The sequence below is a fragment of the Streptomyces sp. URMC 124 genome, assembly GCF_051386455.1.
Lineage (GTDB): Bacteria > Actinomycetota > Actinomycetes > Streptomycetales > Streptomycetaceae > Streptomyces.
This window is the reverse complement of record NZ_JBPQTS010000046.1, coordinates 1-44,123: the sequence shown is the minus strand read 5'-3', so window position 1 is coordinate 44,123 and position 44,123 is coordinate 1. Positions and strand designations below refer to the sequence as shown.

At 72.1% G+C, this 44,123-nt stretch carries 36 protein-coding genes, 1 tRNA gene and 1 pseudogene; 23 read left to right on the top strand and 15 right to left on the bottom strand.

Annotated features, from left to right (window positions below; genetic code table 11):
• Positions 1–117: 117 nt before the first annotated feature.
• Positions 118–1,650, top strand: coding sequence for an APC family permease (locus ACSNOG_RS12820; RefSeq protein ID WP_436752740.1), 1,533 nt, complete (start codon positions 118–120; stop codon positions 1,648–1,650).
• Positions 1,651–1,681: 31 nt separating this feature from the next.
• Here ACSNOG_RS12820 and ACSNOG_RS12815 read toward each other — a convergent pair whose 3' ends face one another.
• From ACSNOG_RS12815 to ACSNOG_RS12785, 7 genes are all read right to left on the bottom strand, one after another.
• Positions 1,682–2,092 carry a (2Fe-2S) ferredoxin domain-containing protein gene (locus ACSNOG_RS12815; RefSeq protein ID WP_436752737.1) on the bottom strand — a complete coding sequence of 137 codons (411 nt, stop codon included), beginning with the start codon at positions 2,090–2,092 and terminating at the stop codon, positions 1,682–1,684.
• A gap of 182 nt (positions 2,093–2,274) precedes the next feature.
• Positions 2,275–3,453, bottom strand: coding sequence for a M20 metallopeptidase family protein (locus ACSNOG_RS12810; RefSeq protein ID WP_436752736.1), 1,179 nt, complete (start codon positions 3,451–3,453; stop codon positions 2,275–2,277).
• Positions 3,450–4,727, bottom strand: a complete 1,278-nt coding sequence (locus ACSNOG_RS12805; RefSeq protein ID WP_436752735.1) for an MFS transporter — start codon at positions 4,725–4,727, stop codon at positions 3,450–3,452. The genes ACSNOG_RS12810 and ACSNOG_RS12805 overlap by 4 nt, the downstream gene beginning before the upstream one ends.
• Positions 4,724–5,437 (bottom strand): TenA family transcriptional regulator, encoded by a 714-nt coding sequence (locus tag ACSNOG_RS12800; RefSeq protein ID WP_436752734.1) that lies wholly within the window; start codon positions 5,435–5,437, stop codon positions 4,724–4,726. The genes ACSNOG_RS12805 and ACSNOG_RS12800 overlap by 4 nt, the downstream gene beginning before the upstream one ends.
• Positions 5,434–5,979, bottom strand: a complete 546-nt coding sequence (locus ACSNOG_RS12795) for a GNAT family N-acetyltransferase (RefSeq protein ID WP_436752733.1) — start codon at positions 5,977–5,979, stop codon at positions 5,434–5,436. Before ACSNOG_RS12795 ends, ACSNOG_RS12800 begins: the two co-directional genes overlap by 4 nt.
• An 82-nt stretch (positions 5,980–6,061) precedes the next feature.
• The gene (locus ACSNOG_RS12790; RefSeq protein WP_436752732.1) at positions 6,062–7,192 is read right to left on the bottom strand and encodes a PLP-dependent cysteine synthase family protein; all 1,131 of its coding nucleotides are present in this window, start codon (positions 7,190–7,192) and stop codon (positions 6,062–6,064) included.
• 430 nt (positions 7,193–7,622) lie between these two features.
• Positions 7,623–7,707: transfer RNA gene (locus tag ACSNOG_RS12785), tRNA-Leu, on the bottom strand.
• 230 nt (positions 7,708–7,937) lie between these two features.
• On the opposite strand from ACSNOG_RS12785, the gene ACSNOG_RS12780 reads away from it, so the two are divergent.
• From ACSNOG_RS12780 to ACSNOG_RS12770, 3 genes are all read left to right on the top strand, one after another.
• The gene (locus tag ACSNOG_RS12780; protein WP_436752731.1) at positions 7,938–9,281 is read left to right on the top strand and encodes a M20/M25/M40 family metallo-hydrolase; all 1,344 of its coding nucleotides are present in this window, start codon (positions 7,938–7,940) and stop codon (positions 9,279–9,281) included.
• A gap of 141 nt (positions 9,282–9,422) precedes the next feature.
• The gene (locus ACSNOG_RS12775) at positions 9,423–9,656 is read left to right on the top strand and encodes a chaplin (protein ID WP_436752730.1); all 234 of its coding nucleotides are present in this window, start codon (positions 9,423–9,425) and stop codon (positions 9,654–9,656) included.
• Between the two features lie 155 nt (positions 9,657–9,811).
• On the top strand, positions 9,812–10,726 hold the full coding sequence (locus ACSNOG_RS12770; RefSeq protein ID WP_436752729.1) for a chaplin family protein: 915 nt from the start codon (positions 9,812–9,814) through the stop codon (positions 10,724–10,726).
• Positions 10,727–10,798: 72 nt separating this feature from the next.
• Here ACSNOG_RS12770 and ACSNOG_RS12765 read toward each other — a convergent pair whose 3' ends face one another.
• On the bottom strand, positions 10,799–10,987 hold the full coding sequence (locus tag ACSNOG_RS12765) for a DUF5703 family protein (protein WP_058045136.1): 189 nt from the start codon (positions 10,985–10,987) through the stop codon (positions 10,799–10,801).
• Positions 10,988–11,034: 47 nt separating this feature from the next.
• Here ACSNOG_RS12765 and ACSNOG_RS12760 point away from each other — a divergent pair, with 47 nt between their 5' ends.
• Complete coding sequence (locus ACSNOG_RS12760) at positions 11,035–11,835, top strand: hypothetical protein (RefSeq protein ID WP_436752728.1); 801 nt, start codon at positions 11,035–11,037, stop codon at positions 11,833–11,835.
• A gap of 45 nt (positions 11,836–11,880) precedes the next feature.
• Here the strand turns inward: ACSNOG_RS12760 and ACSNOG_RS12755 are convergent, their stop codons facing one another.
• Both ACSNOG_RS12755 and ACSNOG_RS12750 read right to left on the bottom strand, forming a co-directional pair.
• Positions 11,881–14,181 carry a helix-hairpin-helix domain-containing protein gene (locus ACSNOG_RS12755; RefSeq protein WP_436752727.1) on the bottom strand — a complete coding sequence of 767 codons (2,301 nt, stop codon included), beginning with the start codon at positions 14,179–14,181 and terminating at the stop codon, positions 11,881–11,883.
• Positions 14,178–15,161, bottom strand: coding sequence for an aldo/keto reductase (locus ACSNOG_RS12750; protein ID WP_436752726.1), 984 nt, complete (start codon positions 15,159–15,161; stop codon positions 14,178–14,180). Before ACSNOG_RS12750 ends, ACSNOG_RS12755 begins: the two co-directional genes overlap by 4 nt.
• A gap of 196 nt (positions 15,162–15,357) precedes the next feature.
• Here ACSNOG_RS12750 and ACSNOG_RS12745 point away from each other — a divergent pair, with 196 nt between their 5' ends.
• Both ACSNOG_RS12745 and ACSNOG_RS12740 read left to right on the top strand, forming a co-directional pair.
• Positions 15,358–16,407: an LLM class F420-dependent oxidoreductase gene (locus tag ACSNOG_RS12745; RefSeq protein ID WP_436752739.1), complete on the top strand. Its 1,050-nt coding sequence runs from the start codon at positions 15,358–15,360 to the stop codon at positions 16,405–16,407.
• Positions 16,408–16,639: 232 nt separating this feature from the next.
• Positions 16,640–17,428 carry a ferritin-like domain-containing protein gene (locus ACSNOG_RS12740; protein ID WP_436752725.1) on the top strand — a complete coding sequence of 263 codons (789 nt, stop codon included), beginning with the start codon at positions 16,640–16,642 and terminating at the stop codon, positions 17,426–17,428.
• Between the two features lie 85 nt (positions 17,429–17,513).
• On the opposite strand, the gene ACSNOG_RS12735 is transcribed toward ACSNOG_RS12740, so the two are convergent.
• Positions 17,514–18,506, bottom strand: a complete 993-nt coding sequence (locus ACSNOG_RS12735) for a magnesium and cobalt transport protein CorA (RefSeq protein ID WP_436752738.1) — start codon at positions 18,504–18,506, stop codon at positions 17,514–17,516.
• A gap of 143 nt (positions 18,507–18,649) precedes the next feature.
• Between ACSNOG_RS12735 and ACSNOG_RS12730 the strand changes: the two genes are divergently transcribed.
• The 5 genes from ACSNOG_RS12730 to ACSNOG_RS12710 all read left to right on the top strand — a co-directional run bounded on the left by ACSNOG_RS12730 (position 18,650) and on the right by ACSNOG_RS12710 (position 23,364).
• Positions 18,650–19,354 (top strand): histidine phosphatase family protein, encoded by a 705-nt coding sequence (locus ACSNOG_RS12730; RefSeq protein WP_436752724.1) that lies wholly within the window; start codon positions 18,650–18,652, stop codon positions 19,352–19,354.
• Between the two features lie 110 nt (positions 19,355–19,464).
• Positions 19,465–20,055, top strand: a complete 591-nt coding sequence (locus tag ACSNOG_RS12725) for a DUF3090 domain-containing protein (RefSeq protein WP_436752723.1) — start codon at positions 19,465–19,467, stop codon at positions 20,053–20,055.
• Positions 20,019–20,870, top strand: a complete 852-nt coding sequence (locus tag ACSNOG_RS12720; RefSeq protein ID WP_436752722.1) for an SCO1664 family protein — start codon at positions 20,019–20,021, stop codon at positions 20,868–20,870. The genes ACSNOG_RS12725 and ACSNOG_RS12720 overlap by 37 nt, the downstream gene beginning before the upstream one ends.
• A 129-nt stretch (positions 20,871–20,999) precedes the next feature.
• Positions 21,000–22,229, top strand: a complete 1,230-nt coding sequence (mshC, locus tag ACSNOG_RS12715; protein WP_436752721.1) for a cysteine--1-D-myo-inosityl 2-amino-2-deoxy-alpha-D-glucopyranoside ligase — start codon at positions 21,000–21,002, stop codon at positions 22,227–22,229.
• Positions 22,230–22,395: 166 nt separating this feature from the next.
• Positions 22,396–23,364 carry a superoxide dismutase gene (locus tag ACSNOG_RS12710; RefSeq protein ID WP_436752720.1) on the top strand — a complete coding sequence of 323 codons (969 nt, stop codon included), beginning with the start codon at positions 22,396–22,398 and terminating at the stop codon, positions 23,362–23,364.
• A 40-nt stretch (positions 23,365–23,404) separates the two neighbouring features.
• Here ACSNOG_RS12710 and ACSNOG_RS12705 read toward each other — a convergent pair.
• Positions 23,405–23,782: pseudogene (locus tag ACSNOG_RS12705) on the bottom strand (nuclear transport factor 2 family protein); the annotation flags it as partial.
• A 158-nt stretch (positions 23,783–23,940) separates the two neighbouring features.
• Positions 23,941–27,447 carry a methionine synthase gene (metH, locus tag ACSNOG_RS12700; RefSeq protein WP_436752719.1) on the bottom strand — a complete coding sequence of 1,169 codons (3,507 nt, stop codon included), beginning with the start codon at positions 27,445–27,447 and terminating at the stop codon, positions 23,941–23,943.
• Between the two features lie 262 nt (positions 27,448–27,709).
• Here metH and ACSNOG_RS12695 point away from each other — a divergent pair, with 262 nt between their 5' ends.
• The 9 genes from ACSNOG_RS12695 to ACSNOG_RS12655 all read left to right on the top strand — a co-directional run bounded on the left by ACSNOG_RS12695 (position 27,710) and on the right by ACSNOG_RS12655 (position 39,626).
• Positions 27,710–28,474: an IclR family transcriptional regulator gene (locus ACSNOG_RS12695; RefSeq protein ID WP_436752718.1), complete on the top strand. Its 765-nt coding sequence runs from the start codon at positions 27,710–27,712 to the stop codon at positions 28,472–28,474.
• Positions 28,475–28,774: 300 nt separating this feature from the next.
• Complete coding sequence (locus ACSNOG_RS12690) at positions 28,775–29,557, top strand: MIP/aquaporin family protein (RefSeq protein WP_168093431.1); 783 nt, start codon at positions 28,775–28,777, stop codon at positions 29,555–29,557.
• Positions 29,558–29,607: 50 nt separating this feature from the next.
• On the top strand, positions 29,608–31,134 hold the full coding sequence (gene glpK / locus ACSNOG_RS12685) for a glycerol kinase GlpK (RefSeq protein WP_436752717.1): 1,527 nt from the start codon (positions 29,608–29,610) through the stop codon (positions 31,132–31,134).
• A 2-nt stretch (positions 31,135–31,136) separates the two neighbouring features.
• On the top strand, positions 31,137–32,744 hold the full coding sequence (locus tag ACSNOG_RS12680; RefSeq protein ID WP_436752716.1) for an FAD-dependent oxidoreductase: 1,608 nt from the start codon (positions 31,137–31,139) through the stop codon (positions 32,742–32,744).
• Positions 32,745–32,873: 129 nt separating this feature from the next.
• Positions 32,874–33,938: a hypothetical protein gene (locus tag ACSNOG_RS12675; RefSeq protein WP_436752715.1), complete on the top strand. Its 1,065-nt coding sequence runs from the start codon at positions 32,874–32,876 to the stop codon at positions 33,936–33,938.
• Between the two features lie 117 nt (positions 33,939–34,055).
• On the top strand, positions 34,056–35,030 hold the full coding sequence (locus tag ACSNOG_RS12670; protein ID WP_436752714.1) for a PAC2 family protein: 975 nt from the start codon (positions 34,056–34,058) through the stop codon (positions 35,028–35,030).
• A 195-nt stretch (positions 35,031–35,225) separates the two neighbouring features.
• The gene (locus ACSNOG_RS12665; RefSeq protein ID WP_436752713.1) at positions 35,226–35,939 is read left to right on the top strand and encodes an HAD family hydrolase; all 714 of its coding nucleotides are present in this window, start codon (positions 35,226–35,228) and stop codon (positions 35,937–35,939) included.
• Between the two features lie 413 nt (positions 35,940–36,352).
• A complete protein-coding gene (locus tag ACSNOG_RS12660; protein WP_436752712.1) occupies positions 36,353–37,951 on the top strand; it encodes an ABC transporter substrate-binding protein in 1,599 nt (532 codons plus the stop codon).
• An 85-nt stretch (positions 37,952–38,036) separates the two neighbouring features.
• Positions 38,037–39,626 carry an ABC transporter substrate-binding protein gene (locus tag ACSNOG_RS12655; RefSeq protein ID WP_436752711.1) on the top strand — a complete coding sequence of 530 codons (1,590 nt, stop codon included), beginning with the start codon at positions 38,037–38,039 and terminating at the stop codon, positions 39,624–39,626.
• Positions 39,627–39,728: 102 nt separating this feature from the next.
• Here ACSNOG_RS12655 and ACSNOG_RS12650 read toward each other — a convergent pair whose 3' ends face one another.
• Positions 39,729–40,400: a response regulator gene (locus ACSNOG_RS12650; RefSeq protein ID WP_436752710.1), complete on the bottom strand. Its 672-nt coding sequence runs from the start codon at positions 40,398–40,400 to the stop codon at positions 39,729–39,731.
• 13 nt (positions 40,401–40,413) lie between these two features.
• Positions 40,414–41,367: a RecB family exonuclease gene (locus ACSNOG_RS12645; RefSeq protein WP_436752709.1), complete on the bottom strand. Its 954-nt coding sequence runs from the start codon at positions 41,365–41,367 to the stop codon at positions 40,414–40,416.
• A gap of 122 nt (positions 41,368–41,489) precedes the next feature.
• Between ACSNOG_RS12645 and ACSNOG_RS12640 the strand changes: the two genes are divergently transcribed.
• Positions 41,490–42,740 carry a site-2 protease family protein gene (locus ACSNOG_RS12640; protein WP_436752708.1) on the top strand — a complete coding sequence of 417 codons (1,251 nt, stop codon included), beginning with the start codon at positions 41,490–41,492 and terminating at the stop codon, positions 42,738–42,740.
• 98 nt (positions 42,741–42,838) lie between these two features.
• Complete coding sequence (locus ACSNOG_RS12635) at positions 42,839–43,726, top strand: tRNA (adenine-N1)-methyltransferase (protein ID WP_058045161.1); 888 nt, start codon at positions 42,839–42,841, stop codon at positions 43,724–43,726.
• The last annotated feature ends 397 nt before the right edge of the window (positions 43,727–44,123 follow it).

The window sequence follows — 44,123 nt, the reverse complement described above, 5'->3', positions numbered from 1 at the left end:
GCCCCCGCGCCGCGCCGCCCTCGGCTCGGCCTGACGCCCCCGGCCGCGCGGCGCCGCGCCGCCCTCGGCCACCCCCACGATCACCCCCCGCTCACCCATGGGAAGGACCACCCCGCCATGACGACGGGCACGACGAGCGAGATCAGCACGTTCAAGGGGCAGGACAGACGCCTGCGCGCCGACCGCATAGGCCTCGCGGGTCTGCTCCTGTCGGTCGTCGCCGCCAGCGCGCCCCTGATGGTGACGGCGGGCGTCATGCCCACCACCTACGGCACGATGGCCATCGTCGGCCAGCCCCTGCTCTTCGTCATCCTCGGCGTGGTGCTGACCCTCTTCAGCTTCGGCTACGCCGAGATGAGCCGCCACGTCCACAACGCCGGCGCCTTCTACGCCTACATCGCCCGCGGCCTCGGCGGCACCGCCGGCGCCGCCGCCTCCGTCGTCGCCCTCGTCGCCTACAGCCCCATGCAGTTCGGCATCTACGGCATCTTCGGCTTCGAACTCTCCGGCCTGCTCGACGCGCACCTCGGCCTCGCCGTCGCCTGGTGGGTGCCCGCCCTCGCCGCCGTCCTCGTCGTCGGCGTCCTCGGCTGGCTGAAGATAGACCTCAGCGCGAAGGTCCTCGGCGTCCTGCTGCTCATCGAGTGCGTGATGGTCGTCGCCTTCGACATCGCGGGCGTCGCCGACCCGGGCCCGCAGGGCCTGTCCCTGCACGCCTTCGACCCCGCCACCCTCGGCGGGGGCGGCCTCGGCACCGCCCTCTGCTTCACCATCGCCGCCTTCGTCGGCTTCGAACAGGCCGCCGTCTACGCCGAGGAGACCAGCCGGCCGAACGTCGTCGTCGCCCGCGTCACCTTCCTCGCCGTCGGCTTCGTCGCGCTCTTCTTCGCCCTGAGCTCCTGGGCCCTCAGCGTCGCCGCCGGCCCGGACCACATCGTCGGCCTCGCCCGGGAGCAGGGCCCGAACCTGCTCTTCTCCCTCACCGAGGACCGCCTCGGCGGCACCTTCACCGACGTCATGCACGTCTTCTACGTCACCGGCATGTTCGCCGCGATGCTCAGCTTCCACAACGTCGTCGCCCGCTACGCCTTCGCCATGGGCCGCGAGGGCCTGCTGCCCGCCGCCGTCGGCCGCACCTCCCGGGCGAGCGGCGCCCCGGCTTATGGATCCCTGCTGCAGAGCGGGGTGTCGCTGATCGCCGTGCTGCTCTTCGCGGTGACCGACGGCCGCCCCCACGGCGACCCCACCGCGCCCGTCCTGCGCCTGTTCACCTGGAGCGGCAACGTCGGCGCCCTCGGCGTCATCGTGCTGATGGCGGCCGCGTCCGCCGCCGTCATCGCCTTCTTCGTCCGGCGCGGCGCCGCGCGCACCCAGGCGCCGCGCCTGATCGCCTCCGGCGTCGCCGGGGCCGCCCTGCTCGTCATCGCCGTGTACGCGGTCAAGGACTTCGACGTCCTGCTCGGCGCGGACCCCGGATCGCCCCTGCGCTGGATCCTGCCCGGCACGATCGGCGTGGCCGTCGTCGCCGGCATCGGCTACGGCATCGTCCTCAAGTACCTGCGCCCGGGAGTGCACGGCACCATCGGCCTGGGCAACGAGGCGTTCCAGCTGGAGAAGGCGGCCTCGGCGGCCGGACCGGACGCGAACTGACCACGGTGCGGGGAGGGGCGGGCCCGCGGGCCTACGCCTCCACGCCCTTGCCCACCCGCCGCGACACCGTGAACGCGTAGAGGTCCAGTACCCCGGGCGGCTCCGCCAGCCCCGGCCCGCCGGCCCGTATCCAGGCTGCTATGTCGGCGAGCACGTCGTCGTCGTTGACGAGCCCGAGCCACACGGGCCGCCCGCCGGCCGCCCGTCCCGCCGCCGACGGCTGCACGACCACCACGTTCGCCTGGTCGCACACGTCCAGGCACTCGGAGGCCCGCACCTGGGCGGCGTCGCCCAGGGCCTGCCGCAACCGCGGGATCTGCCCGGCGTGGTCGACGCCCGGCACCTTCCGCGGATCGCCGCAGCAGCAGCCGCGGCAGACGGTGACGCGGCAGGGGGCGGCGGCGGTCGCGGGCCGCGGGCGGCGGGGCTGATTGGTGATCATCAGCCAGATGATACGCAGGGCCGGCCGGCGGAAGGGGTGTCTGTGCGGGACGTCTCCCCCTGTCCGTAGGCATCCCCCGCATGCATCTCCGTAAGCATCTGCGCAGGCCTCTCCCCGGGGCCCCGCGGAAGCACGCGAAGGCGGCGCCGACCCGGGCCGGCGCCGCCTTCGCGTGCGGGGGTTCAGCGGTTGCAGACCGCCGCGGCCACCGCCGCGTGCAGCTCGGCGCCGCGGGCCAGGACGCTTTCGTCCAGCCGCATTTCGGGGGTGTGGCAGCCGGGAGCCCGCATCGGGTCCGGCTCGCCGGGCGGGCAGGCGCCCAGCAGCACCATGCAGCCGGGCCAGCGCTGGAGGAAGTAGGAGAAGTCCTCCGAGGCCATCACCGGGGCGGGCAGGTCGACCCAGGCCAGCCCGGGCACCCCGGACGCCGCCGTCCGCGCGGTGGCGACGGCGTCCGCGTCGTTCACCGTGCACGGGTAGGCGACGATCGAGGACAGCTCGGTCGTCGTGCCGCCACCGGTCGCGGCCACCTCCGCCCGTACGCGGTCGAGCGTCTTGGCGCGCGTGTCCTCGTCCAGGCAGCGCAGGGTGAACAGCAGCCGGCCGCTGTCCGGGATCACGTTGTGCGTGGCCCCGGCCTGCAGCGAGGTGACGGTCAGGACGGGGTCCTCGCCCTGCGCGGTCAGGGCCGAGAGCCGGCCGGCCAGATCGGCCAGCGGGGGCACGGGGTTGACCGCGAGCGCGGGCATCGCCGCGTGCCCGCCCCGGCCGCCGACCTCGGCGCGGAACCCGTCGGCGGACGCCATGAGGGTGCCCGCCCGTGCCGCGACCACGCCCGAGGGCAGGTTGGGCGTGACGTGGATCGCGAAGGCGGCGTCGGCCCCGCCGGGACCCAGCAGGTCCGCGAACGCCTCGTCCTCCAGCACCGCGAGGGCGCCGTCGTGGCCCTCCTCGCCGGGCTGGAAGACGAACAGCACCTCGCCGCGCAGCTCTTCGCGGCGCCCGGCCAGCAGCCGGGCCGCGCCGAGCAGCATGGCGACGTGCGCGTCGTGCCCGCAGCTGTGGGCGACGCCCGGCGTGCGGCTGGCGAACTCCTCGCCGCTGTTCTCCGTGACCGGCAGGGCGTCGGTGTCGGCCCGCAGCACCACCCGGCCGCCCGGCCGGCCGGTGCTCAGACGGGCGACGACCGAGGTCCCACGGGTTCCCGAGCGAACCTCCAGGCCGCCGATGCCGGCCAGTTCGGCCAGGATCAGCTCCCGCGTGCGGGGGTTGTCCAGACCGGTCTCCGGTTCGGCGTGCAGGGTGCGGCGCACCCGGACGACGTGGTCCGCGAGGGCCTCGGCGGTGCCGGCGGCGGTCATGCGGCCTCCTCGACGGGATCGGCGGCCGGGGGGACGGCCGGGGTGGTGGCGGGCGGCTCGCCCGGGGAGGGAAGAGTGGCGACGAGCAGCATGGCGAACACCGCGACGCAGCCGGACGTGATGATCAGCGGGACGTAGGAGTGCTCCCGGTCGAAGATCATGCCGCCCAGCTGGCTGCTGAGGGCCGCGCCGATCTGGTGGGCCGTCCAGATCAGGCCCATCACGACGCCCTTGACCTCGACGGGGAAGACGCGCAGCACCCACACGGACGTGGCGACCACGGTCACCAGGTAGCTCGCGCCGAACAGCACGCCGAAGACGAGCACCAGCGTCGCGTTGGGGTGGACGGCGATCAGGAACATCGAGATCGCGCGCAGCGCGTAACCGCCGACGAGGACCCGCTTGATGAAGCCGCGGTCGCACAGCCGGCCCGCGATGAGCGAACCGATGATCTCGCAGATGCCCAGCAGCACGAGGCTGAGCGAGCTGACGCCCGAGTCCACGTGCATGTCGGACAGGTAGGTGAGCATGTGCACGTCGATGAACGCCATCGTCGCCCCGCAGGCGAAGAAGGCGCCGGCGAGCCGCCACAGCACCGAGGAGCCCACGACCATCCGCCAGCGGGCGCCGAACCCGCCCGGGGCGGTGGCCGCGCGGGCAGCCGGGGCGCGGGCCGGCATGCGCCGGGCGAGCAGCACCGTCAGCGGCGCGATGACCACGAGCAGCAGGACGCCGAGGCCGTCCAGCACGTACTGCCAGTCCGTGTGGTGGCCCAGCCACGTCCACAGCGGCACCAGCAGCATGAAGCCCGCCGCGGTGCCGTTGGTCAGCAGGGCGTAGAAGAAGCCCTTCTTGCCGTCGCTGAAGAGCCGGTCGACGAGCACGCCGATCGGCACGTAGGACAGCATCGTGTACGCGAACGACACGAGCACGCCGTAGACGGCCACGAAAGCCGGGAACGCCGAGAGGTTGGCGCACAGCAGCAGGGAGACGCCGGCCAGGCAGGTGCCGGTCATGAGCACGCGCGCCGGGCCGATGCGGTCGGCCAGCATGCCGGTCAGCGGCGCGGCGAACGCGTACGTGACCGCGAAGACCGTGGTGGCGAGGGCGAACGAGCCCCGGTGCTGCCCGAAGGTCTCGGCCATCGGCTCGAAGTAGACCTGCACGGTGTTCTTGAGCGCCGAGCCGAGCAGGCAGACGACGAAGCCCAGGGAAGCGGCGAGGACGAGGCCCTTCGGAAAGGACCTCGCCCCCGCCTCGGACCGGCTGGTCACACGGCCCCCGTCAGGTGGCGCTCGGCCACGCCTTCGTACATGCCCTGGAAGAGCTTGCAGGTGTGCTCGACGACCTCGAGGGCCTCCTGCTGCATGGCGGAGTCCTTGCACAGGTCGACGACGAGCGCCACGCCCTCGCGCACGTGACCGACGTCCTCCTTGGCGTGCACGGAGAAGAACAGGGTGTCCTGCTCCGTGACCCCGTAGACCTTGCCGAGCAGCGTGTGGCGGTTCTGCCCCGCGGTGTCCTCCAGGTTCTGGCCCTCGCTGGCCACCATGACGGCCGCCGCACCCAGGTGGTACCGGGAGGGGTCCTTGCAGAGCTCCATCCGGTAGTCGATGAGCTCCTGGGTCTGCGGGTAGGCGACGGCGGCGTCGCGGGTCTCGTCGTCGATGCGGATGGCCCGTATGAAGTCCTCCATCAGCCGGACGTGGTTCTTGGTGCCCGAGAGCCGGCCCGTCTCCTCCTCGTACATGTTCACCAGCAGCGCCTTCTTGTGCTTGGGCAGCGGGCAGTAGAAGAAGAGGTGCTCGATGTAGGTGAGGAAGTTCTTGGTGAGCTGGTAGCCCTGCAGCGTGGTCGCGTGCAGCAGGTCCCAGTTCGCCTTGGGCTTGACGAGCTCCATCACCAGCGGGTGGGCGACGGAGGTGTTCTCGTCGAGGATCTGGTAGAGCTTGTCGCGGAATTCCTTGCGGTCGAGCATGGTCATGCCTCCTGGTGGGAGAATTGTTCCTTCAACTGGGCAACCCGCTGGGCGAGATAGACGCCGGCGTAGCTCTCGCCGTCGACGCGGCCGTAGTCGGGCAGGCGCCCGTACTCGGCGAAGCCGAAGCGCCGCCACACCTTTTCCGCGGGGATGCCCTCGCGGACGTCCAGGCGGAGCAGTTCGATGCCGACTTCCTCGGCGCGGCGGGCTATTTCGCAGAGCGCCGCCGGGACGATGCCGCGGCCCCGGTGCTCGGGGTGGACGGCCCCGGTCGTCAGCTCCGCGATGTGGCGCTGGTTCGCGGTGGCCGGCCGGGTCATGGCCACGCACCCGACCGATGCGCCGGACTCGGTGCGGATGACGAGGAGGTGCTTGCGCCCGGAGCCCAGGCCGGCGGTGAGCGTGGTCACCAGCTGCTGCACCTGGTCGCCCGCGGGGTCCGGTGGCAGGCCGATGAACGGGTCCGTCCGGGAGACCTCGGAGACCAGCCCGGGTACGTCCCCGGGCAGGTCCTCGGCGGTCTCGATCCACTGGTAGCTGTACACGTGCTCCTGCTCCTCGGGAGGGCAGCGGTGCCGGCCGGCTGCGGGCCGGGCACCGCACGGGCGGTGGGTCGGGCCGTGCCGCTCAGACGGCGGCCATCGGCGAGCTGTCCGCGGCCATGGCGGCCTCGGCAGCGGAGTTGAGAACGGCGGTCGTCGCCGGGGCGTGCCGGGGAGTAAACGGTTCTGCAGCACTGACGGCCCGCAGGACGCTTCCCCGCGACAGCGGTTCGAGCGCCGCGGCGCGGCTGCGCACCTCCGACAGCGGGAGGTCGACGTCCAGGCCCTGTGCGGCCAGCCAGCCGTCGTCGTAGACGGTCTCCAGATAGCGCTGACCGGTGTCGCTGAGCACGCAGGCGATACGGGCCCCCGGAGCGGCGCGCTGCGCCAGGTGCAGGCCCACGAACGCCACCGAGCCGCTGGACGACCCGGCCAGCAGGCCCTCGCGGCGGGCGAGGTGGCGGCAGGTCGCGAAGGCGTCCCGGTCGCCCACCTGGTACATGGCGTCGACCAGGTCGAGGTCGAGGTTGGACGGCGGCCAGGCCAGCCCGATCCCGGACTGCAGGTAGGCGTGCCGCTCGCTGGCGAAGATGCCCGAGCCGACGGCGTCCACGCCGATGACCCGGGTGGCGGGGGAGTGCCGGCGCGTGTACTCGGAGAGCCCCCTTAGCTGGCCGGCCGTGCTGACGGCCACCACCAGGTAGTCCAGCCGCCCCTCCATCTGGGAGAGGATCTCCGGCCCCGTGCCCTGGTAGTGGGCGGCGGCGTTCATCAGACTGAAGTGCTGGTCGGGCCGGAAGGCGTGCTCGATCTCGACGGCCAGCCGGTTGGCGGTCTCCAGCCGCGGCCGGAAGTACCCCCCGGACTCGTCGGGCTCGGTGACCACGACGATCTCGGCCCCGTAGGCCTCCATCACCCTGCGGTGCGCGGGCGGCAGCTTGGGGTCCACGACGATGATCACGCGGTGGCCGAGCACGGCACCGATCATCGCCAGCGCGATGCCGAAATTGCCGCTGGTGGCCTCGATGATCACGCCGTCGGGACGCAACAGCCCCTGCCGCAGGGCCTCTTCGATCAGGAACTTCGCCGCCCGGTCCTTGACGCTCCCCCCGGGGTTGAGCGCCTCCCACTTCGCGAACAGGGCGGCGGAGCCCGCGGGCGCCAGCTTTTCCAGCCGGACGAGCGGCGTGCTGCCCACGGCGTCCAGGACGGTCATCGCGGGCTCACCCCGCCGACGGCAGAAACCAACCGCCGTGTGGCGCTGCGCACTTCGACGCAGCGCGTTAAGAATCCGTGATTCATGACATGCCCCCGTGTCCATTTCACGATGAAGTCGCGGCAGTCCTTACCGAAGCACCGGGCCGCTCGGTAGAAGGAGCCACTCGCCCCGGGGCCGCGGCGTTGCCGCCCGAGGTGGGGATGGGAGAAGCGGGCCTACGGGTGCGATCAGACGCGATGAACCGCGCCGCACACCACTCCGCTGCGTACCCCCGTACGCAAAAAATCATCTCCGGGTGGCAGGGTCGTGTCAATCAAGATCTTCTGTGCGTCCGGTCAAGAGATCCCCTGCGGGCCGGTCTCCGCGGGGGATCGATGGCTCCGGAAACGAAGAAGGACCCCAGCAGCGCTGGGGTCCTTCTCTTAAGTGTCCGAGGGGGGACTTGAACCCCCACGCCCGATAAAGGGCACTAGCACCTCAAGCTAGCGCGTCTGCCATTCCGCCACCCGGACCAGGTGTTTTCGCCTTCCGGGCCGTGGCCCTTCCGACGAGGAAAACAATACCAAAGATCCGGGGGTGCTCGATCACGTGGCCGGGGCAGCGGCCCCGGCGGGTGTTGCGGGCGGATGTCGGCAGCATTGCGGCCTTGGGCCCGGGCGGCCGGAGAGAGAGGATGGCGAAGGACCCACGCCGTGGGCCGCCCTCGCCGGTGGCCGGCGGCAGCGAACCAGGAGGAGGCAGCGTGAGCGAGTCGAAGCCGGCCGGGGCCGGGGCGGGCAGGGGTGGCAGGGGTGGCGAGGACGAGGTCGTCGACCTCTGCCGCGACCTGATCCGGATCGACACCAGCAACTACGGCGACCACTCCGGGCCGGGCGAGCGCGCCGCCGCCGAGTACGTGGCGGAGAAGCTCGCCGAGGTCGGGCTCGAACCGCAGATCTTCGAGTCCCACAAGGGGCGCGCCTCGACCGTGGCGCGGATCGAGGGCGAGGACCCCTCCCGTCCGGCGCTGCTCATCCACGGTCACACCGACGTCGTCCCGGCCAACGCCGCGGACTGGACCCACCACCCCTTCGCGGGGGAGATCGCCGACGGGTGCCTGTGGGGCCGCGGTGCGGTGGACATGAAGGACATGGACGCGATGACCCTCGCGGTCGTCCGCGACCGCATGCGCACGGGCCGCAAGCCCCCGCGCGACGTGGTGCTCGCCTTCCTCGCGGACGAGGAGGCCGGCGGCGTCTACGGCGCGCGCCACCTGGTGGACAAGCACCCCGGGCTCTTCGAGGGCGTGACCGAGGCGATCGGCGAGGTCGGCGGCTTCTCCTTCACGGTCAACGAGAACCTGCGGCTCTATCTGATCGAGACGGCCCAGAAGGGCATGCACTGGATGCGGCTCACGGTCGACGGCACCGCCGGCCACGGCTCCATGACCAACAAGGACAACGCGATCACGGAGCTGTGCGAGGCGGTCGGCCGGCTGGGGCGGCACGAGTTCCCGGTGCGGATGACCAAGACCGTGCGGTCCTTCCTCGACGAGCTCTCCGACGCCCTCGGCACGCCGCTCGACCCCGAGGACATGGAGACGACGCTCGCCAAGCTCGGCGGCATCGCCAAGATGATCGGCACCACGCTCCGCAACACCGCCGCCCCGACCATGCTGGGCGCGGGGTACAAGGTCAACGTCATCCCGGGGCAGGCCACGGCGCACGTGGACGGAAGGTTCCTGCCGGGGTACGAGGAGGAGTTCCTCGCCGACCTCGACCGCATCCTCGGCCCGCGCGTCAAGCGGGAGGACGTGCACGCGGACAAGGCGCTGGAGACGAGCTTCGACGGCAGGCTCGTGGACGCCATGCAGTCGGCCCTCAAGGCGGAGGACCCGATCGCGCGCGCCGTGCCGTACATGCTCTCCGGCGGGACGGACGCGAAGTCGTTCGACGATCTGGGCATCCGGTGCTTCGGTTTCGCGCCGCTGCAGCTGCCGCCGGAGCTGGACTTCGCGGGGATGTTCCACGGCGTCGACGAACGAGTGCCCCTGGAGGGTCTGAAGTTCGGCGCACGTGTTCTCGACCGGTTCCTCGATCAGTGCTGAAGTGAGCTTTAAACCCCGTAAATTCGTGCCGAGTTAACCGTAACGAGTGAATGATCTGAGGGTTGCGTAGCCCGATTACCTCCTCGTCGTTACAGGTGTGCGGTCCGCGGCTGGGACCGCATTGCCAACAAGGAGGAATCCATGATCAAGAAGGTCGTCGCTTCCGCGGCCGTTACCGGTGGTCTCGTGCTCGCGGGTGCTGGCCTGGCCGCTGCGGACTCCGGCGCCCAGGGGGCCGCCGTGAATTCGCCCGGTGTGGTCTCCGGCAACGTCATCCAGGTCCCGGTCCAGGTGCCGGTGAACGCCTGCGGCAACACGATCAACATCGTCGGGCTGCTCAACCCCACGTTCGGCAACACCTGCGTCAACAGCTGACGTCGTGCCTCAACCCGTAAGGGTCTGACATGGGCGGCTCCGGAGTGACTTGTGTGCACTCCGGAGCCGCCCGGGCTTTCGATGCGCGAGCATGTGGACACTTTGTCCCTATTGCTGGCGTATATCCGTATAGCGTAAGCAGAGAGGCAGGACTCATGCGACAGGTCACCAAGAAGGGCCTGATGACTGCAGCGGCGGCGAGTGGTGTACTCGCGGCCGTGACCGGCAGCTACGCCCAGGCGTCGTCCGGGGCCGGTGGCCACGCGGCGAACTCGCCCGGTGTGGCCTCGGGCAACACCGTCCAGGTCCCGGTCCACGTGCCGGTGAACGCCTGCGGCAACACCGTGAACGTCATCGGGGCGCTCAACCCGGCCTCGGGCAACACGTGTGTCAACGGCGGGCACCACGGGGGCGGCCACGGCGGCAAGGGCCACGGCGGCGGCAACCACGGGCACGGCGGTTCCGGTGCCCACGGCGCCACCACCGACTCGCCCGGCGTGGCCTCGGGCAACACCGTCCAGGTGCCGGTCGAGGTGCCGGTCAACGCCTGCGGCAACAGCGTCAACGTCGTCGGCGTGGGCAACCACACCACGGGCAACAAGTGCGCCAACGTCGACCACGGCGACGAGCACGGCTGGCCGGGGCACCCCGGGCACCCGGGCAAGCCGGGCCACCCCGGCAAGCCCGGTCACCCCGGCGGGCACGACTGCACCCACGAGCCGTCGCACCACAACCCGCCCGGCAAGGACCACGGTCACAAGCCGCCGACGGACCACTCGTCGGACCACCACAAGCCGGGCGGCCACACCCCGGGCAAGGACAAGCCGGCCGACCACACCCCCGCCGGGCACAAGCCCGCGCGGGTGGACGCCGCGCACACTCCCGCCCCCGAGGTGAAGGGCGAGCACAAGGCGGCCCCCGCCGTCTCCGCGGCCCACGGTCCGGCGGCCAAGGCCGTTGAGCTCGCGCACACCGGCGCGGGCCAGCTGGGCATGGCCGGCGCCGCCAGCGCCGGTCTGCTGCTCGGCGGCGCGGTCATCTACCGCCGCGCGCGGGCCGGACAGAACTGACCCGGAGCACCCGGAAGCGGTTCGCACGGCACGGAGCGGGTCCCGCGACGCGGGACCCGCTCCGTCTGCGTGTCACCAGGTGGCGCGCACCTGGCGGATGATCCTGCGGCGCAGCCGCACCTTGCGGCTGCCGTCGGGGTAGAGGCGAAGTCGGTCCAACTCCCAGTGTCCGTACTCGGCGTGGTCGGTCAGCAGGCGTGTGGCGGCACCCCGGGAGACCCCCCGCGGCACATACACATCACAGAATTCGTATTCCGGCATCGCATCTATTGTGCGGGAACGGGCCCGGTGCGGATAGCGTCTGCACTATGTCTGATGCTGCGCAGCCATCCGCTGCCGAGGTACGCGCCGCCGCCGAGGCGGTCAAAGCCGCTCTGGACCGCCACCTCGACGCCGTCGAACGCCGTTCGGGGGAGGACGACCCGGCCGTTTACGCCGCGTTCAACGAGCTGGCCGCGACAGCCGAGGCGTACGACGAGCTGCTGTACGACGCCTACGACGAGGTCACCCCCTTCGAGATCCCCGGGGACGACACCCTGCCCGCCTACGCGGGGCCGGAGGAGCCGAGCGCACTCAGCCTCCTGATCCGCAGGGACTACGCGGTGGTCGAGCCGCAGCGGCTGCTCGCCCAGGCCCAGCGGGTCGCCGACCTCGACCCCGACGTCGACACCCCGGCCGGGCCCGCGGCGGCCGCGGCCGTGGGCAACGTGGGCGGCAGCGTGCACGCCGCGCTCGGGGTGATCTTCGGTGAGTACGAGCCGGACGAGATCGCCTCGCGGCACAAGGAGTTCGGCCTGGAGGAAGGCGACTCCACGCTCTGGGTCACCGCATCGGACGAGCCCGCCGAGCCGGGCGAGTGGCTGTCGGCGCCCTTCGAGCAGGCCGACCCGCAGCGGGTGATCTGCCGTTTCGACGTCAGCGCGGTCTTCGACGAGGACCTGGACGGCGATGACGACGACAGTGATGACGATGACGGCGACGACGATGACGGCGACGATGACGGCCTCGACGGCCTCGACGACGAGGTGGACGTCATCGACGAGGACGCCGCGGACGGTGCCCCGGCGAGCGGGGCAGGAGGCGCGCCGCCCTCGCCGACGAAGCCCTGACCCGCTCCGGGCCCGGCGGACGCCCGGGCCCGGAACCGGGCGGCCTCACTCGGACGGGCGGTCCTGGGCCTGCAGCAGCGCCCGCAGCCGGGTCGTCCGCTCCTTGGCCGGGATCTCCGCTACGGCGCGGGGCAGCGCCTGGTCCACGCCGTGCACGACGGACAGGTGCTGCTCGGCCCGGCCGAACGCCGTGTAGATCCACGAGCGCGTCAGCGTGGCGGCCGCGTCCCCCGGGAGGACGACCACGGCCGCGGGCCAGCGCGCCCCGACCGCCTGGTGGGCGGTGACGGCCCAGCCGTGACGTACGGTCTCGGCCACGCGCTCCCGCGGGACGAGGACGGAGGAGCCGCCGCAGTCCAGCCGGAGCCCCTCCTGCTCCGCTCCGGTCACCGTGCCGGGGAGCATCCGGCCCGGCGCCGGGACGTACGCCACCCGGTCGCCCGGATCGAAGCCGCCGAACCGCCCGGGGCCGGGGTTGAGCCGCTCCTTCAGCGCCGCGTTGAGCGCGCGGGTGCCGGCCGGGCCGCCGTGGCCCGGCGTGATCACCTGGGTGTGCCCGGCGGGCACGCCGATGGCACGCGGGATGGAATCCACCACCAGCTGCACCGTGCGGTGCACCGCCTCGCCCGGATCGCGCACCGGGACGATCACGACCTCCTTGCCGGGGGTCGCGGGCTGCGACAGCTCGCCGACGCCGATGCCCGACACCAGCTCGCCGACCGGGCCCTCGTCCGGCGTGCGGGAGACGACTGCGGGGCAGACGCGGGCCGCCACCACGTCCGCGAAGACCCGGCCCGGGCCCGCGGACCACAGCACCGCCGGGTCGCCGCTCAGCACCAGGCGGGTGCCGTCGGCGAGGGACTCCACGAGCATCGCGGCGGTTTCGACGTCGAGCTGGGGGGTGTCCAGGACGGCCAGCAGGTCGAGGGCGAGGGCGCCGTCCTCGTCGCGCCCGGGGCCCTCCGCGCCGGAGAGCAGGCCGGCCACGGTGACCGCTTCCGGATCGCCCGCCGCGGCCAGGCGCCGGCGCCCGTCCTCGGTGTGCGCGGCGGCGTACGCGCGCAGGCCCAGGGAACGGGCCGCGGCCACGAGGGCCGCCGGTTCGGCGCGGGCCGCCTCGCCGCCGCTGTGCGTGACGAGGCCGGCGGACGCGGCGGCGCGGACCAGCTCGGCGGCGGAGGGGGAGCCGGTGGCGGCCGCCGCCGGCTCCCAGTCCTCGGGGCCGGCCGTGAAAGTGCTGATCAGCCGGGCCAGGCCGTCGGCGAGGCTCTCCTCGGCCATGGCGCAGCGCTCCAGGCCGAAGAGCAGCCGGACCGGGACCTCCTCGTCCTCGCCCTGAGGCGCGGGGGCGCCCGGCGCGGGCTCCACGGCCTCCTGGAACACCAGGGCCGTGCCCTCGGCGAGGGCGGCCTGCAGGGCCTCGTCCGGATCCGGGACGGAGTGGCGGGCGAGGGCCGCGCGCAGGGCCGCGGCCCCCAGGACGGTGTGCCCTTCGAGCGCGGCGCGCTCCAGCAGCCGACCCGTCAGGGCGCGGGCCCGGCGCTCGTCACCCGGCCCCGCCTCCGGGCCCAGCAGGGCGCGGGCGAAGCCGTCCGCTTGCTCGGGCCGCACGCCCGCGACCGCCAGCAGCTGCCAGGGATCCTCGCGCAGCGCCTCGGCCGCCTGCTCGCCCAGGGCCTCGGCCACGGGGGCCGCGAGCTGCTCGGGAGCGCCGCCCGCGGCGAGGACCTGCCGCACCGCGGCGAGGCCCTCCGCGTCGATCCGGGGGCCGGCGGCGGGGGCGGGCGCGGGCGCCGCCTGCCGGGGCGGACGCGCGGGCGCGGCCTTGCGCGCGGGGCGCGGCGCCTCCGTGAAGAACGACGCCGCGGAGCGCTCTCCGCTCTCCACGGCCCGCACGGCCGCGGCGAGCGCCTCGGCGACGGAGTTCTTGGGAGCACCCGGCGCGGGGGACTCTCCACCGGCCGCCGCACCGGCACCCTGTGAGCCCGGCGCGCTCTGCGCGGCCTGCGGTCCACCGGGGTGCCCGGCGCTGCCGGGTGCGGGCTCGCCCTCAGGGGCGGGCGTGGTGCCCGGCGCGGCGGGGTCCGGCTCCGCTTCGGCGGCGCCGGCCTCTTCGGCCGGTGCGTCGCCGTCCGTCCGCGAGCCCTGCGCCGGCCGCGCGGCCTGCGGTTCGCCGGGGTGCCCGGCGCTGCCGGGCGCGGGGGTGGCGGGCTCGTCCGCGGAGGCGGCGTCCGCGCGGGCGGTGGCGGACGCGTCCGGCGTGCCGGCGGCTGCGTCGGCCGTGGGGTCCCCGCTCACGGCGTCAGCCGGATCCGCGGGGTCGCCCGCGCGGCGATCGGTGTTCACAGGGTGCTCCAGTCCTGATCGGGATAGCGGTGCACGGGCGCCGACACATCGTCCAGCGCACGGCAGATCTCGTCGGGAAGCGTAAGGCTCTCCACTGACAGTGCGGCCCTGAGCTGCTGCGCGGTGCGCGCGCCGACGATCGGGGCGACGACGCCGGGGCGGTCGCGGACCCAGGCGAGGGCGACCTTCAGGGCCGTCGTGGCGAGGCCGTCCGCGGCGGTGGCGACGGCGTCCACCACGCGCCCGGCGGTCTCGTCGAGGTAGGGGGCGACGAAGGGTGCCAGGTGCTCGGAGGCGCCCCGGGAGTCGGCGGGCGTGGCGTGGCGGTACTTGCCGGTGAGCACGCCGCGGCCCAGCGGGGAGGAGGGCAGCACCCCGATCCCGAGCTCCAGCGCGGCCGGCAGCACCTCCCGCTCGATGCCGCGCTGCAGCAGGGAGTACTCCATCTGGGTGCCGGCCAGCCGCGTCCGCACGCCGGGGGCGGCGAGCTGCCACGTGGCGGCCATGGCGAGCTGCCAGCCGCAGAAGTTGGACACGCCGGCATAGCGGGCGCGCCCGCTGGTGACGGCGATGTCGACGGCCTGCAGGGTCTCCTCGAGGGGCGTGTGGGGGTCGAAGGCGTGGATCTGCCACAAATCCACGTGATCGGTGCCGAGCCGCTCCAGGGAGGCGTCGAGCGCGGAGAGCAGGTGGCCGCGCGAACCGTCGAAGCGCCGGTCGGGGTCGGGGACGCTGCCGGACTTGGTCGCGATGACCAGGTCGCGGCGGGGCACGAGGTCCTCCATCAGCTGTCCGAGGAGATACTCGGCGGCGCCGTCCGCGTAGACGTCCGCGGTGTCGATCAGGGTGCCGCCGGCCTCCCAGAAGGTCTTCAACTGCTCCGCCGCGCCGCTCTCGTCGGTGTCCCGGCCCCAGGTGAGCGTGCCGAGCCCGAGCCGGGAGACCCGCAGGCCCGTGCGGCCGAGATGCCTCAGTTCCATGAGCGCTGAGGTTACTGGTCCCGGCCCCGGCCGTGGCCGCCTGTGGACGACGCCCCGCGGCGCCCCGTGGACCGCGCGCCGCGGACCCACTCCGGCGGGGGACGGCGGCGGGCCGGTGACGTATCCCGCGTCCGCGCGCTACAGTCCCCGGAACAACGACGTTACTGATCGGTAAGGGGAGCCCGCCATGAGTGGAATGAGGCTGGGGATCAACCTCGGTTACTGGGGCGCCGGCATGGACGCCGACAACCTCGCCGTCGCCCGCGAGGCCGACCGGCTGGGCTACTCGGTCTGCTGGGCCGCCGAGGCCTACGGCTCCGACGCGGCCACCGTCCTGTCCTGGGTCGCCGCGCAGACCGAGCGCATCGACGTCGGCTCGGGCATCTTCCAGATCCCCGCCCGCACGCCCACCATGACGGCGATGACCGCCGCGACCCTCGACTCGCTCTCCGGCGGCCGCTTCCGGCTGGGCCTCGGCGTCTCCGGCCCGCAGGTCTCCGAGGGCTGGTACGGCGTGCGGTTCGACAAGCCGCTCGCCCGCACCCGCGAGTACGTCGAGATCATCCGCAAGGCCATGTCCCGCGAGCGCCTCACCCATGAAGGGGACAACTGGACGCTGCCGCTCCCCGGCGGCCCGGGCAAGCCCATCAAGCTCACCGTCCACCCCGTCCGCGAGCACATCCCGCTGTACATCGCCGCCATCGGCCCGAAGAACCTGGAGCAGACCGGCGAGATCGCCGACGGCGCCCTCCTCGTCTTCTTCGCCCCCGAGCACGCCGAGGAGACCACGCTCGGCGCGCTGCGCGCCGGCCGCGCGAAGGCCGGCAAGGACCTGGAGGGCTTCGACCTCGTCCCGACCGTCCCCATGGCCGTGGGCGACGACGTCGACGGCCTGGCCGACCTCTTCCGCCCGTACACCGCGCTCTACGTCGGCGGCATGGGCAGCGCCAAGCAGAACTTCTACAACAAGCTCGCGCAGCGCATGGGCTACGAGAAGGCCGCCGCAGAGATCCAGGAGAAGTACCTCTCGGGCGACAAGGAAGGCGCCGCCGCGGCCGTCCCGCGCGACCTGATCGACTCCACCACCCTCATCGGCTCCGTGGAGCGCATCGCCGACCGCATGCAGGCCTACGCCGCGGCCGGCGTGACCACCCTCTCGCTCGCCCCGGCGGGCTTCACCCTGGACGAGCGGATCGCGAGCCTGCGGGCGGGCGTCGAGGCCCTGGAGCGCGCCGGCCTGGCGTGACGCGGGAGCGGAAGCCGACGGCCGTGGTGGGGGCTCGGGGTGTCTTCCCCGCCACGGCCGGTACAGAGCACAACGCCCGTACGGGCACCGGGTTACGCGCCCGGGACCGCTTCCGGCGTCGCGCATTCGGCCGAGTGGACGCCGCCCCCGATTGCCGCTTCCCCGGCGGGGCACTTGACTCGGGTTTCACGGGACGTACGCGAAATGCGCCGTGAACGGAGGTGTGTCCGTCATGCTCTCGGCCAGAAGCCTGTTCCAGGAGATCCTCGACGACGACGAGGCGTTCCGGCTCTTCTGCTCCATCGCGGCCAGCGGCGAAGCCCAGGGCGGCTGGGAGAACGGCCGCATCGCCGCGCTCGTCCCCGCCGAACTGCGGGCCCTCGCGCCGAAGATCGCCCGGCACGGCGCCGACGAGGACAAGCACGGCCGGATCTTCCAGGCCCTGCTGCGCAAACGCGGCCTGACCCCCGGACCGGTGCCGGCCGGCACCGACTACACGATGCTTCTCGAACGCCGCGGCATCGGCCTGCCCCACGCCCTGCTCCGCGGCGAACGGCCGCTGACCGAGGAGGACATCGTCACCTACCTCGCGCACAGCCGCGTCACCGAACAGCGCGCCGCCGACCAGATGCGGCTGCTCACCGCGCACTTCGGCGACCACCCCGAAGTCGGCAAGGCGTTCCGGATGATCGCCGGCGACGAGGCCGGCCACCTCGCGTACTGCCACGAGGAGCTGCTGCGCCTGGCGCGCGCCGGGCACGGCCGGACCATCCGGGCGGTGCTGCGGGAGAGTGCCCGCGCCGAGAGCCGCGTCTACCGGGACGTGAGCCTGGCCTTCATGGAGCGCATCGGCGCCCTCCTGGGCTGGTCCCGGCCGAAGGCCCTCGTGCTCTCACTCGGCATCCGCGCGCTGCACCGCTACGAGCGGCTCGCCGGCCGGCGGCGGATGGTCGCCCTGCGCATGCCGCAGCGCCGCGACGCGCTCGGCGGACCACCGGAGACGGCACCCGAGTTCGCCTGACCCGGCGCGAACGGCGGAAGGGTAGCCTCAAAGCCGGCCGGTAAGCCTCACAGCCGGCCCGGAGCCTCACAGCCGGCCGGGAGCCTCACAGCCAGCCGCGCCGCTTGAACATCCGGTGCAGCCAGAACACCAGCCCCGCCATCACCACCACGACCACCGGATAGCCCCACGGCTGCCGCAGCTCCCACATGTGGTCGAAGTTCATGCCGTAGATGCCGGCGACCATCGTCGGCACCGCGGCCATCGCCGCCCACGCCGAGATCTTGCGCATGTCGTCGTTCTGCTGGACGCCCATCTGCGCCAGGTGGGCGGACAGTATGTCCGACAGCAGCCGGTCCAGGCCCTCCACCGACTCGTTCGCCCGCGTCAGGTGGTCGCTCACGTCGCGGAAGAAGGGCTGCGAGCGCTCGGGCACGAACGGCACGCCCGCGCCCGCCAGCCGCGTCATCGGCTCGGCCAGCGGGGCCGTGGCCCGCCGGAACTCCAGCACCTGGCGCTTGAACGAGTAGATCCGCGACGCGGTGTTCCTGGTGTCCCCGCCCAGGGGGGCGAACACCTCCGTCTCCAGCTCCTCCAGGTCCGCCTGGAGCTCGCCCGCCACCTCGATGTAGTGGTCCACGACCGCGTCGCACACCGCGTACAGCACCGACGTGGGCCCGTGCCGCAGCACCTCCCGCTCCTGCTCCAGACGTTCCCGCACCTGGGCGAGCGGGCTGCCCTCGCCGTGCCGCACGGTCACCACGAAGGAGTCGCCGACGAACAGCATCAACTCGCCCGTCGTCACGGTGTCCGCGTCGTCGTCGTACGTGACGGGCTTGAGCACCAGGAACAGCGAGCCGTTGTAGATCTCCAGCTTGGGCCGCTGGTGCGCCTTGAGCGCGTCCTCGACCGCCAGCGGGTGCAGGTGGAACTCGCTGGTGATGAGCTCGAACTCCTCCTCCGTCGGCTCGTGCAGCCCGACCCACAGGAAGGAGTCGCCTGCGGCGCGCGCCTCGTCGAGGGCGTCGGAGAAGTCGGCGGGGCCCTCGGTGCGGCAGCCGTCCCGGTAGATAGCGCAGTCCACGATCACGCAGGGCATTTTGCCGCCGATCAGCTTCCTACACATGCCCCGGACACGCCAGGCCGGTCCGAAGGCCGCCGGCGCCGCGGGATCCCGCCGCCGGCACCACGGGAACCCGCCCGCACCGCCGCGGTCCGCCGGGACGGCCTACGCTGGCGGCCATGCCCACGCTGATCCTGGTCCGGCACGGCCGGTCCACCGCCAACACCGGGGGAGTGCTCGCCGGACGGACCCCGGGCATCGCCCTGGACGAGCGCGGCGCCGCCCAGGCGGCCGCCCTCCCGGGCCGGCTCGCGCAGGTGCCGCTCGCCGCGGCCGTCACGAGCCCCCTGCAGCGCTGCCGCGAGACCCTGGCGCCCCTCCTCGCCGCGCGCCCCGGCCTGCCGCTGCACACCGACGAGCGCGTCGGCGAGTGCGACTACGGCGACTGGTCCGGCCGCACCATCGCCGAGCTCACGGGCGAACCGCTGTGGGAGGTCGTCCAGCGCCACCCCTCCTCCGCCGCCTTCCCGGGCGGCGAGTCCGTCCGCGCCATGCAGGCCCGCGCCGTCGACGCCGTCCGCGACTGGAACGAGCGGGTGGAGGCCGAGCACGGGCACGACGCCTGCTACCTCGTGTGCACGCACGGGGACATCATCAAGGCGCTCGTCGCCGACGCCCTCGGCATGCACCTGGACCTCTTCCAGCGCATCGCCGTCGACCCCTGCTCGGTGACGGCCGTCCGCTACACCCGCCTGCGCCCCTTCCTGGTGCGCCTCGGCGACACCGGGGACCTGCGCGGCCTCGTACCGCCCGGGGAGGCGCCCGCGCAGGCGCGCAGCCCCGAGGCGGACGGTGTCGTGGGGGGCGGGGCGGGGGCACCGTGATCGTGCCGCGCAGTAGGGTGGTGGCGCGGCACAGGCCGCCTCTCCACCCTTGACCCGGCACCGGAGAAGACCCGACCGCCCGAACCGCCCGAACCAAATGGAGCAGGACGTTGTCCCGTCAGGTGTTCCTCTACGACCCGCCGGACCGTTTCGTCGCCGGTACGGTCGGGCTGCCTGGCCGCCGCACCTTCTTCCTCCAGGCCACCGCGGCCGGCCGCACGACGAGCGTCGCCCTCGAGAAGGCCCAGGTCGAAGCGCTCGCCGAGCGCATCGACGAACTGCTCGACGAGGTGGTCCGGCGCACCGGCGGCAGCGCCCCGGTGCCCGCGGTGGCCCCCGCCGAGCTCACCGACACGGCCCCGCTGCAGACCCCCGTCGAGGAGGAGTTCCGTGTCGGCACCATGGCCCTGGCCTGGGACGGCGAGCACCAGCGCATGATCGTCGAGGCGCAGGCCCTCGTCGAGCTGGACGCCGACACCGACGAGGACCTCGCCGAGGCCGAGGAGCGCCTCCTGCAGGACGAGGCGAACGGCCCGCCGATGCTGCGCGTGCGGATCACCGGCACCATGGCCCGCGCCTTCGCCAAGCGCGCCCTGGAGGTCGTGAACGCCGGCCGCCCGCCGTGCCCCCTGTGCAGCCTGCCGCTCGACCCGGAGGGACACGTATGTCCGCGCCAGAACGGATACCGCCGCGGGGCGTGAAGCCTCCGGGCGTGACGCCGCACGAACTGCTGGCCAAGGGCGAGCTGACCGTGCGCGGCCGGATCGCCGAGGCGTCCAACGCGGTGCTGTACTGCACGGTCGAGTACGGCGGCGTGAGCGCCGCCTGCGTCTACAAGCCCGTCGCGGGCGAGCGGCCCCTGTGGGACTTCCCCGACGGCACCCTGGCCCAGCGCGAGGTCGCCGCGTACGAGCTCTCCGAGGCCATGGGGTGGGGGCTGATCCCGCCCACCGTGCTGCGTGACGGCCCCTACGGCGAGGGCATGTGCCAGATGTGGATCGACGCCCCCGAGGACGCGGAGGAGGGCGGCGAGCGGCTCCTGGCCCTCATCGAGGGCGCCGACGAGGCGGGGCCGGGCTGGAAGGCCGTGGGCCTGGCCGAGGTGGGCGAGGACCGCACCGCGCTGCTCGTGCACGCCGACGACGAGCGGCTGCGCCGGCTGGCCGTCCTCGACGCGGTGATCAACAACGGTGACCGCAAGGGGGGCCACCTGCTGCCCGCCGCGGACGGCCGGCTGTACGCCATCGACCACGGGGTGACCTTCAACGCGGACGACAAGCTGCGCACGCTCCTGTGGGGCTGGGCGGGGGAACCGCTCACGGAGGAGGCACTGGAGGCGCTGCGGCGGCTTTCGGCCAATCTGGCCGACGGGAGCCCCTTGGCGGCGCGGCTCGCCGAGCTCCTCACGGCGGGGGAGATCGGGGCGCTGCGCGAGCGGGTGGCGGAGCTTTTGCGCACGGGGCGGCATCGTGAGCCGAGCGGACAGTGGCCCGCCATCCCTTGGCCGCCGGTGTAGGGGGCGGGTCCGGCCGGTCCCGGGCGGCCGGTGCGTTGCACAGGGGAGCGGCCCCGCGCAAGAGGGGTTGTTCGGCCAACAGCCGGATCCGGTTCGTATCCGGAACATGCGTCCGGTTACGCTCGTGACATGCATGCCTGGCCCGCTTCTGAGGTTCCCGCCCTGCCCGGCAGTGGCCGCGACCTCCGGATCCACGACACCGCGACCGGCGGACGAGTCACCCTCGTCCCCGGCCCCGTCGCCCGTATCTACGTCTGCGGCATCACACCGTACGACGCCACCCACATGGGACACGCGGCGACCTACAACGCGTTCGACCTCGTTCAGCGCGTGTGGCTCGACACCAAGCGGCAGGTTCACTACGTCCAGAACGTCACCGACATCGACGACCCGCTGCTCGAGCGCGCCGTCGCCAACGGTGACGACTGGACCGAGCTCGCCGAGCGCGAGACCGCCCTCTTCCGCGAGGACATGACCGCGCTGCGGATGCTCCCGCCGCAGCACTACATCGGCGCCGTCGAGTCGATACCGAAGATCGTCCCCCTGGTGGAGCGGCTGCGCGACGCCGGTGCCGCCTACGAGCTCGAGGGCGACGTCTACTTCTCCGTCGAGTCCGACGCGCACTTCGGCGAGATCTCCGGGCTGGACGCGGAGGCCATGCGCCTGCTGTCCGCGGAGCGCGGCGGCGACCCGGACCGCCCCGGCAAGAAGAACCCCCTGGACCCCATGCTGTGGATGGCCGCCCGCCCGGGCGAGCCCAGCTGGGACGGCGCCTCGCTCGGCCCCGGCCGCCCCGGCTGGCACATCGAGTGCGTCGCCATCGCCCTGGAGCACTTCGGCATGGGCTTCGACGTCCAGGGCGGCGGCTCCGACCTCGTCTTCCCGCACCACGAGATGGGCGCCTCGCACGCCCAGGTGCTCACCGGCGAGCACCCCTACGCCAAGACCTACGTCCACGCCGGCATGGTCGCGCTCCACGGCGAGAAGATGTCCAAATCCAAGGGCAACCTCGTCTTCGTCTCGGCCCTGCGCCGCGACGGCGTCGACCCCGCCGCGATCCGCCTCGCGCTCCTCGCGCACCACTACCGCGCCGACTGGGAGTGGACCGACGCCGTCCTGCACGAGGCCGTGGAGCGTCTCGGCCGCTGGCGCGCCGCTGTCTCGCGCCCCGACGGCCCGTCCGCCGACGCGCTGGTGGAGGAGATCCGCGAGGCGCTCGCGGACGACCTCGACTCGCCGCGCGCCCTCGCAGCCGTGGACCGCTGGGCCGCCGCCCAGGCCGCCGACGGCGGTACCGAGGAAGGCGCGCCCGGCGTCGTCTCCCGGGCCGTCGACGCGCTGATGGGCGTGGCGCTCTGACGCGCTGACCCGCACGACCTCGTCACCGGGGGCACTCTCTGCCGGGAGTGCCCCCTTTCGTTTGTAAAGATCCCCGCATGTGCGGTGTGGGGCTCCGCGGGCTGTGCTTCCGTGAGCCGGTCGGCCGATCAGCCGGCCACCGGGTCCCGTCGGAAGGACGACCGCCATGGCAGCATCCATCCCCCGTCGAAGAGTTCTGGGCGCCGGCGCCGTGCTGGGCGCGCTGGCGGCGGCCGGCCCCTTGGCCCCGGCGGCCCGCGCCGAGCCGGCCGGAGGCCGCTGGCCCACGGAGTTCCCCCTCCCGGACGGCTTCCGGCCGGAGGGCATCGCGACGGGCCCGGGCCCGTACGCCTGGTTCGGCTCGCTCGGCGGGGGCTCGCTCTACCGCGCGAGCCTGGTGACGGGCCGCGGCGAGACCATTCCCACCGGCACGGACGCCATGTCCGTCGGCCTCAAGACCGACCGGCAGGGCCGGGTCTTCATCGCGGGCGGAGGCTCGCGCCAACTACGCGTCGTGGAGGGCCGCAGCGGGCGGATCCTCGCCTCCTACGAGGTCGGCAGGCCGGCCACGGTGGTCAACGACGTGGTGCTCACGCCCGGCGCCGCCTGGTTCACCGACTCGACGCAGTCCCAGCTCTACGGTCTGCCGCTCGGCCCGCGCGGCGAGCTGCCGGCCCCGCGCGACGTGGTGACCCTGCGGCTAAAGGGCGAGTGGACGGAGGCGCCCGCCGAGGGCTTCACCACCAACGGGCTGGAGCGCACCCCCGACGGCCGCGGGCTGCTGGTCATCAACGTCTACGCGAACGGCGGCAGCCTCTACCGCGTCGATCCGCGCAGCGGCGACGCCCGCCGCGTCGACCTCGGAGGGGCGAAGCTCCCGGACGGGGACGGCGCCCTGCTGCTCGGCCGCACGCTCTACGTCGTCCAGCAGATCCAGAACGCCGTGGACGTCTTCCACATGGACGCCACGGGCCTGCGCGGCACGGCGGTCGCACGGATCACGGACCCGCGCTTCCGGATCCCCACGACGGTCGCCGCGTACGGAAGGCGGCTCTACCTGCCCAACTCCCGCTTCAACGAGCAGCCGACGCCGACGACGCCGTACAACGCGGTGGCGGTGCGGCAGGTGCACTGAGACCGCGCCGGGACCGCACTGTCACTGCGCCGGGGCGGTGTCAGGCGGGGAGGACGGGCGGCCGGCCCTGGGTCCAGGCGACGCGCAGGGCCAGCCGCCGGAAGCGCCAGTCGCCCCCGGCGGACCTGACGGCCTCCGCCTCGCAGTGCCCGCCGGACACGAAGAGCCGTTCCCCCGACTCCTCGCCGTCGTCCTTCAGGACGTGGGTGCTCAGCTGGTTCCAGCGCAGGGTGGCGCGGTCGCCGTCCAGCTCGGCGTCGAGGTCCGTGCCGAAGTGCACCGTCCGCTCGAACAGCGCCATGGCCGCCCCGGTCGACGACAGCTGGGCGTCGATCCCCTCGTACACGCCGACGGGCGTCTCGCTCCACGCGTCGTCGGTGAAGAAGGTGCGCGCCCACGCGATGTCGAACGGGCCCTCGTCGAGCGAGCGGAGGTAGCGGGTGACGAGGCGTTCGACATCGGCGCGGTCGGTGAGGGCGCGGAGCTGTTCGTGTATCCGGTTCAGGTCCATGGCCAAAGCATTTCTCCTCAACCAAGGTTGAGGTCAAGCCCGGACGGAGCCGAGGGACGACGTGCTCAGCGCGCGTTGAAGTACTTCGCCTCCGGGTGGTGGATGACGATGGCGTCGGTGGACTGCTCGGGGTGGAGCTGGAACTCCTCGGAGAGGTGGACGCCGATGCGCTCGGGCTCGAGGAGGTCGGCGATCTTGGCGCGGTCCTCGAGGTTGGGGCAGGCTCCGTAGCCGAGGGAGAAGCGGGCGCCGCGGTACTTGAGGGCGAACATGTCCTCGACGTCGTCGGGGTCCTCGCCGGCGAAGCCGAGTTCGGCGCGGACGCGGGCGTGCCAGTACTCGGCGAGGGCCTCGGCGAGCTGGACGGACAGGCCGTGGAGTTCGAGGTAGTCGCGGTAGGCGTCGGCGGCGAACAGCTCGGCCGTGGCCTCGCCGATGCGGGAGCCGACGGTGACGACCTGCAGGCCCACGACGTCCTTCTCGCCCGATTCCTCGGGCCGGAAGTAGTCGGCCAGGCACAGCCGCCGCCCGCGCCGCTGCCGCGGGAAGGTGAAGCGGGTGCGCTCGGTGCCGTCCTCGTTCAGGAGGATGAGGTCGTCGCCCTTGGAGTAGCAGGGGAAGTAGCCGTACACCACGGCGGCTTCCAGGAGGTTCTCCGTGTGGAGCTTGTCCAGCCAGCCGCGCAGGCGGGGGCGGCCCTCGGTCTCGACGAGCTCTTCGTAGGTGGGCCCGCCGGCGCGGGCCTGCTTCAGGCCCCACTGGCCCTTGAACAACGCGCCCTCGTCCAGCCAGGAGGCGTAGTCCTTCAGCCCGATGCCCTTGATCACCCGCGTGCCCCAGAACGGCGGCTCGGGGACGCGGTTGTCGGTGGCGACGTCCGAGCGCACGGACCCCTCGGGCTCCTCGACCTCCAGGACCGCCGTCTCCCGCTTGGCCACCCGCCGCTGCTTGAGCTCCGGCAGCGCCGCCCCCGGCACGCCACGCTTCACCGCGATCAGGGCGTCCATCAGCCGCAGCCCCTCGAAGGCGTCCCGCGCGTAGCGCACCTCGCCCTCGTAGATCTCGTGCAGGTCCTGCTCGACATAGGCGCGGGTCAGGGCGGCACCACCGAGGATGACGGGGTACTGGGCGGCGAGCTTGCGCTGGTTGAGCTCCTCCAGGTTCTCCTTCATGATCACCGTGGACTTCACCAGCAGCCCCGACATCCCGATCACGTCCGCCCGGTGCTCCTCCGCGGCCTCCAGGATGGCCGAGACCGGCTGCTTGATGCCCAGGTTCACGACGTTGTAGCCGTTGTTGGACAGGATGATGTCGACCAGGTTCTTGCCGATGTCATGGACGTCGCCGCGGACCGTGGCCAGCACGATCGTGCCCTTGCCCTCCGCGTCCGACTTCTCCATGTGCGGCTCCAGATACGCCACCGCGGTCTTCATCACCTCGGCCGACTGCAGGACGAACGGCAGCTGCATCTGTCCCGACCCGAACAGCTCACCGACGACCTTCATGCCCTCCAGCAACGTGTCGTTGACGATGTCGAGGGCCGGGCGCTCGGTCAGCGCCTCGTCCAGGTCGGCTTCGAGGCCGTTCTTCTCGCCGTCGATGATGCGGCGCTGGAGGCGCTCGTCGAGGGGCAGGGCGAGGAGCTCCTCGGCCTTGCCGGCCTTCATCGACTTGGTGTCGACGCCTTCGAAGAGCTCCAGCAGGCGCTGCAGGGGGTCGTAGCCCTCGCTGCGCTTGTCGTAGATCAGGTCGTGGGCGGCCCGGACCTGCTCCTCGTCCAGGCGGGCGATCGGCAGGATCTTCGAGGCGTGCACGATGGCCGAGTCGAGGCCGGCCTTGACGCACTCGTCGAGGAAGACGGAGTTGAGGACCATCCGGGCGGCCGGGTTGAGGCCGAAGGAGATGTTGGACAGGCCGAGCGTCGTCTGGACGTCGGGGTGGCGGCGCTTGAGCTCGCGGATCGCCTCGATGGTGGCGATGCCGTCCTTGCGGGACTCCTCCTGGCCGGTGCAGATGGTGAAGGTGAGGCAGTCGATGAGGATGTCCGACTCCTGCACTCCCCAGTTGCCCGTGAGGTCGTCGATCAGCCGTTCGGCGATCTCGACCTTCTTCTCGACGGTGCGGGCCTGGCCCTCCTCGTCGATGGTGAGCGCGATCAGTGCGGCGCCGTGCTCGACGGCCAGCCGGGTGATCTTCGCGAAGCGGGAGTCGGGGCCGTCGCCGTCCTCGTAGTTGACGGAGTTGATGACGGCGCGGCCGCCGAGCTTCTCCAGGCCGGCCTGGATGACGGCCGGTTCGGTGGAGTCGAGGACGATGGGGAGGGTGGAGGCCGTGGCGAAGCGGCCGGCGATCTCGGCCATGTCGGCGACGCCGTCGCGGCCCACGTAGTCGACGCACAGGTCGAGCAGGTGGGCGCCCTCGCGGATCTGGTCGCGTGCCATCTCCACGCAGTCGTCCCAGCGGCCCTGCAGCATGGCCTCGCGGAACTTCTTCGACCCGTTGGCGTTCGTCCGCTCGCCGATCGCCAGATACGCGGTGTCCTGCCGGAACGGGACCGTCTGGTAGAGCGACGCGGCGCCGGGCTCGGGGCGCGGCCGGCGCTCGGTGGGCTGCATGTCGCGGACGCGCTCGACGACCTGCCGCAGGTGCTCGGGGGTCGTGCCGCAGCAGCCGCCCACGAGGGACAGTCCGTACTCCCGTACGAAGGTCTCGTGCGCGTCCGCCAGCTCGGCCGGCGTCAGCGGGTAGTGGGCGCCGTCCTTGCCCAGGACGGGCAGGCCGGCGTTGGGCATGGCGGAGACGCGCGTACGGGCGTGCCGGGACAGATAGCGCAGGTGCTCGCTCATCTCGGCCGGACCCGTCGCACAGTTCAGGCCGATCATGTCGATGCCCAGCGGCTCCAGGGCGGTCAGCGCCGCACCGATCTCCGAGCCCAGCAGCATCGTGCCGGTGGTCTCCACCGTCACCTGCACCAGCAGGGGCAGGTCGGTGCCCAGGGCCTCCAGGGCGCGGCGCGCGCCGATGACGGAGGCCTTGGTCTGCAGCAGGTCCTGGGTGGTCTCCACCAGGACGGCGTCGGCGCCGCCGGTGACGAGGCCCTCGACGTTCTGCTGGTAGGCGTCGCGCAGGGCGGTGTACGGGGCGTGGCCCAGCGTCGGCAGCTTCGTGCCGGGGCCGACCGAGCCCAGGACCCAGCGCGTGCGCCCGTCGCGGGCGGTGAAGTCGTCGGCGGTCTCGCGGGCGACGCGGGCGCCCGCCTCGGACAGCTCGAAGATGCGGTGCGCGATGTCGTACTCGCCGAGGGCGGCGAAGTTGGCGCCGAAGGTGTTGGTCTCCACGCAGTCCACGCCCGCCGCGAAGTAGGCCTCGTGGACCGAGCGGACGATGTCGGGGCGCGTCACGTTCAGGACTTCGTTGCAGCCTTCCAGCTGCTCGAAGTCGTCCATGCTGGGGTCTTGCGCCTGGAGCATCGTGCCCATGGCTCCGTCGGCCACCACGACCCGGGAGGCGAGCGCCTCCCGCAGTTCGGAGGCTCGGGCGGTGCTTGCGGTCGATGGCGTGAACGAGGCCATGGAAGTGCTCCCGGGGTTGCGACGGCTGTCGGCTTTGCGCCTTCCGGAAGAAGACGCACGCCGTCAGCGTAACCGCAGAAAGCGGAATTCGGGCGGGTGTCCCACACCTCGGATACGCGACGCATACGCGGGAGTCGGGGCCGGGCGCGGCGCCCGGAGCCTCTCGGCGATCATGGTCCCGCCGCCGGTCAGCTATCTCCTGGTCGGCATCGGCCGATAGTGTTCAGCAATGCCGAACGGGCATTTCGGAGGAGGTTGAGCGATGGCACGGACCATCCAGTCGCTCGAACGGGCGGCAGCGATGCTACGGCTGCTCGCGGGGGGCGAACGACGGCTGGGTCTGTCCGATGTGGCCTCCGCACTCGGGCTGGCCAAGGGCACGGCGCACGGCATTCTGCGCACCCTGCAGCAGGAGGGCTTCGTCGAGCAGGACCCGGCGTCGGGGCGCTACCAGCTTGGCGCGGAGCTGCTGCGGCTGGGCAACAGCTACCTGGACGTGCACGAGCTGCGCGCCCGCGCCCTGCTGTGGGCGGACGACCTGGCCCGCTCCAGCGGGGAGAGCGTCTACCTCGGCGTCCTGCACCAGCAGGGCGTCCTGATCGTCCACCACGTCTTCCGGCCCGACGACAGCCGTCAAGTGCTGGAGGTCGGTGCGATGCAGCCGCTGCACAGCACGGCCCTGGGGAAGGTGCTGTGCGCCTACGACCCCGTGGCGCACAGCCAGCTGCTGGAGGCCGAGCGCGAGGCGTTCACGGCGCAGACCGTCACCGCCCTGCCCGACCTGGAGGGCGTGCTGGACCTGACCCGGGCCCGCGGCTGGGCCGCGGACGTCGAGGAGACCTGGGAGGGCGTGGCCTCCGTCGCCGCCCCCATCCACGACCGCCACCGGATGCCGGTGGGCGCCGTCGGCATCACGGGCGCGGTGGAGCGGGTCTTCGGGGAGGGCGAGCTGCGGGCGCAGCTGGTCGCCGCCGTCCGGGACTGCGCGCGCGCCGTCTCCCGCGACCTGGGCGCCGGCCGCTTCTGACCTCCGGTCCTTCGTTGTGCCCGGTGGCGACTACCGGGTACTACCGGTCGGTAACCCCGAGTGGCCGTACGTCGGTTTTCAGCCACTCAGGCGGAGAGTTTTCAGTCACAGGACTCTTGACGCGGTTCTTACAGTGCAGAAAACTGCCGTTCATCGGTCGGCATTGTCGAACACCTAACGACAATATTCGCTATGGTGGACACTGCCGCGGGCCGATCGAAGCTCTCCATCGGAGAGCTGCGGACCACCGGAGGGACCCGGGGTTCGCCTTCCCCTGGACGAAGGACAAAGGAGTCGCGGGTGTCCAGCTCCGACATCTTCACCGGTGAGCTCATCGGTACCGCAGTGTTGATCCTGCTCGGCGGTGGCGTGTGCGCCGCCGTCACCCTGAAGCGTTCGAAGGCACAGAACGCGGGCTGGCTCGCCATCACGTTCGGCTGGGGCTTCGCCGTGCTGGCCGGTGCGTACATCGGCACCAAGTCCGGCGCGCACCTCAACCCGGCCGTCACCCTCGGCCTCGCCATCGACGGCGCGACCGAGTGGAAGGACGTTCCGCTCTACATCGGCTCCCAGATGCTCGGCGCCATGATCGGTGCGACGCTGGTCTGGTTCGCCTACTACGGCCAGTTCAAGGCCCACCTGACGGACCCGGAGCTCGTCGCGAGCCTCAACCCCGCCGAGGGCATGGTCGACCAGACCGCGACGCCCCAGGCCGGCCCGGTGCTCGGCATCTTCTCCACCGGCCCCGAGATCCGCAACGCGGTGCAGAACCTCGTCACCGAGATCATCGGCACGGCCGCGCTGGTGCTCTTCATCCTCACCATGGGTCTGACCAAGGGCCTCGCCACCAGCGGCACGGGCACCCTGATGGTCGCCTTCGTCGTCGTCGGCATCGGCCTCTCGCTCGGCGGCCCGACCGGTTACGCCATCAACCCCGCCCGTGACCTGGGCCCGCGCATCGTGCACGCCCTGCTGCCGCTGCCCAACAAGGGCGGCTCCGACTGGGGCTACGCCTGGGTCCCGGTGGTCGGCCCGCTCATCGGCGCCGCCCTGGCCGCAGGCATCCACAAGATCGCGTTCTGATCCCCGCCGAGACCTTCGAGACCTCTCAGACCTCAGGAGCTAGAGACACCATGACCGACGCGCACAGCCAGGGCCCGTTCATCGCGGCGATCGACCAGGGCACCACCTCCTCCCGCTGCATCGTCTTCGACCGCGACGGGCGCATCGTCTCCGTCGACCAGAAGGAGCACGAGCAGATCTTCCCGAAGCCGGGCTGGGTCGAGCACGACGCCACGGAGATCTGGACCAACGTCCAGGAAGTCGTCGCCGGCGCCGTCGAGAAGGCGGGCATCACCGCCGCCGACGTCAAGGCCATCGGCATCACCAACCAGCGCGAGACCACGCTGCTGTGGGACAAGAACACGGGCGAGCCGGTCTACAACGCCATCGTCTGGCAGGACACCCGCACCGACGCCCTGTGCAAGGAGCTCGGCCGTAACGTCGGCCAGGACCGCTTCCGCCGTGAGACGGGCCTGCCGCTGGCCTCGTACTTCTCCGGCCCGAAGGTCCGCTGGCTGCTGGACAACGTCGAGGGCCTGCGCGAGCGCGCCGAGGCCGGCGACATCCTCTTCGGCACCATGGACTCCTGGGTCATCTGGAACCTCACCGGTGGTGTCGACGGCGGTGTCCACGTCACGGACGTCACCAACGCCTCCCGCACCATGCTGATGAACCTCCGCAGCCTCGACTGGGACGAGCGCATCCTGGAGTCGATGGAGGTCCCGGCCGCCGTGCTGCCGGAGATCCGCTCCTCCGCCGAGGTCTACGGCACGGCCAAGGGCGGCGCCCTCGCCGGCGTGCCCGTCGCCTCCGCGCTCGGCGACCAGCAGGCGGCCCTCTTCGGCCAGACCTGCTTCTCCGAGGGCGAGGCCAAGTCGACCTACGGCACCGGCACGTTCATGCTGATGAACACCGGCGACGAGCCCGTCAACTCCTACAACGGCCTGCTGACCACCGTCGGCTACCGCATCGGCGACCAGAAGCCCGTCTACGCCCTCGAGGGCTCCATCGCCGTCACCGGCTCCCTCGTGCAGTGGATGCGCGACCAGATGGGCCTGATCAAGAGCGCGGCCGAGATCGAGACGCTCGCCAGCTCCGTCGAGGACAACGGCGGCGCCTACTTCGTGCCGGCCTTCTCCGGCCTGTTCGCCCCCTACTGGCGCTCCGACGCGCGCGGTGTCATCGCGGGCCTGACCCGCTACGTCACCAAGGCGCACATCGCCCGCGCCGTGCTCGAGGCCACCGCCTGGCAAACCCGCGAGATCACCGACGCCATGACGAAGGACTCGGGCGTCGAGCTGACCGCACTCAAGGTCGACGGCGGCATGACCTCCAACAACTTGCTGATGCAGACCCTCTCGGACTTCCTGGACGCACCCGTCGTGCGCCCGATGGTCGCCGAGACGACCTGCCTCGGCGCTGCCTACGCCGCCGGCCTGGCCGTCGGCTTCTGGCCGGACACCGACGCACTGCGCGCCAACTGGCGCCGGGCCGCCGAGTGGACCCCCCGCATGGACGCGGACACGCGTGACCGCGAGTACAAGAACTGGCTCAAGGCCGTCGAGCGGACCATGGGCTGGATCGAGGACGAGGAGTAATCATGACAACCCCGCAGAGCGTTCCGACCCTGGGAACGCACCCGGCTGCCGGCGCCAACCCGGGCCGCGCCGAGACCCGGGAACGGCTGTCCAAGGCGACGTACGACCTCCTGGTGATCGGTGGCGGAATCCTGGGCACCTCGGTGGCCTGGCACGCCGCGCAGTCCGGTCTGCGGGTCGCGATGGTGGACGCCGGCGACTTCGCCGGCGCCACCTCCTCCGCTTCCTCCAAGCTCGTCCACGGCGGTCTGCGCTACCTGCAGACCGGCGCGGTCAAGCTGGTCGCGGAGAACCACCACGAGCGCCGGGTGCTGGCCAAGGACGTGGCCCCGCACCTGGTCAACCCGCTCACCTTCTACCTGCCCGTGTACAAGGGCGGCCCGGTCGGCGCGGCCAAGCTCGGCGCCGGTGTCTTCGCCTACTCGGCGCTGTCCGCCTTCGGCGACGGCGTCGGCAAGGTGATCTCCCCGGCCAAGGCCAAGGCCGACAACCCCGGTCTGCGCACGGACAACCTGAAGGCCGTCGCGGTCTACTACGACCACCAGATGAACGACTCCCGCGTGGCCGTCATGACGGTCCGCGCGGCGGTCGAGTCCGGTGCCGTCGTGCTCAACCACGCCGAGGTGACCGGCCTGCGCTTCACGCACGGCAAGGTCACCGGCGCGGAGCTCAAGGACCGCCTGGACGGTTCGGAGTTCGGCATCGACGCGCGCGTCGTCCTCAACGCCACCGGCCCGTGGGTGGACCACCTGCGGAAGCTGGAAGACAAGGGCGCCGCGCCGTCGATCCGCCTCTCCAAGGGCGCGCACATCGTGATGAAGCGCAAGTCGCCGTGGAAGGCCGCCATGGCCACCCCGATCGACAAGTACCGCATCACCTTCGCCCTGCCGTGGGAGGACCAGCTGCTGCTGGGCACCACCGACACCCAGTACGAGGGTGACCCGGCGGACGTGCGCGCCACGGAGGAGGACATCCAGCAGATCCTCGACGAGGCGGCGTTCTCCATCCAGGACGCGGACCTCGACCGCGACCTGATGACGTACGCCTTCGCCGGTCTGCGCGTGCTGCCCGGCGGCCCGGGCGACGTCTCCCAGGCCAAGCGCGAGACGGTCGTCTCCGAGGGCAAGGGCGGCATGCTGTCGGTCGCCGGCGGCAAGTGGACCACCTACCGCCACATCGGCCGTACGGTCATGAAGAAGCTGGCCCAGGTGCCCGGCAGCCCGCTGACCGAGGACATGGAGCCCATCTCCAGCCTGGTCCGCCGCACCCCGCTGCCCGGTGTCGCGAACCCCAACGCGGTCGCCCACCGCCTGCTCGTCGACCGCGAGCCCGGCACCCGCATGGACCCGCTGACCGCCCGCCACCTCGCCTCGCACTACGGCTCGCTGTCCTTCGACATCGCGCGGATGGTCAACGAGAACCCCGAGCTCGGCGAGCGCATCCACCCCGACGGCCCGGAGATCTGGGCCCAGGTCGCCTACGCCCGCGACCACGAGTGGGCCGAGACGGTCGACGACGTCCTGCGCCGTCGCACCACCCTCACCATCCGCGGCCTGGACGACGAGAGCGTCCGCGCCCGGGTGAAGGACATGCTGGCCGACAAGGGCTGACCTGCCGGCAGCACCGTGAGCCTCGGGGGGAAGGACGCCGCGCGTCCTTCCCCCCGAGGCGCCGCATTTCGGCCGTACCGCAACTGACCTGCTGTTTTTCTCGTCCCTACAGAAAACGAGGGGGACGAGATGAAGAAACAGGACGGCCGGTCCCTGGTGGCCCGGGTGCGCGCGTGGCGCCCCGGCCGGAAGACGGCGATACGGGCGGTGCTCGCCCTGGTCCTGGTCGTGCTGCTGCCCGTCGTCGCCGCGGGCAGCGTCCTGCGGGCCTCCTACGCCGGATCGCCCGCCGCCGACGCCGTCACCCGCGGCCGCGACGCCGTGTGGCTGGGCCACGCCTGGCTCGACGGACGGCGCGGCCCGGCGGACCTCGCCGCGCTCAAGCGCCGCCTTGACGGCACGGGCATGCGCGACCTCTACGTCCACGCGGGCCCGCTGGAGCACGACGGCACCCTGCCCGCAAGCGCGTACGGCAACGCGCGCAAGACGATCGACTCGCTGCACCGCGCACTGCCCGGCATCCGCGTCCAGGCCTGGCTCGGCGACAAGCTCGTGCGCCCGGGCGAGGGCAGCAACGGACTGCGCCTGGACTCGGCCCGCTCCCGTGCCGCCGTGGTCGAGAGCGCCCGGCAGGTCATGCGGGCCGGCTTCGAGGGCGTCCACCTCGACGTCGAGCCCGTGCGCACCGGCGACCGCGACTTCCTGACCCTGCTGGACGCCCTGCACCCGGCCGTCAGGTCCGCCGGGGGCGTGCTCTCGATCGCGGCCCAGCAGATCGACCCGGTGCCCGCGATGCATGCCGCGGCGCGCTTCATGGGCAGCCCCAAGTGGTGGACGCAGCGCTATTTCGGCCAGGTCGCCCGCCGCACCGATCAGATCGCGATGATGTCCTACGACACCGCGCTGCCGGTCGAGAGCCTCTACGGCGGCTACGTCGCGCGCCAGACGGAACTCGCCCTGCAGGTCACGCCCTCCGGCACCGACCTGCTCATGGGCCTGCCCTTCTACCACACCGACGACATGGGCCACCACGGTCACGCCGAGACGGCCGCGGCGGCCGTGCGCGGGGCCCGGCTGGGACTGACCCGCGAGGACCGGGACCGCAAGCGGTTCGGGCTCGCGCTCTACGTCGACTTCGCGGCCACCGACGACGACTGGCGCGCCTACCGGAACGGTTGGGGAGCCAGGGGCTGAGGAAGAGCCCGTACAGGGGCTGCGAGCGGGCAGCGGGGAAGCCGTAGTCTTGTGGTCGCACAACCGAGCAGCAAATGATGCACCGCAGAACAGAGATTGCTAAGAAGGAGGCGCTGGGTGATCGAGCTTGAGGGCGTACCCGAGCTGATCGACCCGGTCATGATCTGTGCCTTCGAGGGCTGGAACGACGCGGGGGACGCCGCCTCCAGCGCGGTCGCGCACCTGGACCGGGAGTGGAAGGGCGAGGTCTTCGGCGCGCTCGACGCCGAGGACTACTACGACTTCCAGGTCAACCGCCCCACGGTCTGGCTCGACGGCGGCGTCCGGAAGATCACGTGGCCGACGACCAGACTGTCCGTCGTGCGCACCGGTAGCGGCGAGGGCAAGGGCGCCCCGCGCGACCTCGTCCTGGTGCGCGGCATCGAGCCCAGCATGCGCTGGCGCTCGTTCTGCAACGAGATCCTGGGCTTCGCCCACGAGCTCGGCGTGGAGCTGGTGGTCGTGCTGGGCTCGCTGCTCGGGGACACCCCGCACACGCGGCCCGTCCCGGTCAGCGGCGTCACCTCCGACCCGGACCTCGCGCGGACCATGGATCTGGAGGAGTCCCGCTACGAGGGCCCGACCGGGATCGTCGGCATCCTCCAGGAGGCCTGCACGCACGCCGGCGTCCCGGCCGTGAGCCTGTGGGCGGCCGTCCCGCACTACGTCTCCCAGCCGCCCAACCCGAAGGCCACCCTGGCGCTCCTGAACCGCCTGGAGGACCTGATCGACCTGCGCATCCCGCTCGGCGAGCTGCCGGAGGACGCGCGGGCCTGGCAGCTGGGCGTCGACCAGCTGGCCGCGGAGGACAGCGAGGTCGCCGAGTACGTGCAGTCCCTGGAGGAGGCGCGCGACACGGCGGACCTGCCGGAGGCCTCCGGCGAGGCCATCGCTCGTGAGTTCGAGCGCTACCTGCGCCGCCGGGACCCGCAGTCGGGCGACGGCTCGTACCTGCGCGACACCACCAGCGGACGCACCCGCCCGCAGCGGTCGCCCAAGGAGGAGCCGACGGCCGCCGAGGAGGAGACCGAGGGACCCGAGGACGAGGCCTGAGGCAGCGGCCGGGCGGGGGTGACGGGGGCCGGGGGCCGCACCGGCACGGGCCCCCGATGTGACGAATCCCCGATATTGAAGAGACGTCCGCAACCGTCCGCCGTACACTTGTCGGTCCGGTGAAGGCCGGTTCGCACAGTCCCGCCAGGGGCCGCGCGAGCCGGCCTTCTCGTCCCCTCAGGAGGTGTGCCCCGGATGACCAGCAGCATCCCCGCTGCCCCGCCCCGCGCGGCCGCGGACTCCACCCTGCAGGCCGTCCTGCTCGACATGGACGGCACCCTCGTCGACACCGAGGGCTTCTGGTGGGAAGTGGAAGTCGCCGTCTTCGCCGAGCTGGGCCACCAGCTGCTGGAGGAGTGGCGCGAGGTCGTCGTCGGCGGCCCCATGACGCGCAGCGCCTCCTTCCTCATCCGGGCCACCGGCGCGAAGATCGCCGTGACGGAGCTGTCCGTCCTGCTGAACCGGCGCTTCTCCGAGATGATCGGGCGCGGGGTGCCGCTGATGCCGGGCGCCCGCAGACTCCTCGCCGAGCTCGCCGCGCACAAGATCCCCACCGCGCTGGTCTCGGCCTCGCACCGGGAGATCATCGACCGCGTGCTGCTGTCGCTCGGCCCGGAGAACTTCACCCTGACCGTCGCGGGCGACGAGCTGGAGCGCACCAAGCCCCACCCCGACCCCTACCTGCTGGCGGCCGCCCGGCTCGGGGCGGAGCCGGGCCGGTGCGCGGTCGTGGAGGACACCCTGACCGGGGTGACGGCCGCGGAGGCGGCCGGCTGCCGGGTGGTGGCGGTGCCGTCGGTCGCCCCGATCCCGCCCGCCACCGGGCGGACCGTCGTGGGCTCCCTCGAAGAAGTGGATCTCGGTTTTCTCCGGGGGCTGATCACGGGAATGCACTCTCCCGTGCACTGAGCGTGCCCCGAAGAAAGTTCAAGGAACTCTGGGCGCCGGAACGAGTGTTTTCCGTGACGAATGCGATGACCTAATTCCCGCAGTCCGCCGGGAAGCCGCCCGAGTGACCTTCGTCACCGAGTGCGGCGCCGGTGTGTGCGCTACTGATCACCCGGCGGCGCCATTGCGAGGGTTGAAGCGCACCCTTGTGTCCTGATTGATGATCGTGTGCGTGGATCGTTCCGGCGTCCGGATATCGCGGATGACCTCCTTTGTTATCGCCGCGTGATATCGCGTCAACTTCTCCGTGTTCCGGCGGCAGCGGCACCCGGCACTAATCTTTTCGCGAGAACTTCACGGCTTGCCCGTGGGCCCGCGCGCCGGACATCGGTAGGGTCCCGGGAACGCACGCAACACAGGGAGAACCCCGACCGATGAACCGCAAGACGTTGGTGCTGCCGACCGTGGCAGCCCTGCTGGCCCCCGTGCTCGTCGCCTGTGGCGGGAGTGACGGAGCCGGCAAGGGCAGCGGCGCCATCGTCGTCGGCACCACGGACCGGTTCGAGGAGACCACGGACGCCCCCGCTCCGTTCGACCCCGCCGCCGCGTACGACATCGGCGCGTGGAACGTCCTCCACAGCACTTTCCAGACACTGCTGCGGCTGCCCCGCTCGGGCACCGCCCCGGTCGCCGACGCCGCCTCCAAGTGCTCCTGGGGCGACCGCAAGAACGAGCAGTTCCGCTGCACCCTGCGCAGCGGCCTGAAGTTCTCCAACGGCCACGCGCTCACCGCCGAGGACGTGAAGTTCTCCATCGAGCGCGCCCGCGCCATCAACTTCGAGAACGGCCCGGTCTCGCTGCTCAGCAACATCGACCGGGTGGAGACGCCGGGCGAGCTCGAGGTCGTCTTCCAGCTGAAGACGCCCGACGCGACGTTCCCGCAGAAGATCGCCACCCCGGCCGCCGCCATCGTCGACGCCGAGAGCTACGACAAGGGCAAGCTCGACAACGGCTTCAAGGTCGTCGGCTCCGGCCCGTACACGCTGCAGACCGAGGAGAAGGACGGCCGCGTCGTCAAGGCCGTGCTCAACCGCAACAAGAACTACCAGGGCGTCGTCCAGCTGCAGAACGACAAGGTCGAGATGCGCTTCTACGACGACGCCACGGCGATGGAGAAGGCCCTCAAGGCCGGCGACATCGACATCATGAACCGCACCCTGTCGCCCGAGCAGGTCAACCGCCTGCGCACGGACGCCGGCAAGGACGTGCGCCTGCTCGAGGCCCCGGGTCAGGAGATCAGCTACCTCGCCTTCAACACCGACGACCCGGCGGTGAAGAACAAGGCGGTGCGCCAGGCCATGGCGCAGGTCGTCGACCGCGCGGCGCTGGCCCGCGACTCCTACGGCCGCACCAACGAGCCGCTGTACTCGCTCGTGCCCATGGGCATCACCGGGCACCAGAACTCGTTCGCCAACAAGTACGGCGAGCCCAGCGCCGAGAAGGCCCGCACCATCCTGCGCGCCGGCAACGTGAGCACCCCGGTGCCGCTGACCCTGACCTACACCACCGACCACTACGGTGAGGCGACGGGCACGTCCTTCAAGGCCCTGCAGAAGCAGCTGAACGCCAGCGGGCTGTTCAACGTCAAGCTCCAGGGCGTGAAGTGGTCGGAGTTCCGGCCCGAGGCCGCGGCGGGCAAGTACGCCGTCTACGGCATGGGCTGGTTCCCCGACTTCCCCGACGCCGACAACTTCGTCGCCCCGTTCGTCGGCAGGGACAACTTCCTCCGCTCGCCGTACCGCAACAACAAGATCAGCAACGAGCTGATCCCCGACTCCCGCGAGGCCGCCCAGCGCGAGGCCGCCGCGAAGTACTTCCAGCAGGCCCAGGACATCGTCGCCGAGGAGGTGCCGGTGCTGCCGCTGTGGCAGGGCAAGCAGTACGTGGCGGCCCGGGGGAACGTCACCGGTGCCGAGTGGGCGCTCAACTCCGCCTCCGAGATGCAGCCGTGGGAACTGGCCCGCGGCGTGTGAGGCACCCAGCCGTCAGACCGGTTCTGCCGACGACCTGTTCACGATTTGTTCAGAGACGAACAAGGAAACTGTGAGGAACGTGCACGTGAGGAAACGTGACCAGTGGCTTGCCGCCCCGCTCGGTGCGGGGCTCGCCGCCGCCCTGCTCACCGGGTGCGGTTCGGAAGACGGCAACGCCGGCGGCACCGGTGAGTCGGTGGTCATGGGAATGTCCGACGAGGTCGTGTCCACCGACCCGGCATCCGGTTACGACCCGGGCTCCTGGATTCTGTTCAACAACGTCTTCCAGTCGCTGATGAGCTTCCCCAAGGGGAGCACCATCCCCCAGCCGGACGCCGCGGACAAGTGCAGCTTCAAGGACGAGAGCAGCACCGTCTACCAGTGCACCCTCAAGGAGGGGCTGAAGTTCAGCAACGGCCACGACCTCACCTCCGAGGACGTCGCCCACTCCTTCAACCGCACGCTGAAGATCAACGACAAGAACGGTCCGGCCACGGCCCTGCTGTCGTCGATCAAGGACATCAAGACGCCGGACAAGCTGAACGTCGTCTTCGAGCTCAAGCGCTCCGACGCCACCTTCCCGCAGAAGATCGCCTCGGGCGCCGGCTCGATTGTGGACCACCAGGAATACCCCCTGGACAAGCTCCGCACCGACGGCAAGGCGGTCGGCTCCGGCGTCTACAAGCTGGACTCGTACGACGAGAAGCAGGCCAAGTTCTCGGTCAACAAGAACTACAAGGGCGGTGCGGTCGTCCAGAACCGCGGCGTCACCATGAAGTTCTTCCACGGCGAGCAGGCCGGGCTCAAGGACGCCGTCCAGAAGGGCGACATCGACCTCGCCTACCGTGGTCTGGCCATGAAGGACATCGCCGACCTCGACTCGGCCGCCGGCAAGAGCCACGTCAAGGTGGTCGAGGGCACCAGCGCCGAGGTCCAGCACCTGGTCTTCAACACCAAGGACCCGGTGGTCGGCAAGGTCGGCGTGCGCAAGGCCATCGCGTACCTGGTCGACCGCAGCGCCCTGGTCCGCGACGTCTACAAGCGCACCGCCGAGCCGCTGTACTCGATCGTCCCCAGCGGCATCACCGGCCACAAGACCCCGTTCTACGACACCTACGGGGACCGGCCGCAGCCCGACAAGGCCGCCGCCGCCCTGAACTCCGCGGGCATCAAGGACAAGGTCAAGATCACGCTGTACGCCACGCCGATCCGCTACGGCCCGGGCACCGTCCCGGAGTTCCAGGCGATCGCGCAGCAGCTCAACAAGAGCGGCCTCTTCGAGGCGGACGTGAAGTCCGTCCCGCTGAAGGAGTACGAGGAGGGCGTGGCCGCCGGCAAGTACGGCGTCTACGTCAAGGGCTGGGTCCCCGACTACCCGGACCCGGACAACTTCACCGCGCCGTTCTTCGGTGACAACAACGTGCTCTCCAACAACTACGAGTCCAAGGAGATCAACAGCCGCATCGTGGCCACCGCCGCGACCGGCAGCCGTCCCTCCACCATCGGCGACTACGCCAAGGTGCAGAGCACCGTCGCCCAGGATGTGCCGATCCTGCCGCTGTGGCAGGGCAAGCAGTACGCCGTGGCCAACGAGCGCGTCTCCGGTCTCCAGTGGTCCCTCGACGCCTCCACCGTCTTCCGCTTCTGGGAGATCAGCAAGTCCTCGAAGGGCTGACCCAAGGGCTGACCTGCGGGCCGGCCCGGCCGGGAAGCCCCCACAGCACAGTGCCCTCCTCCGGAACTCCGGAGGAGGGCACTTGCCGTTCGCCTTCGCGCTCTACTGGGCGCCCGGGCGGACCAGACCGCTCTCGTACGCGTACACCGCGGCCTGGACGCGATCGCGCAGCCCCAGCTTGGTCAGGACGTGCCCCACGTGCGTCTTGACCGTGGTCTCGCTGACGAACAGGTCCGCCGCGATCTCGGCGTTCGACAGGCCGCGCGCCACCAGCTTCAGCACCTCGACCTCACGGTCGGTCAGCGTGTTGAGGGTGTCCGGCAGCGGCTCCTCGCCCGACGGCAGGTGGCCCGCGTACTTGTCCAGCAGCCGCCGGGTGATGCTCGGCGCGAGCATCGCCTCGCCGCCCGCCACCACCCGGATCGCCTGGACCAGCTCGTCGGCCGGGGCGTCCTTGAGCAGGAAGCCGCTCGCACCCGCCCGCAGCGCCTCCACCACGTACTCGTCGAGGTCGAAGGTGGTCAGCACCAGGACCTTCGCCGGGCCGTTGCGGTCCGGGCCGGTGATCTGGCGCGTCGCCTCCACCCCGTCCATCCGGGGCATCCGGATGTCCATCAGGACCACGTCCGGCTGCAGCGCCCGCACCTGATCCAGCGCCTGCAGACCGTCCCCCGCCTCGCCCACCACCGCGAGGTCCTGTTCCGCTTCGAGAATCATCCGGAAGCCGGTGCGCAGCAGCGGCTGGTCGTCGACCAGTAGGACGCGGATCGCCACAGGAACTCCTTCGCTAGACCGGGTCCATTCTGCCCTGAGCCGCCCCCTGGGCGGGCACCCGGCCGTCCCGCTGCGCCACGACGGGCAGCGGATACGGCGGGGGAGTGCCCCCGAACTCCGGGCAGACCGCCTGGTGATCGCACCAGCCGCACAGCTTCGTCGGCCGCGGCCGCCACTCGCCGGTCTCCGTGGCCAGCACGATCGCGTCCCACAGGGCCCGCAGCTTGCGCTCGACCGCCCGCAGCTCCGCCTCCACCGGGTCGTAGGTGAGGACGTCCCCGCTGCCCAGGTAGACCAGCTGGAGCCGGCGCGGCACCTTGCCCTGCAGCTTCCACAGCACCAGCGCGTAGAACGTCATCTGGAAGAGGGCCTCGGAGCGGAACCGCGGGGCCGGGGCCTTGCCCGTCTTGTAGTCCACGATGCGCACGTCACCCGAGGGCGCGACGTCCACCCGGTCGATGAAGCCGCGCAGCAGGGGGCCCGACTCCAGCTCCGTCTCCACGTACAGCTCGCGCTCGGCGGGCTCCAGGCGCGTGGGGTCCTCCAGCGTGAACCAGCGCTCGACCAGCCGCTCCGCGTCCCCCAGCCACTTCGCCAGCAGCTGCGGGTCGTGCGCGCCGTCCTCGCCGTGGAAGAGCTCCGCGAGCTCGGGGCGCGAGGACAGCATCCGCTCCCACTCGCCCGGCACCAGCCCCTTGGCCCGCTCCGCCGTGCGCTCCGCCGCCGGCGCGTCGAAGAGCCGCTCCAGCACCGCGTGCACCACCGTGCCGCGGGTGGCCGCGGCGCTCGGCTTCTCCGGCAGCCTGTCGATCACCCGGAACCGGTACAGCAGCGGGCACTGCATGAAATCGCCCGCCCGCGACGGCGACAGGGCCTTCGGCCGCACCGCCCCCGTGCCCGTCTGTGCAGGCCCGCGCCCCACGCCGGCCCCGGCCTGCCCCGCGGGGGCCCCACTGTCCATACCCATGACAGAAAACCCTAAGGCCCGCCACCGACAGCCGGCGTCATACCATCGACCACAGACCCCTTCGCAGCACGACCGGGAGACCGCCGGCCGCCTGCGAGGGCCGCATCGGACGAGGGGACACCGTGGACAACAGCGGGCAGAGCAGGTCCGGCGGCGGGGGCGCCGGTGACCGGCGGCCGCCCGGGGACCGCCCCGAGCGCCCCCGCGAGAGCGGCGGCGGCATCCTCATGGGCCGCCCCTTCGGCGTTCCCGTCTACGTGGCCCCCAGCTGGTTCCTCGTCGCCGCCCTCATCACCTGGGTCTTCGGCGGCCAGCTCGACCGCGTCCTGCCCGAGCTGGGCCGCGCCCGCTACCTGGTCTCCCTCTTCTTCGCCGTCGCCTTCTACGCCTCGGTCCTCGTCCACGAGCTCGCCCACACCGTCGCCGCGCTGCGCTTCAAGCTCCCCGTGCGCCGCATCCAGCTCCAGTTCTTCGGCGGCGTCTCCGAGATCGAGAAGGAGACCGAGACCCCCGGCCGCGAGTTCGTCCTCGCCTTCGTCGGCCCCCTCCTCTCCCTCGTGCTCGCGGGCCTGTTCTACCTCGGCATGTTCCTCGTCGAGCCCGGCACCGTCCCCGGCGTGCTGCTGGCCGGCCTGATGATCTCCAACCTCCTCGTCGCGGCCTTCAACCTGCTGCCCGGGCTGCCGCTCGACGGCGGCCGCATGCTCCGCGCCGTCGTCTGGAAGATCAGCGGCAAGCCCATGACCGGCACGGTCGCCGCCGCCTGGATCGGCCGCGCCCTCGCGGTCGCCGTCCTCGTCGGCCTGCCGCTGCTCGCCCGCGCCGGCGGCCTCGGCGCCTCCGGCAACGACCTCGGCGGCCTCGACTCCCTCACCGACGCCCTGCTCGCGGCCATCCTCGCCGCCATCATCTGGACCGGCGCCGGCAACAGCCTGCGCATGGCCCGCCTGCGCGAGCGCCTCCCGGGCCTGCGGGCCCGCACCCTCACCCGCCGCGCCGTCCCCGTCCAGGCCGCCACGCCCCTGTCCGAGGCCCTGCGGCGCGCCGGGGAAGCCGGCGCCCGCGCTCTCGTCGTCGTCGACGGCCAGGGCAACCCCACCGGGCTCGTCCGGGAGGCCGCCGTCATCGGCGTCCCCGAGCACCGCCGCCCCTGGGTCGCGGTCAGCGCCCTGGCCCAGGACCTCAAGGAGGGCATGCGCGTCTCCGCCGACCTCTCCGGCGAGGAGCTCCTCGACACCCTGCGCGCCACCCCCGCCACGGAGTACCTGGTGGTCGAGGAGACGGGGGAGGTCTACGGCGTCCTCGCCACCACCGACGTCGAGCGCGCCTTCGTGGCCGCGATGTCCCGTACGCCCGCCCGCACGCCGTCCTGACCGCCCGCGGCCGCACGGCCCGCCGGCCCGGCCCCGCGCGCCGCGGCCCCGCGGGCGCCGTGTCCGTTGCCCCGTCGGATGCCGGGTAGGCTGGTCACATGTCCGAACCGACCGGTGCCGCCCGCCGTCGCGGGCCCTTCCAGGTCGGGGACCAGGTCCAGCTCACCGACCCCAAGGGACGCCACTACACCTTCACGCTCGAAGCCGGGAAGCAGTTCCACACCCACAAGGGTGCCTTCCCCCACGACGAGCTGATCGGTGCCCCCGAAGGCAGTGTTGTCCGTACCACGGGAAACGTCGCCTACCTCGCGCTGCGCCCCCTGCTCCCCGACTACGTCCTGTCCATGCCCCGCGGCGCCGCCGTGGTCTACCCCAAGGACGCGGGGCAGATCCTGGCCTTCGCCGACATCTTCGCCGGCGCGCGCGTCGTCGAGGCGGGAGTGGGCTCCGGCTCGCTCAGCGCCTTCCTGCTGCGCGCCATCGGCGACCAGGGCATGCTGCACTCCTACGAGCGCCGCGCCGACTTCGCCGAGATCGCCCAGGCGAACGTCGAGCGCTACTTCGGCGGCCCGCACCCCGCCTGGCAGCTCACGGTCGGCGACCTGCAGGACAACCTGTCCGACACCGACGTCGACCGGGTCATCCTCGACATGCTCGCCCCCTGGGAGTGCCTGGAGGCCGTCTCCAAGGCGCTCGTCCCCGGCGGCATCCTCTGCTGCTACGTGGCGACCACGACCCAGCTCGCCCGGACCGTCGAGTCCATCCGCGAGATCGGCTGCTTCGCCGAGCCGCAGCCCTGGGAGTCGATGATCCGCAACTGGCACGTCGAGGGACTCGCCGTCCGGCCGGACCACCGCATGATCGGCCACACCGGCTTCCTCGTCACCGCCCGCCGCCTCGCGGACGGCGTCGAGCCGCCGATGCGCCGCCGCCGCCCCGCCAAGGGCGCCTACGGCGACGACTACGAGGGCCCCAACAAGGGCTGAGTCACGCCATCGCGCGCCCGTCGCGCAAGGCGCCGCCACCGGGACCCGCACCGCGGGGAACTCGGGGGCGGCGCCTCTTCGTTAGGGCCCGGCCGGGGCTTCACCCACCCGGCTTTTTCGCACGCCCTCCACCGGCGTGCCCGCTGTTCCCCGGTACGCGGGGGTGTGGCACGATGCTGATCGATTCCGCATCGCCTCCCGCATCCCGCAGCCACCGCCACAGGAGTCAGCGCGCGTGCAGCCCTCGGCAGACAGTGCCCGTCCCGCCCCCGAGCCCGCGGCGCGCCTGCCGCACACCCGCTCCGGGCCCGGCCACTGGCTGGCCACCGCGGCGGCCCTGGCCGCCGTCGTCGCGGGCGCGGCCGTCGTCGGCCCGCGCGAGGATCCCGCCCCCGCC

Coding starts and splice junctions, on each gene's coding strand:
- ACSNOG_RS12820 (WP_436752740.1), top strand. CDS start 118: ATGACGACGGGCACGACGAGCGAGATCAGCACGTTCAAGGGGCAGGAC.
- ACSNOG_RS12815 (WP_436752737.1), bottom strand. CDS start 2,092: ATGATCACCAATCAGCCCCGCCGCCCGCGGCCCGCGACCGCCGCCGCC.
- ACSNOG_RS12810 (WP_436752736.1), bottom strand. CDS start 3,453: ATGACCGCCGCCGGCACCGCCGAGGCCCTCGCGGACCACGTCGTCCGG.
- ACSNOG_RS12800 (WP_436752734.1), bottom strand. CDS start 5,437: ATGACCATGCTCGACCGCAAGGAATTCCGCGACAAGCTCTACCAGATC.
- ACSNOG_RS12790 (WP_436752732.1), bottom strand. CDS start 7,192: ATGACCGTCCTGGACGCCGTGGGCAGCACGCCGCTCGTCCGGCTGGAA.
- ACSNOG_RS12775 (WP_436752730.1), top strand. CDS start 9,423: ATGATCAAGAAGGTCGTCGCTTCCGCGGCCGTTACCGGTGGTCTCGTG.
- ACSNOG_RS12770 (WP_436752729.1), top strand. CDS start 9,812: ATGCGACAGGTCACCAAGAAGGGCCTGATGACTGCAGCGGCGGCGAGT.
- ACSNOG_RS12765 (WP_058045136.1), bottom strand. CDS start 10,987: ATGCCGGAATACGAATTCTGTGATGTGTATGTGCCGCGGGGGGTCTCC.
- ACSNOG_RS12760 (WP_436752728.1), top strand. CDS start 11,035: ATGTCTGATGCTGCGCAGCCATCCGCTGCCGAGGTACGCGCCGCCGCC.
- ACSNOG_RS12750 (WP_436752726.1), bottom strand. CDS start 15,161: ATGGAACTGAGGCATCTCGGCCGCACGGGCCTGCGGGTCTCCCGGCTC.
- ACSNOG_RS12745 (WP_436752739.1), top strand. CDS start 15,358: ATGAGGCTGGGGATCAACCTCGGTTACTGGGGCGCCGGCATGGACGCC.
- ACSNOG_RS12740 (WP_436752725.1), top strand. CDS start 16,640: ATGCTCTCGGCCAGAAGCCTGTTCCAGGAGATCCTCGACGACGACGAG.
- ACSNOG_RS12735 (WP_436752738.1), bottom strand. CDS start 18,506: ATGCCCTGCGTGATCGTGGACTGCGCTATCTACCGGGACGGCTGCCGC.
- ACSNOG_RS12730 (WP_436752724.1), top strand. CDS start 18,650: ATGCCCACGCTGATCCTGGTCCGGCACGGCCGGTCCACCGCCAACACC.
- ACSNOG_RS12720 (WP_436752722.1), top strand. CDS start 20,019: ATGTCCGCGCCAGAACGGATACCGCCGCGGGGCGTGAAGCCTCCGGGC.
- mshC (WP_436752721.1), top strand. CDS start 21,000: ATGCATGCCTGGCCCGCTTCTGAGGTTCCCGCCCTGCCCGGCAGTGGC.
- ACSNOG_RS12710 (WP_436752720.1), top strand. CDS start 22,396: ATGGCAGCATCCATCCCCCGTCGAAGAGTTCTGGGCGCCGGCGCCGTG.
- metH (WP_436752719.1), bottom strand. CDS start 27,447: ATGGCCTCGTTCACGCCATCGACCGCAAGCACCGCCCGAGCCTCCGAA.
- ACSNOG_RS12695 (WP_436752718.1), top strand. CDS start 27,710: ATGGCACGGACCATCCAGTCGCTCGAACGGGCGGCAGCGATGCTACGG.
- glpK (WP_436752717.1), top strand. CDS start 29,608: ATGACCGACGCGCACAGCCAGGGCCCGTTCATCGCGGCGATCGACCAG.
- ACSNOG_RS12680 (WP_436752716.1), top strand. CDS start 31,137: ATGACAACCCCGCAGAGCGTTCCGACCCTGGGAACGCACCCGGCTGCC.
- ACSNOG_RS12675 (WP_436752715.1), top strand. CDS start 32,874: ATGAAGAAACAGGACGGCCGGTCCCTGGTGGCCCGGGTGCGCGCGTGG.
- ACSNOG_RS12665 (WP_436752713.1), top strand. CDS start 35,226: ATGACCAGCAGCATCCCCGCTGCCCCGCCCCGCGCGGCCGCGGACTCC.
- ACSNOG_RS12660 (WP_436752712.1), top strand. CDS start 36,353: ATGAACCGCAAGACGTTGGTGCTGCCGACCGTGGCAGCCCTGCTGGCC.
- ACSNOG_RS12645 (WP_436752709.1), bottom strand. CDS start 41,367: ATGGGTATGGACAGTGGGGCCCCCGCGGGGCAGGCCGGGGCCGGCGTG.
- ACSNOG_RS12635 (WP_058045161.1), top strand. CDS start 42,839: ATGTCCGAACCGACCGGTGCCGCCCGCCGTCGCGGGCCCTTCCAGGTC.